The 57,671-nt window shown below is 44.5% G+C and carries 50 protein-coding genes, 1 tRNA gene and 1 riboswitch (1 of these 52 only partly in view); of the genes, 35 read left to right on the top strand and 16 right to left on the bottom strand.

The window, feature by feature from the left end:
• The 4 genes from rsxC to AB6E30_RS01920 all read right to left on the bottom strand — a co-directional run.
• Window positions 1–1,792 (bottom strand): electron transport complex subunit RsxC (gene rsxC, locus AB6E30_RS01905; protein ID WP_372102487.1); only part of this gene is annotated, 1,792 nt, incomplete at its 3' end.
• A 7-nt stretch (window positions 1,793–1,799) separates the two neighbouring features.
• A complete protein-coding gene (gene rsxB / locus AB6E30_RS01910) occupies window positions 1,800–2,393 on the bottom strand; it encodes an electron transport complex subunit RsxB (RefSeq protein WP_102398539.1) in 594 nt (197 codons plus the stop codon).
• Window positions 2,394–2,395: 2 nt separating this feature from the next.
• Window positions 2,396–2,974: an electron transport complex subunit RsxA gene (gene rsxA, locus AB6E30_RS01915; RefSeq protein ID WP_004734039.1), complete on the bottom strand. Its 579-nt coding sequence runs from the start codon at window positions 2,972–2,974 to the stop codon at window positions 2,396–2,398.
• 487 nt (window positions 2,975–3,461) lie between these two features.
• A tRNA-Asn gene (locus AB6E30_RS01920) sits at window positions 3,462–3,537 on the bottom strand.
• Between the two features lie 508 nt (window positions 3,538–4,045).
• Between AB6E30_RS01920 and uvrB the strand changes: the two genes are divergently transcribed.
• From uvrB to luxU, 3 genes are all read left to right on the top strand, one after another.
• Window positions 4,046–6,076 carry an excinuclease ABC subunit UvrB gene (gene uvrB, locus AB6E30_RS01925; RefSeq protein WP_017066592.1) on the top strand — a complete coding sequence of 677 codons (2,031 nt, stop codon included), beginning with the start codon at window positions 4,046–4,048 and terminating at the stop codon, window positions 6,074–6,076.
• Window positions 6,077–6,378: 302 nt separating this feature from the next.
• The gene (gene luxO, locus AB6E30_RS01930) at window positions 6,379–7,767 is read left to right on the top strand and encodes a quorum-sensing sigma-54 dependent transcriptional regulator LuxO (protein ID WP_004734031.1); all 1,389 of its coding nucleotides are present in this window, start codon (window positions 6,379–6,381) and stop codon (window positions 7,765–7,767) included.
• Between the two features lie 24 nt (window positions 7,768–7,791).
• Window positions 7,792–8,136, top strand: coding sequence for a quorum-sensing phosphorelay protein LuxU (gene luxU / locus AB6E30_RS01935; RefSeq protein WP_017062179.1), 345 nt, complete (start codon window positions 7,792–7,794; stop codon window positions 8,134–8,136).
• Between the two features lie 74 nt (window positions 8,137–8,210).
• Here the strand turns inward: luxU and AB6E30_RS01940 are convergent, their stop codons facing one another.
• A complete protein-coding gene (locus AB6E30_RS01940) occupies window positions 8,211–9,098 on the bottom strand; it encodes a YvcK family protein (RefSeq protein WP_017062178.1) in 888 nt (295 codons plus the stop codon).
• Window positions 9,099–9,293: 195 nt separating this feature from the next.
• Window positions 9,294–9,446, top strand: a riboswitch (molybdenum cofactor riboswitch).
• Here AB6E30_RS01940 and moaA point away from each other — a divergent pair.
• The 11 genes from moaA to AB6E30_RS01995 all read left to right on the top strand — a co-directional run bounded on the left by moaA (window position 9,435) and on the right by AB6E30_RS01995 (window position 19,561).
• Window positions 9,435–10,424, top strand: coding sequence for a GTP 3',8-cyclase MoaA (gene moaA / locus AB6E30_RS01945; RefSeq protein ID WP_009848642.1), 990 nt, complete (start codon window positions 9,435–9,437; stop codon window positions 10,422–10,424). It overlaps the preceding riboswitch by 12 nt.
• A gap of 86 nt (window positions 10,425–10,510) precedes the next feature.
• A complete protein-coding gene (gene moaB / locus AB6E30_RS01950; protein ID WP_004734027.1) occupies window positions 10,511–11,023 on the top strand; it encodes a molybdenum cofactor biosynthesis protein B in 513 nt (170 codons plus the stop codon).
• A 12-nt stretch (window positions 11,024–11,035) separates the two neighbouring features.
• Window positions 11,036–11,515, top strand: a complete 480-nt coding sequence (gene moaC, locus AB6E30_RS01955) for a cyclic pyranopterin monophosphate synthase MoaC (protein WP_004734026.1) — start codon at window positions 11,036–11,038, stop codon at window positions 11,513–11,515.
• Entirely contained in the window at window positions 11,512–11,757 is a 246-nt protein-coding gene (gene moaD / locus AB6E30_RS01960) for a molybdopterin synthase sulfur carrier subunit (RefSeq protein ID WP_017063465.1), read from the top strand. Before moaC ends, moaD begins: the two co-directional genes overlap by 4 nt.
• Window positions 11,758–11,759: 2 nt before the next feature.
• Entirely contained in the window at window positions 11,760–12,215 is a 456-nt protein-coding gene (gene moaE / locus AB6E30_RS01965) for a molybdopterin synthase catalytic subunit MoaE (RefSeq protein ID WP_102332513.1), read from the top strand.
• A gap of 632 nt (window positions 12,216–12,847) precedes the next feature.
• Window positions 12,848–14,479, top strand: a complete 1,632-nt coding sequence (locus AB6E30_RS01970) for an ABC transporter substrate-binding protein (RefSeq protein WP_372102489.1) — start codon at window positions 12,848–12,850, stop codon at window positions 14,477–14,479.
• Window positions 14,480–14,593: 114 nt separating this feature from the next.
• Complete coding sequence (gene oppB, locus AB6E30_RS01975) at window positions 14,594–15,514, top strand: oligopeptide ABC transporter permease OppB (protein WP_017062174.1); 921 nt, start codon at window positions 14,594–14,596, stop codon at window positions 15,512–15,514.
• Between the two features lie 15 nt (window positions 15,515–15,529).
• A complete protein-coding gene (gene oppC / locus AB6E30_RS01980; RefSeq protein ID WP_012603543.1) occupies window positions 15,530–16,432 on the top strand; it encodes an oligopeptide ABC transporter permease OppC in 903 nt (300 codons plus the stop codon).
• 42 nt (window positions 16,433–16,474) lie between these two features.
• Window positions 16,475–17,446 (top strand): ABC transporter ATP-binding protein, encoded by a 972-nt coding sequence (locus AB6E30_RS01985; RefSeq protein ID WP_012603544.1) that lies wholly within the window; start codon window positions 16,475–16,477, stop codon window positions 17,444–17,446.
• The gene (oppF, locus tag AB6E30_RS01990) at window positions 17,443–18,429 is read left to right on the top strand and encodes a murein tripeptide/oligopeptide ABC transporter ATP binding protein OppF (protein WP_372102491.1); all 987 of its coding nucleotides are present in this window, start codon (window positions 17,443–17,445) and stop codon (window positions 18,427–18,429) included. The genes AB6E30_RS01985 and oppF overlap by 4 nt, the downstream gene beginning before the upstream one ends.
• 193 nt (window positions 18,430–18,622) lie before the next feature.
• On the top strand, window positions 18,623–19,561 hold the full coding sequence (locus tag AB6E30_RS01995) for a glutathione S-transferase family protein (protein ID WP_372102493.1): 939 nt from the start codon (window positions 18,623–18,625) through the stop codon (window positions 19,559–19,561).
• 82 nt (window positions 19,562–19,643) lie between these two features.
• On the opposite strand, the gene pta is transcribed toward AB6E30_RS01995, so the two are convergent.
• Both pta and AB6E30_RS02005 read right to left on the bottom strand, forming a co-directional pair.
• A complete protein-coding gene (gene pta, locus AB6E30_RS02000; RefSeq protein ID WP_017069189.1) occupies window positions 19,644–21,809 on the bottom strand; it encodes a phosphate acetyltransferase in 2,166 nt (721 codons plus the stop codon).
• Window positions 21,810–21,956: 147 nt separating this feature from the next.
• Complete coding sequence (locus AB6E30_RS02005; RefSeq protein WP_017062169.1) at window positions 21,957–23,153, bottom strand: acetate kinase; 1,197 nt, start codon at window positions 23,151–23,153, stop codon at window positions 21,957–21,959.
• A 341-nt stretch (window positions 23,154–23,494) separates the two neighbouring features.
• On the opposite strand from AB6E30_RS02005, the gene yfbV reads away from it, so the two are divergent.
• The 3 genes from yfbV to AB6E30_RS02020 all read left to right on the top strand — a co-directional run bounded on the left by yfbV (window position 23,495) and on the right by AB6E30_RS02020 (window position 26,933).
• The gene (gene yfbV, locus AB6E30_RS02010) at window positions 23,495–23,947 is read left to right on the top strand and encodes a terminus macrodomain insulation protein YfbV (protein ID WP_017062168.1); all 453 of its coding nucleotides are present in this window, start codon (window positions 23,495–23,497) and stop codon (window positions 23,945–23,947) included.
• 302 nt (window positions 23,948–24,249) lie between these two features.
• Window positions 24,250–25,215, top strand: coding sequence for an ABC transporter substrate-binding protein (locus AB6E30_RS02015; RefSeq protein WP_017062167.1), 966 nt, complete (start codon window positions 24,250–24,252; stop codon window positions 25,213–25,215).
• A gap of 251 nt (window positions 25,216–25,466) precedes the next feature.
• Window positions 25,467–26,933 carry a GGDEF domain-containing protein gene (locus AB6E30_RS02020; protein ID WP_372102495.1) on the top strand — a complete coding sequence of 489 codons (1,467 nt, stop codon included), beginning with the start codon at window positions 25,467–25,469 and terminating at the stop codon, window positions 26,931–26,933.
• Window positions 26,934–27,059: 126 nt separating this feature from the next.
• On the opposite strand, the gene dusC is transcribed toward AB6E30_RS02020, so the two are convergent.
• Window positions 27,060–28,016, bottom strand: a complete 957-nt coding sequence (gene dusC / locus AB6E30_RS02025) for a tRNA dihydrouridine(16) synthase DusC (protein WP_017069187.1) — start codon at window positions 28,014–28,016, stop codon at window positions 27,060–27,062.
• A gap of 175 nt (window positions 28,017–28,191) precedes the next feature.
• Between dusC and AB6E30_RS02030 the strand changes: the two genes are divergently transcribed.
• A complete protein-coding gene (locus AB6E30_RS02030) occupies window positions 28,192–28,812 on the top strand; it encodes a YecA family protein (RefSeq protein ID WP_372102497.1) in 621 nt (206 codons plus the stop codon).
• A gap of 121 nt (window positions 28,813–28,933) precedes the next feature.
• Here AB6E30_RS02030 and dsbB read toward each other — a convergent pair whose 3' ends face one another.
• Together dsbB and nhaB are read right to left on the bottom strand one after the other, a co-directional pair.
• A complete protein-coding gene (gene dsbB, locus AB6E30_RS02035; protein ID WP_029235613.1) occupies window positions 28,934–29,449 on the bottom strand; it encodes a disulfide bond formation protein DsbB in 516 nt (171 codons plus the stop codon).
• A gap of 147 nt (window positions 29,450–29,596) precedes the next feature.
• Complete coding sequence (gene nhaB / locus AB6E30_RS02040; RefSeq protein ID WP_372102499.1) at window positions 29,597–31,189, bottom strand: Na(+)/H(+) antiporter NhaB; 1,593 nt, start codon at window positions 31,187–31,189, stop codon at window positions 29,597–29,599.
• A gap of 640 nt (window positions 31,190–31,829) precedes the next feature.
• Between nhaB and fadR the strand changes: the two genes are divergently transcribed.
• A complete protein-coding gene (gene fadR, locus AB6E30_RS02045; protein ID WP_017062161.1) occupies window positions 31,830–32,669 on the top strand; it encodes a fatty acid metabolism transcriptional regulator FadR in 840 nt (279 codons plus the stop codon).
• Window positions 32,670–32,863: 194 nt separating this feature from the next.
• On the opposite strand, the gene AB6E30_RS02050 is transcribed toward fadR, so the two are convergent.
• Together AB6E30_RS02050 and metG are read right to left on the bottom strand one after the other, a co-directional pair.
• A complete protein-coding gene (locus AB6E30_RS02050; RefSeq protein ID WP_010437231.1) occupies window positions 32,864–33,343 on the bottom strand; it encodes a DUF1456 family protein in 480 nt (159 codons plus the stop codon).
• A gap of 221 nt (window positions 33,344–33,564) precedes the next feature.
• On the bottom strand, window positions 33,565–35,625 hold the full coding sequence (metG, locus tag AB6E30_RS02055) for a methionine--tRNA ligase (RefSeq protein ID WP_017062160.1): 2,061 nt from the start codon (window positions 35,623–35,625) through the stop codon (window positions 33,565–33,567).
• Between the two features lie 157 nt (window positions 35,626–35,782).
• Between metG and apbC the strand changes: the two genes are divergently transcribed.
• The 3 genes from apbC to AB6E30_RS02070 all read left to right on the top strand — a co-directional run bounded on the left by apbC (window position 35,783) and on the right by AB6E30_RS02070 (window position 40,022).
• Window positions 35,783–36,859, top strand: a complete 1,077-nt coding sequence (apbC, locus tag AB6E30_RS02060) for an iron-sulfur cluster carrier protein ApbC (protein ID WP_017063474.1) — start codon at window positions 35,783–35,785, stop codon at window positions 36,857–36,859.
• A 276-nt stretch (window positions 36,860–37,135) separates the two neighbouring features.
• Window positions 37,136–37,777, top strand: a complete 642-nt coding sequence (gene udk / locus AB6E30_RS02065) for a uridine kinase (RefSeq protein ID WP_004734002.1) — start codon at window positions 37,136–37,138, stop codon at window positions 37,775–37,777.
• 106 nt (window positions 37,778–37,883) lie between these two features.
• Window positions 37,884–40,022 carry an AsmA family protein gene (locus AB6E30_RS02070; protein ID WP_102427874.1) on the top strand — a complete coding sequence of 713 codons (2,139 nt, stop codon included), beginning with the start codon at window positions 37,884–37,886 and terminating at the stop codon, window positions 40,020–40,022.
• Between the two features lie 223 nt (window positions 40,023–40,245).
• On the opposite strand, the gene cobO is transcribed toward AB6E30_RS02070, so the two are convergent.
• Window positions 40,246–40,851, bottom strand: a complete 606-nt coding sequence (gene cobO / locus AB6E30_RS02075) for a cob(I)yrinic acid a,c-diamide adenosyltransferase (RefSeq protein ID WP_372102501.1) — start codon at window positions 40,849–40,851, stop codon at window positions 40,246–40,248.
• Window positions 40,852–40,935: 84 nt separating this feature from the next.
• Between cobO and AB6E30_RS02080 the strand changes: the two genes are divergently transcribed.
• Window positions 40,936–41,385, top strand: coding sequence for a low molecular weight protein-tyrosine-phosphatase (locus AB6E30_RS02080; protein ID WP_017067202.1), 450 nt, complete (start codon window positions 40,936–40,938; stop codon window positions 41,383–41,385).
• Between the two features lie 114 nt (window positions 41,386–41,499).
• On the opposite strand, the gene AB6E30_RS02085 is transcribed toward AB6E30_RS02080, so the two are convergent.
• Together AB6E30_RS02085 and rne are read right to left on the bottom strand one after the other, a co-directional pair.
• Entirely contained in the window at window positions 41,500–43,047 is a 1,548-nt protein-coding gene (locus AB6E30_RS02085) for a SulP family inorganic anion transporter (protein ID WP_017062156.1), read from the bottom strand.
• A 258-nt stretch (window positions 43,048–43,305) separates the two neighbouring features.
• Window positions 43,306–46,440 carry a ribonuclease E gene (rne, locus tag AB6E30_RS02090; RefSeq protein WP_372102503.1) on the bottom strand — a complete coding sequence of 1,045 codons (3,135 nt, stop codon included), beginning with the start codon at window positions 46,438–46,440 and terminating at the stop codon, window positions 43,306–43,308.
• Between the two features lie 618 nt (window positions 46,441–47,058).
• Here rne and rluC point away from each other — a divergent pair.
• Entirely contained in the window at window positions 47,059–48,003 is a 945-nt protein-coding gene (rluC, locus tag AB6E30_RS02095; protein WP_017054981.1) for a 23S rRNA pseudouridine(955/2504/2580) synthase RluC, read from the top strand.
• A 279-nt stretch (window positions 48,004–48,282) separates the two neighbouring features.
• Here the strand turns inward: rluC and AB6E30_RS02100 are convergent, their stop codons facing one another.
• Entirely contained in the window at window positions 48,283–48,864 is a 582-nt protein-coding gene (locus AB6E30_RS02100; protein WP_017067204.1) for a nucleoside triphosphate pyrophosphatase, read from the bottom strand.
• 149 nt (window positions 48,865–49,013) lie between these two features.
• On the opposite strand from AB6E30_RS02100, the gene yceD reads away from it, so the two are divergent.
• From yceD to tmk, 11 genes are all read left to right on the top strand, one after another.
• The gene (gene yceD, locus AB6E30_RS02105) at window positions 49,014–49,541 is read left to right on the top strand and encodes a 23S rRNA accumulation protein YceD (protein ID WP_017062153.1); all 528 of its coding nucleotides are present in this window, start codon (window positions 49,014–49,016) and stop codon (window positions 49,539–49,541) included.
• A gap of 35 nt (window positions 49,542–49,576) precedes the next feature.
• Window positions 49,577–49,747 (top strand): 50S ribosomal protein L32, encoded by a 171-nt coding sequence (gene rpmF, locus AB6E30_RS02110; RefSeq protein WP_004737376.1) that lies wholly within the window; start codon window positions 49,577–49,579, stop codon window positions 49,745–49,747.
• Window positions 49,748–49,756: 9 nt separating this feature from the next.
• Window positions 49,757–50,782: a phosphate acyltransferase PlsX gene (plsX, locus tag AB6E30_RS02115; protein WP_017062152.1), complete on the top strand. Its 1,026-nt coding sequence runs from the start codon at window positions 49,757–49,759 to the stop codon at window positions 50,780–50,782.
• 5 nt (window positions 50,783–50,787) lie between these two features.
• Window positions 50,788–51,738: a beta-ketoacyl-ACP synthase III gene (locus AB6E30_RS02120; RefSeq protein WP_017054985.1), complete on the top strand. Its 951-nt coding sequence runs from the start codon at window positions 50,788–50,790 to the stop codon at window positions 51,736–51,738.
• Window positions 51,739–51,818: 80 nt separating this feature from the next.
• On the top strand, window positions 51,819–52,742 hold the full coding sequence (gene fabD / locus AB6E30_RS02125; protein ID WP_017063479.1) for an ACP S-malonyltransferase: 924 nt from the start codon (window positions 51,819–51,821) through the stop codon (window positions 52,740–52,742).
• Between the two features lie 25 nt (window positions 52,743–52,767).
• Window positions 52,768–53,502 carry a 3-oxoacyl-ACP reductase FabG gene (fabG, locus tag AB6E30_RS02130; RefSeq protein ID WP_029235138.1) on the top strand — a complete coding sequence of 245 codons (735 nt, stop codon included), beginning with the start codon at window positions 52,768–52,770 and terminating at the stop codon, window positions 53,500–53,502.
• 166 nt (window positions 53,503–53,668) lie between these two features.
• The gene (gene acpP, locus AB6E30_RS02135) at window positions 53,669–53,902 is read left to right on the top strand and encodes an acyl carrier protein (protein WP_004737381.1); all 234 of its coding nucleotides are present in this window, start codon (window positions 53,669–53,671) and stop codon (window positions 53,900–53,902) included.
• A 93-nt stretch (window positions 53,903–53,995) separates the two neighbouring features.
• Window positions 53,996–55,240 carry a beta-ketoacyl-ACP synthase II gene (gene fabF / locus AB6E30_RS02140; RefSeq protein WP_010437291.1) on the top strand — a complete coding sequence of 415 codons (1,245 nt, stop codon included), beginning with the start codon at window positions 53,996–53,998 and terminating at the stop codon, window positions 55,238–55,240.
• 104 nt (window positions 55,241–55,344) lie between these two features.
• The gene (gene pabC, locus AB6E30_RS02145) at window positions 55,345–56,223 is read left to right on the top strand and encodes an aminodeoxychorismate lyase (RefSeq protein ID WP_372102505.1); all 879 of its coding nucleotides are present in this window, start codon (window positions 55,345–55,347) and stop codon (window positions 56,221–56,223) included.
• A complete protein-coding gene (gene mltG, locus AB6E30_RS02150) occupies window positions 56,220–57,236 on the top strand; it encodes an endolytic transglycosylase MltG (protein ID WP_017062149.1) in 1,017 nt (338 codons plus the stop codon). The genes pabC and mltG overlap by 4 nt, the downstream gene beginning before the upstream one ends.
• A gap of 10 nt (window positions 57,237–57,246) precedes the next feature.
• Window positions 57,247–57,671, top strand: partial view of a dTMP kinase gene (tmk, locus tag AB6E30_RS02155; protein ID WP_017062148.1) — the 5' portion only. Its footprint extends 208 nt past the window's final position; only the first 425 of its 633 coding nucleotides appear in the window; the start codon lies at window positions 57,247–57,249; its stop codon lies beyond the right edge, outside the window.

Here is a 57,671-nt window from a genome sequence, read left to right on the forward strand (position 1 = left end):
TAGCGCGAGCAATCGCAGCAGCAACGGCGTCTTTCTTCGTATCGCCTGAGCTTTCTGCAGGAGTATCGGCTGCTGCTTGTTGTGCCTTGCGCTCTCTCGCTTGACGCTTGCGCTCTTCACGCAGTTTAGACATTTCAGAGTTGTCTGGTTCAGCGCCTTCCGCTTTTTGAGCTGCAGCTTGTTTCGCTTTTGCCTTCGCAATAGCGGCAGCAACCGCAGGTTTCACTGCTGGTTCTTCATTCGGAGCCTGATCCGCAGCGGCTTTTTGTGCTTTAACACGAGCAATCGCAGCAGCAATAGCATCATCACCGCCGGATGTTTTCATATCTTTACGGCGGTTATCTGCGGCTTTTTTAAAGCGGTTTTCACGTTCGGCTTTATCACGCTCCATACGAGCGTTCTTCTCTTCAAAACGAATCTTGGCGCGTTCTGCAGCAGCGGCTTCATCTTTTCGAGTTTTGATTTCAGCTTTTGCTTGGCGATAGTACTGAACAAGAGGGATTTCGCTTGGGCAGACAAATGCACATGCACCACATTCAATACAGTCTTTAATATTTAGCTCTTCACACTTATCCAACTCGTTGGCTTTGGCGTGCCATTGCAGTTGTTGAGGAAGTAGAGACGCAGGGCAAGCTTCAGCACATGCGCTGCAACGGATACATTCCATCTCGTAAGTGCTTGGTGAGATCTCACGACGCGTTGGCGCCAAAATACAGTTCGACGTTTTGGTGATTGGCACATTGGCATGCGGCAAGGTAAAGCCCATCATCGGGCCGCCCAAAATTAAACGCGGCAGTTTTTTATCTGCTTTGTAGCCAAACTCTTCAAGTAACTCATGTACTGGTGTGCCTAATAGCGCCCAAACGTTACGAGGTTGCTTAAAGGTTTTACCGGTTAATGTCACAACGCGGTTAACCACAGGTTCGCCGTCAATTACCGCTCGCTTAATCGAGTAAAGAGAGCCGACGTTCTGAACCAAAACACCAATGTCTGCAGGAATGCCGCCAGCTGGAACCTCTTTGTTGGTGAGGATCTTGATAAGTTGCTTCTCACCACCAGAAGGGTATTTGGTTGGGATAACGCGAATGACGATATCTTTGTCTTTCGCTGCAATCTCAAGTGCTTTTATCGCATCTGGTTTGTTGTCTTCAATGCCGATAACCGTCAGCTTTGGTTGAAGAATGTGTTCAACCACTTCGATGCCGTTTAATACTTCGTCGGCATGTTCTTGAAGCAACTTGTCATCAGAGGTGATGTAAGGTTCACATTCCGCAGCGTTGACGATCAAAATGTCGGTACGACCTAAGCCTGATTGAAGCTTCTTAGCCGTAGGGAAACCTGCGCCGCCCATGCCTGAAATACCAGCTTGGCGAATCACATCAAGCAGTTCGTCAGAAGTCTTTGTCGAAAAATCTTCAACTGGATTTTTTTCAATCCAAGTGTCTAGGCCATCAGGTTTAATAACCACGCATATTTCGCTCAAGCCTGAAGGGTGAGCGGTAGTTCGCGGTTCGATAGCGGTAATCACACCCGATGTTGGTGCGTGTACTGGCAAAGTAAAACCTGTGTCTAAGGCCGTAAGTTGCTGACCTTTTAACACAGTGTCGCCAGCAGCAACCAATAGGTTCCCCAGCTTACCGATGTGCTGTTTCACAGGAAGAACGATTTCTTCTGGAAGCCTTGCATGGACGATATCAGTAGTATTCGACTGTTTCTTGTTTTCAGCAGGGTGCACGCCACCAGGGAAGTTCCAAATAGAGCCCGTGCGAATTTGTTCAATTAAAGAGATCATACTAACCCTATGCTTTAGGCTCTGACGCAGTCGCATCAGTCGCTTGGTTAGTGATATCAGTAAAAGGGATGATGTTCATCTGCCATTTCCAATTTTCAGTCGTTGTTGCCACTGGAATCATTTCAATACAGTCAGTAGGGCACGGTGCGACACATAGATCACAACCTGTACATTCATCTTTAATTACTGTGTGCAGTGCCTTGGTGCCACCAACAATGGCGTCAACAGGGCAGGCTTGAATACACTTGGTACAGCCGATACACATATCTTCGTGAATGAAGGCAACGGTTTTTACTTTGTTATCTAAGTCATGAGCGGAGTCTTCAACTTCTACGCCCATTAAATCTGCTAGCTTCTCAATGGTTGCTTGGCCGCCCGGAGGACATTTGTTGATCTTGTCTCCGTTAGCGATCGCCTCTGCGTATGGGCGACAGCCAGGGTAGCCACACTGGCCACATTGAGTTTGCGGTAAGATGGTGTCGATTTGATCGACGATAGGATCGGCTTCAACTTTAAAGCGGATAGAAGCAAAGCCCAAAATAGCGCCAAAAACAGCGGCTAAAACGGCTAGCGCAATGATCGCAATTAAAATGGTACTCATGCTTATTTCACCAACCCAGTAAAGCCCATAAATGCCAAAGACATTAAGCCTGCTGTGATCATCGCAATCGATGCGCCTTTGAATGGCATTGGAACATCAGCAACCGCAATACGTTCACGCATTGCAGCAAATAGGATTAATACAAGAGAGAAACCCACCGCTGCGCCGAAACCATAGATGATCGACTGAATGAAGTTGTGGTTTTCATTGATGTTCAGAAGTGCCACACCTAATACCGCACAGTTGGTGGTGATAAGAGGCAGAAAGATACCCAGCAGGCGATAAAGAGTCGGGCTAGTTTTGTGAACGACCATTTCCGTAAATTGAACAACCACCGCGATAACCAAGATGAAACTCATGGTACGCAGGTATTCAATACCCAGAGGGGTAAGGATGTAGGTTTCTACTAGGTATGCAGAGACCGACGCTAACGTTAGAACGAAAGTCGTCGCGAGGCCCATGCCAATCGCAGTCTCCAGTTTCTTGGAGACTCCCATAAATGGACATAGTCCTAAAAACTTCACTAGCACAAAGTTATTGACCAGCACTGTGCCAACCAACAACAAAAGGTATTCGGTCATAATGGATTAATTCTTGAGATTCCGATCCCGATATTATCCTGCTTTGCTCACCTAATAACAACCAAGGATCACTAGGGATTTAGACACTTGGTGAAAAAAACATCAGGTAATCGATTGATTATTAAAGTTACCGTAAGTATAGACGGCCAATTTTTACTTCGTGAGACAAGTTTGTAGGAGTAGTTGAATTGGATCTTTCATAAGATCATTCTTGAATTGAACTCGATTTGCTTCCTACGAATAGGGTCATATTTGTGGCTTTTTGTGCTAAGAACTATCAAAAAGAGGAGTGAAAGAGGCGAGTAAAATACGAGCCCAAAGCACTAAAACGCAAAAAGCCGCATCGAGTGATGCGGCTTCTTTAAATTTGGCCCCCTTGTCGAGACTTGAACGCGGGCGGCTAGGTTTGTGACATTAACTTGGAACAAGTTAGTCGCAGCTATATACGAAAAAAGCCCAATCTTTCGATTGAGCTTTTTTCTGAATTTGGCTCCCCTTGCAAGACTTGAACTTGCGACATACGGATTAACAGTCCGCCGTTCTACCAACTGAACTAAAGGGGAATTGCTTGTTAGCGACGCGAATTCTAATAATTGTCCGGATTTCTGTCAATAAAAAATATCAGAAAAAAGTAAGATAAAAAACTTTACTTTCTTGAACGCCTTATAGGATTTAGCTTTGCTTTAGTTATCCACCAAAATTGTGGATAAGTGTGTGTGTGAAACTTTAACAACAATAATCGGGATAAATCGAAAAATGTAAAAACCTTATCTAACGTAATGTATTTAAAAGATTTATAGCAAAATGTCGCAATTGTATAACTTTTGTAGATTATAAAACGAACAGTAAAACAAGCGGTATTTTTAGGTTTTTTGGGGAAAAGTAGTGGATTAAAATTCGAGTAATTTAGCTGGGGAAACTTTGCAGGGCACGGATAATACCAAGTTCTAAAAATAAAAGCTATAACTGATCTCTGATCTTAAGATGCATTTCTCTAGATAATTGTTGCAACGACACTCCTCCTAGAGTGACAATGACCTGATTAAAAAAACAGTATGGAAATGGCGACCTATGAGTAAACTCTTTGACTTGGTATCGGACTACAGCCCGTCCGGTGATCAGCCGACAGCGATAACCAAATTACTAGACGGATTAGATTCTGGTTTGGCACATCAAACTCTACTAGGGGTAACGGGCTCAGGTAAAACCTTTACCCTTGCCAACGTCATTTCCCAATCTCAAAGACCTGCGATTCTGTTAGCGCCTAACAAGACATTGGCGGCTCAACTTTACGGTGAGATGAAATCTTTCTTTCCAAACAATGCCGTTGAGTATTTCGTTTCTTACTACGATTACTACCAACCTGAAGCCTACGTTCCAACCACGGACACGTTCATCGAGAAAGATGCGTCTGTGAACGCTCATATCGAACAAATGAGGCTTTCGGCAACCAAAGCCTTATTAGAACGAAAAGACGCCATCATTGTGGCTTCTGTGTCGGCTATCTACGGTCTGGGTGATCCTAAGTCTTATTTGAAGATGATGCTTCATTTGAGTCGTGGCGAGGTGATGGATCAGCGAGACATCCTGCGTCGATTGGCTGAGCTGCAATATTCAAGAAACGATGTCGCCTTTGAACGTGGTCAGTTCCGTGTTCGTGGTGAGGTGATTGATATCTTTCCGGCTGAATCTGACCAAGATGCGGTTCGAATTGAGATGTTCGATGACGAAGTGGACTGTATTAGTATTTTTGATCCTCTGACTGGTGCGGTGAAACAAAGAGACTTGCCGCGCTTTACGGTTTATCCAAAAACTCACTATGTAACGCCAAGAGAAAAAATCCTTGAGGCGATTGAGAACATCAAGGACGAACTGCGCGATCGTGCTCAATACTTAAAAGACAACAATAAGCTTTTGGAAGAGCAGCGTATCTCTCAAAGAACTCAGTTTGATATTGAGATGATGACTGAGCTTGGCTTCTGTTCCGGTATCGAAAACTATTCACGATACTTGAGCGGCCGTGCGGAAGGGGAAGCGCCGCCAACGTTATTTGACTACCTGCCTGATGATGGTTTGCTGATCATCGATGAGTCACACGTGACTGTGCCGCAAATTGGTGCGATGTATAAAGGTGACCGTTCTCGTAAAGAAACCTTGGTCGAGTTTGGTTTTAGACTGCCTTCTGCATTGGATAACCGCCCAATGAAGTTTGAAGAATTTGAGTCTATAGCCCCACAAACGATTTTTGTGTCGGCAACACCAGGTAATTACGAGATTGAAAAATCAGATGGCGAGATTGCTGATCAAGTGGTACGTCCTACTGGTCTGTTAGACCCAATCATCGAAGTAAGACCTGTCGCGACGCAGGTGGATGACTTGCTGTCTGAAATCAGAATCCGTTCAGTGAAAGAAGAGCGTGTTTTGGTTACCACGTTGACCAAGAGAATGGCAGAAGACTTAACCGAATACCTAAGTGAGCACGGCGTTAAAGTGCGTTACTTGCACTCGGATATCGATACCGTTGAGCGTGTAGAGATCATCCGAGACCTACGTTTGGGCAAGTTCGATGTGTTAGTGGGCATTAACTTACTTCGTGAAGGTTTGGATATGCCTGAAGTGTCGCTGGTGGCGATTCTTGATGCAGATAAAGAGGGCTTCTTGCGTTCTGAGCGTTCTCTGATTCAAACCATTGGTCGTGCTGCTCGTAACTTGGAAGGTCGAGCAATCCTTTATGGTGATTCGATTACTAAGTCGATGAGAAAAGCGATTGATGAAACCGATCGTCGTCGCGAGAAACAGCAAGCCTACAACGAAGAGCAAGGCATCACTCCGCAAGCGTTGAAACGCAATATCAAAGACATTATGGAACTGGGTGATCTAACCAAGTCGAAGCAGCAGCGCCAATCGAAACAAGTTCCACTATCTAAGGTGGCAGAGCCTTCTGAAAGTTATGCAGTACTTACGCCGCAACAGCTTGATAAAGAGATCAGCAAGCTAGAATCTGCGATGTATCAGCATGCTCAGAATCTGGAATTTGAATTGGCCGCACAGAAGCGTGATGAAATTGATCAGTTAAGAAAGCAGTTTATTACTAACAGCTAATCTCACTTTTCGCTCGAGAATTGATCCCCCTCAACACAAGAATTGAGAGTGTTTCAGACAAAAAAACAGCCAGTAGTAAATGTTCTACTGGCTTACGTTTGTGAACAATCGGTCCACTAACAACGTCAGTTGGCTAGGTGACCCGAAGGTCATTTATACCGTTGCATCGTTCGTGCCAGATAGATAAAACATTGATTGTTTGAAGCAAGTAAAAAAACACACTACAAATACTGTGGCTAATTTGCATAATGCAAAGCGGAATGCGACTATAATAAGAAATGCAAATTATAAATGGCTAGGATATGCAATCAAAAACGCTAGATAACAAATCGAAGTATTTGTTGATGGTAGAGGATACCGCTTCGGTAGCAGCTTTATATCGCTCGTATCTTACACCGCTCGAAATTGATATCAACATTGTCGGCACTGGCCGCGATGCAATCGAGAGTTTGAATCATCGAATCCCAGACCTTATTTTATTAGATCTACGTCTGCCTGATATGACGGGTATGGACGTACTATTTGCTGTAAAACAAAAATACCCTGAAGTTCCAGTTATCTTCATGACGGCTCACGGCTCTATCGATACCGCTGTAGAAGCGATGCGTCATGGCTCTCAAGATTTCCTTATCAAACCGTGTGAAGCCGACCGACTCCGTATTACGGTGAATAATGCGATCCGCAAAGCCACCAAACTTAAAAATAGCTCGGAACACCCGGGAAACCAGAACTACCAAGGTTTTATCGGCAGCAGCCAAACCATGCAGCAGGTTTACCGAACTATCGATTCTGCTGCATCGAGTAAGGCGAGCATTTTCATTACTGGTGAAAGTGGTACCGGTAAAGAGGTATGTGCAGAAGCCATTCATGCGGCGAGTAAGCGTGGCGATAAGCCGTTCATCGCGATTAACTGTGCCGCTATCCCTAAAGACCTGATTGAAAGTGAGCTGTTTGGCCACGTTAAAGGTGCCTTTACCGGTGCTGCGACCGATCGCCAAGGTGCTGCTGAGCTTGCTGATGGTGGAACACTGTTCCTTGATGAACTGTGCGAAATGGACTTAGAGCTGCAAACCAAGCTGCTGCGCTTTATCCAAACCGGTACTTTCCAAAAAGTCGGCTCTTCGAAGATGAAGAGTGTCGACGTTCGTTTTGTGTGTGCGACCAACCGTGACCCTTGGAAAGAAGTACAAGAAGGTCGCTTTAGAGAAGATTTATACTATCGTTTATACGTGATTCCATTGCACTTGCCGCCATTGCGTGAGCGTGGTGAAGATGTCATCGAGATCGCGTATTCTCTGCTAGGCTATATGTCGGTCGAGGAGGGGAAGGCGTTTGTACGTTTTGCTCAGGAAGTACTTGATCGCTTTAATCAATATGAGTGGCCGGGTAACGTTCGTCAGCTACAAAACGTGTTGCGGAACGTGGTGGTTTTGAATAACGGCAAAGAGATTACTCTCAACATGCTTCCACCACCGTTGAACCAACCGATTGAAAACAGTCTGCGATTGAAAGAGAAGCAGAATGAAGACATCACGGTAAAAGATATTTTCCCATTGTGGATCACTGAGAAAACGGCTATCGAGCAGGCCATTAAAGCGTGTGATGGCAACATCCCTCGTGCGGCAGGTTTCTTAGATGTCAGTCCATCGACGATATACCGTAAGTTGCAAACGTGGAATGCGAAGCAGTAATCAACAAACAATAAGAAAATAATAATGACGAAAGTATTAAATCAGCAAAAAGTTGATGAGCTTGCCGGCGAAATAGGCCAAGAGAATGTCCCGGTTTTACTGGAAATCTTTTTAGGTGAGTTGAAAGGCTACTACGAACACCTAGAGATAAATAAAGAGTCGGATACCTCTAAGTACTTGGCTGATATCAGTCATGCGCTTAAGAGCAGCGCAGCAAGCTTTGGTGCGGATTCTTTGTGTAGTTTTGCGATTAGCTTAGACGCAAAAGTGAAGCAAGCGTTGCCTGTAACCGAGATTGATTTTCAAGATATGCAAGACCTCCTGTTATCGACGTACACTGAATATCAGCAGTTGATGACGGACCTTTAAAACAGCGAGTTATTACTGAGATTAAAAAAGGAGCAGCATGCTCCTTTTTTGTTGTTTGTCGCTTGAACCTATGGCTACGCCAACTGGGCTTCAATGGCTTGTTGAAGCTTCACACGGTCGTGTCGCCAATCTCGGTTTGCCGATGCAAGATCTGTGGTCACACAATTCCATTGCACTTCTAGTTCCGGGTGAGGTTCATTGCCTAACACGATGTCTATTTTCCTTGCCTTACAGGTACGTTCACACCACTCCAATTGCTCTTGAAGCGTCATTTTCCCTGCGGGACCGTGCTCTGGTGAAAGGTTTTCAACGAAGATAACTTTTGCCTTGGTGTTCTCAGAGATTGCTTTGCCAATCTCTGGAAGGAGAAGAGGGGGCATCACACTGGTTAAAAAGCTTCCAGGGCCAAGGACAATGCAGTCTGCTTGCTCAACGGCAGCAACGGCTTCTTTGGTTGCTGGCACTTCTGGAGACAAGTCCATCATGCGCAGCTTTTCCGTCATGTCATCAACGTTGGTTTCGCCGGTAACCCAGCGGCCGTCCATTGATAGAGCCGTGAGGTCTGAAGGATGCTCAGTCATCGGCACGATATTGACATCGACCTTGAGCATATTTCGAATCAGGTTAATTGCTTCCAATGGGCGAACGGAAAGGTTGTCTAACGCCGTCAGCATTAGGTTACCCAAGTTATGACCGTCTAGCTCACCTTGACCACGAAAGCGGTATTCGAACATCATCGAACTGATTGAAGGCTCTGTGATTAATTGGTTGATACAGTTGCGTGTATCTCCCCATGCGATGCCACCTTGGCAATCTCTAATACGTCCGGTGGAACCGCCGTTATCTGTCGTTGCAACAATGCCAGTTGCGTTGTTACCAAAGTCTTTTAATGCAGCTAACATGCGACCTAAGCCATGGCCACCGCCGATTGCTACGACTTTCTTTGAAGAGTAAATATTCATTTATTGTTCTTGTTAGGTTATTACCAACTATAATTTAGGTTAAATGCTTCTCGCTATATACTCAACAAGAGTTATTTTGAGCGTTTGATACGTTTTTTTTTGCCGATGTGACCCGTTTTTTACCATCAGAGCTAGATTCACGTACAAATATTAAGTATTTTATTACTCAGCTACTGCGCGTGTGAATATAACGCTCAGTTGCCATAACTCCGAGCTCTCGCATGCTAAGTCGCACAGTGGTATTTGCTGTACCGATACGCATCAAGAGCCAGTGACATGTTGTCACAAGGGCTTAATTGGAAATGATTATGCCTCCCGTGTTTGGAAAGGTGTTCCGTGGCGCAACAATTCGAAGATAGATTCCATCGCAAGTTTTATTACTTGCGCTTGTCGGTTACAGACGTCTGTAACTTTAAATGTACTTACTGCTTACCAGATGGTTACAAACCGTCAGGGCAAAAAAACTCGTCTTTTTTAAGTGTTCCCGAGATCAAACGCGTTGTTAAAGCGTTTGCAGATTGTGGTACCTCAAAGATCCGCATTACAGGCGGAGAGCCGAGTCTGCGTAAAGACTTTCCTGAAATCATACATACCGTTGCTTCTACTCCAGGCATCGAAAAAGTAGCCACCACAACGAATGGCTACCGCATGGAGAAACAAGTAGGGCAATGGCGTGATGCTGGTTTAACCCATATAAACGTGAGCGTGGATAGTTTAGATTCGCGCATGTTCCATCAGATCACTGGTGAGAATAAGTTTACTGAGGTTATGCGAGGCATTGATAAAGCGTTTGAGGTTGGCTTTGAACAAGTCAAAGTCAACGTCGTATTAATGAAAGACCTCAATAGTCAGGAATTACCAGCCTTCCTTAATTGGATCAAAGACAAACCTATTCAATTACGTTTTATCGAGCTGATGAAAACCGGCGAGATGGACGAGTTGTTCGATAAACATCATGTGTCTGGCGTTGCGATTCGCAACCAGCTTATTGCTAATGGTTGGCTGTTAAAAGTCAAAGCCGTTAACGATGGCCCGGCGCAAGTGTTTGTCCACCCAGACTACAAGGGTGAAATCGGTTTGATCATGCCTTACGAGAAAGACTTTTGTGAGAGTTGTAACCGACTGCGCGTTTCTGCGACCGGTAAACTTCACTTATGTCTGTTTGGCGACCATGGTGTTGAACTGAGAGATCTGATTCAAGAAGATCAACAAGAGCAAGAACTCATTGATCGAATTCAGGCTCAGCTTCAAACCAAGTCCGTTAGCCACTTCTTACACGATGGCAACAGCGGCATGACTCCAAACTTGGCGTCAATCGGCGGTTAACCCGCTACACACTCTAAAGCATTTTATCGCTCAGCTTCTTCAGGCTGGGCGAATCAGTCTAATGAAAAATTTATATAGGTGAACAAATGGGTCACGCAGAAAGCAAATTCCAAGCAGCAAACATCGCAGTACTAACGGTTTCAGATACTCGTACAGAAGAAAACGACACTTCAGGCGGTTACCTAGCAGAGCATGCTAAAGAAGCGGGTCACAACGTGGTTGATAAGCAAATCGTTATTGATGACATGTACAAGATCCGTGCGATCGTATCTAAATGGATCGCTGATGAAAGCGTACAAGCTATCATGATCACGGGTGGTACTGGTTTCACTTCTCGTGACAGCACGCCTGAAGCGCTTAAGCCACTGTTCGACAAAGAAGTAGAAGGCTTTGGTGAGCTATTCCGTCAAGTATCTTACGAAGAGATCGGTACTTCGACAATTCAATCTCGTGCGATTGCGGGTTTTGCTAACCACACGGTTATCTTTGCGATGCCAGGTTCTACAGGCGCTTGCCGCACCGGTTGGACTAAGATCATCAAGCAACAGATGGATGCTAGCCACCGTCCTTGTAACTTCATGCCACACCTTTCTGTATAAGGCGGTTTGAGTATGAGCCAATTTACACACATTAACGCGTCTGGCGAAGCAAACATGGTCGATGTATCGGCTAAAGCGGAAACAGTACGTGAAGCGAGAGCGGAAGCCTTCGTTCAAATGTCGGCAGAAACGCTAGAGCTGATTGTCTCTGGTAGCCACCATAAAGGTGATGTTTTCGCAACGGCACGTATTGCGGGTATTCAAGCGGCGAAGAAGACGTGGGATCTGATTCCCCTGTGTCACCCTCTGCTATTAACTAAAGTAGAAGTGCAGCTTGAAGCTATCGAGTCTGAAAACAAGGTTCGCATCGAATCTGTTTGTAAGCTTGCGGGTAAGACGGGCGTAGAGATGGAAGCGCTAACGGCTGCTTCTGTGGCTGCGTTAACGATTTACGATATGTGTAAAGCTGTTCAGAAAGACATTGTTATCGAAAACGTGCGCCTGCTAGAGAAGACAGGTGGTAAATCTGGTCACTTTAAGGTGGAGTCATGATTACAGTACTTTTCTTTGCTCAAACTCGTGAACTTGTTGGTGTGGACAGCGTTGAAGTTGATGCACAATTTAAGACGATTGAAGCGATTCGTAGTCATCTTGTGACACAAGAAGGCAAATGGGATATCGCATTGGAAGAGGGGAAGCTTCTGGCTGCACTTAACCAATCAATCGTACCTCTGACAGCTGAAGTGAAAGACGGCGACGAAGTGGCTTTCTTCCCACCAGTGACTGGAGGCTAAGCATGGATCCAAGAGTATTAGTGACAGCTGAGGACTTCTCGGTAGGCGACGAATACGACTACTTGGCTCAAGGTACAGCTGCCGGAGCGATTGTGACGTTCGTTGGTAAAGTTCGCGACATGAACCTTGGCGACAATGTGATTGGTTTGTCTCTGGAGCACTATCCAGGTATGACAGAAAAATCACTGAGCGAGATCTGTGATCAAGCTGAGGCACGCTGGCCAATCCAAAAGATGCGAGTTATCCATCGTGTTGGTGACCTAGATATCGGTGACCAGATTGTTTACGTTGGTGTATCCAGTGCACACCGCGGTGCGGCCTTTGAAGCCTGTGAGTTTGTGATGGATTTCCTAAAAACCAAAGCGCCGTTTTGGAAGAAGGAACGCACCACTGAAGCAACTCGTTGGGTTGACTCTCGAGACTCAGACGCGAAAGCTGCAGAGCGTTGGGAAAAATAATCACCCAAGGTTACTCACCTTCAGAACGAATATTAAAAGCCGACTATTAAAGTCGGTTTTTTTGTTCGTGCTACAAAGCTATTTATAAATAAGTGGTGTATTAATAAATGGTTAATCATTCAAGTTGCATATAAATTCGGTACGTGATTTTGCCTGTCTTGGTGCATTTCTAAATCTGTTTTGGTGCAGTGCATTATGCTGTTTTGTATAAAGTGATAATCCTCACAAATAGTGGAGTCTATTTAGGGGATATGTGATGTGCAATTAGATTTCATGTGGCATTAATGTTAATTTGCTGACCGTGTTCTAGCATAAGATGCTAAAAAAAAGTATCAATACAGATACATCAACACTAAAGGCTGTTTTTTAATTAATCCCTATGTGTAACTCACTATTCATTAGGTTTTTATTAGAGATTTACACTGTTACCTTGAGTAATTCGGAGAATTATCCGATTTTTTGCGACTTGTTTGTGGCAAATTACTTCAATGGTTGATAGTGTGTGCCTCAATCTTTGTAAGGTTTTAGATTTTTATGCTTAAATTTTGAGCTAAATAAATCTAAATCACTGCCGTTCAGTGAACCAAGCAAAGAAGTCATGGATGCAATACATAAAACTTGGAGTTTATTAAATGTACAAGAATAAAATCACTCAGGCCCTTCTTCTAGGTGCTGGTTTGGCAGTGGCTGCCTCTTCTACTCTTTCTATCGCTGCTGAAGTTCCAGCAGGCACAGAACTGGCAAAAGTTCAGGAACTTGTTCGCGGTAACGGTACTGAAGTTGCAACTATCGACCCACACAAATCTCAAGGTGTACCAGAATCTCACGTAATTCGTGATCTTCTAGAAGGTCTAGTGAACCAAGACGGCGACGGCAACACTATCCCTGGTGTTGCGGAAAGCTGGGAAACGACAGACAACAAAACATTCACTTTCCACCTACGCAAAGACGCAAAATGGTCTAACGGCGATCCTGTAACAGCTCAAGATTTTGTATACAGCTGGCAACGTGCAGTTGATCCTGCAACGGCTTCTCCATACGCTTGGTACATGGAATACACCAAGATGGCGAATGCGAAAGATATCGTAGCGGGTAAGAAAGACAAGAGTGAACTAGGCGTTAAAGCAGTGGATGCAAACACTCTAGTTGTTGAATTAGAAACAGCGGTACCATACTTCGTAATGATGATGGGCCACACAACAATGAAGCCAGTACACCAGGCAACTGTTGAAAAATACGGTGACCAGTGGACTAAGCCAGAGCACTTTGTTGGCAACGGTGCATTCTCTGTTGATAAATGGGTTGTTAACGAGCGTCTAGTACTCAAGCGTAACGAACAGTACTGGGACAACGATAAAACAGTTCTTAACAAAGTAACGTTCCTACCAATCGAAAACCAAGTAGCGGAAATGAACCGTTTCCTATCTGGTGAAATCGACTTCACAAACGAACTGCCAACTGAGCACTTCAAGCGCCTTCAAAAAGAGCACGCTGAAGATGTATCTGTAGCGGGTAACCTATGTACTTACTACTACATCTTCAACACGAAGAAAGCACCGTTTGATGACGTTCGTGTTCGTCAAGCAATCTCTTACGCGATCGACCGTGATATCGTAACAGGTGCTATCCTAGCGCAAGGTCAAAAACCTGCGTATTTCCTAACGCCTGAAATCACAGCTGGCTTCGATCCTGAGCTACCTGCTTACGGCAAGATGTCTCAGAAAGAGCGTAACGCAGAAGCAGAGCGTCTTCTTGAAGAAGCGGGTTACGGTAAAGACAACCCACTTAAATTCAACCTGCTTTACAACACTTCAGAGAACCACAAGAAGATTGCTGTAGCGCTAGGTTCTATGTGGAAGAAAACACTGGGTCTTTCTGTAACACTTGAGAACCAAGAGTGGAAAACGTACCTATCTTCTAAAGATTCTGGTGACTTCGAAGTAGCACGTGCTGGTTGGTGTGGTGACTACAATGAAGCGTCTTCGTTCCTAACGCTAATGAAGAGTAACAACACTACCGGTGGTGTTCACTACGACAGCGCGGCTTACGACCAGATCATCGATAAAGCACTTAACTCAACTTCAGAAGAAGAGCGTAAAGCACTTTACCTAGAAGCTGAGGCGCTAATGGCAAACGACATGCCAATCGCTCCTATCTACCAATACGTTAAATCTCGTCTACTTAACCCGCATGTTGGTGGTTTCCCAATCAACAACGCGGAAGACAAGATCTTCTCGAAAGACCTATACATCAAAGCTCAATAATAAGCTTCGATTCTAAAAAGTTAATATAACTATAACGATACAGGCACTACATGCGCAGGGCGCGCATGTAGCGTCTTTCTAATTTTAATTGTCACAGACTGAAAGAGTGAGTTTATGCTTAAATTCATTATGAAACGGATATTTGAAGCGATTCCAACCATGTTGGTGTTGATCACTATATCTTTCTTTCTCATGCGTTTCGCACCGGGTAACCCGTTTTCAAGCGAACGTCCATTACCGCCAGAAGTTATGGCTAACATCGAAGCTAAATACGGCTTAGATAAACCAGTATTTGAACAATACACCACGTATTTGACAAATATCTTACAAGGTGACTTCGGCCCCTCGTTTAAGTACCAAGATTACACAGTAAATGAGCTGATCGCGGTTGCACTTCCAGTATCTGCGAAGGTAGGTTTCGTTGCCTTTATCTTCACACTATTGATGGGGGTCACTGTCGGGACGATTGCTGCCTTGAAGCACAACACCTGGGTCGACTACACCATAATGTCGACCGCCATGCTCGGGGTGGTAATGCCATCTTTCGTGTTGGCACCGGCGCTTATTTACCTTTTCTCCCTGCACTGGAACATATTCCCAGCAGGTGGTTGGCATGGCGGTACATTCATGTACATCGTGCTGCCTGTTATCGCGATGTCTCTTCTTTACGTAGCAACCTTTGCTCGTATTACTCGCGGTAGCATGATTGAAACGCTAAACAGTAACTTTATCCGAACTGCGCGTGCAAAAGGTCTAAGCTACCGTTATATCATTCTAAAACATGCACTTAAGCCAGCAATGCTACCTGTTGTTTCTTACATGGGACCTGCGTTCGTAGGTATCATCACAGGTTCAGTTGTTGTTGAAACCATCTTCGGCCTACCAGGTATCGGTAAGCTGTTTGTTAACGCCGCGTTTAACCGTGACTACTCGCTAGTAATGGGTGTAACCATCTTGATTGGTTTCCTATTCATCTTGTTCAACGCAATCGTTGATATTTTGCTAGCGCTTATTGACCCGAAAATTCGCTACTAACAGGGACGCATGGTTATGTTGAAGAAAAAAGAAAATTTAGAAGCGATCGAAAAGTTCTCTGAGAGCTTAGAGATTGAAGGTCGTAGTTTGTGGCAGGACGCGCGCATTCGTTTCATGCGAAACAAAGCTGCGATGGTGAGCCTGTGCATTCTTACGCTTATGGTACTGGCAGTTATCTTCTTACCAATGCTGGCTCAGTACACTTATGATGATACTGACTGGTACGCAATGCACGTTGGTCCGAATGCGGATCACTGGTTTGGTACCGATAGCTTAGGTCGTGATTTGTACGTTCGTACTCTTGTCGGTGGCCGCATCTCATTGATGGTTGGTGTGATGGGTGCCTTCGTAGCGGTACTGATTGGTACGCTTTACGGTGCAGCTTCAGGCTTCATCGGCGGTCGTACTGACCGAGTGATGATGCGTATCCTAGAGATCTTGTACGCAGTGCCATTCATGTTCCTAGTAATCGTACTGGTAACGTTCTTTGGTCGTAACATCGTCCTAATCTTCGTTGCTATTGGTGCGATTGCTTGGCTAGATATGGCGCGTATTGTACGTGGTCAAACGTTGAGCCTACGTAGTAAAGAGTTCATTGAAGCTGCACACGTATGTGGTGTAAGCAAATGGAAGATCATTACACGTCACATCGTACCGAACGTACTGGGTATCGTAGCGGTTTACTCTACGTTGCTTATTCCAAGCATGATCCTTACAGAATCATTCTTATCTTTCCTTGGTCTTGGTGTTCAAGAGCCTATGACAAGCTGGGGCGCATTGCTTCAAGAAGGTTCGCAAACAATGGAAGTTGCAATCTGGCAATTGACATTCCCTGCGGCATTCATGGTAGTTACGCTGTTCTGCTTTAACTACGTAGGTGATGGTCTGCGCGACGCGCTTGATCCAAAAGACAGATAACGAAATAGCAATTAAAAGCTATAAAAGATTAAGGAAGCAATAATGAGCTTATTAGATGTCAAAGATCTGCGCGTCGAATTTACCACGCAAGATGGTATCGTAACCGCAGTAAACGACTTGAACTTCTCACTTAACCAAGGCGAAACGCTGGGTATTGTTGGTGAGTCGGGTTCAGGTAAATCACAAACGGTATTTGCACTGATGGGGCTGCTGGCTAAAAACGGCATCATCTCAGGCAGTGCAAAGTTTGAAGGCAATGAAATCCTCAACCTGCCTGAAAAAGCGCTGAACAAGGTTCGTGCTGAACAGATCGCAATGATCTTCCAAGATCCAATGACGTCACTGAACCCTTACATGAAAGTAAGTGATCAGTTGATGGAAGTACTTATGCTGCACAAAGGCATGGGTAAAGCAGAGGCGTTTGAAGAATCAGTACGCATGCTTGAAGCGGTTAAAATCCCTGAAGCACGTAAGCGTATCACCATGTACCCACACGAATTTTCTGGCGGTATGCGTCAGCGTGTGATGATCGCAATGGCACTGCTGTGTCGTCCTAAATTACTTATCGCTGATGAACCAACAACGGCACTGGATGTAACCATTCAAGCGCAAATCATGGAATTGCTGAACGAACTTAAAGATGAGTTCAATACGGCAATCATCATGATCACCCATGACTTGGGTGTTGTTGCTGGCTCATGTGACAAAGTACTTGTGATGTACGCGGGTCGTACAATGGAGTACGGCACGGTTGATGAAATCTTCTACGAGCCAAGCCACCCATATGCGGAAGGCCTGCTTAAAGCGATTCCTCGTTTGGATACCGAAGGTGAAATTCTACCGACGATTCCAGGTAACCCACCTAACTTACTTCGTCTACCAACAGGTTGTCCTTACCAAGACCGTTGTCACCGTGTAATGGACCGTTGTAAGCAAGAAGCACCGATTTTGCAGCCATTTGCTAAAGACCGTCAGCGTGCTTGTTTTTCAGATTGGGAGACTTGGACAAAATGAGTAAAGAATTACTATTAGATATTAAAGACCTGAAAGTTCACTTTAGCATTGCAGCTAAGTCTGCTTGGCCTTGGGCAAAACCATCAAACCTTAAAGCGGTTGATGGTGTTGATGTTCACCTTTACGAAGGAGAGACTCTGGGTGTAGTAGGTGAGTCTGGTTGTGGTAAGTCGACTTTTGCCCGTGCGATTATCGGCTTGGTTGAAGCGACTGAAGGTCAAGTGATGTGGTTAGGTCAAGACCTAACTAAGATGCAGGAAGTGAAGCGTCGTGAGACTCGTAAAGAGATTCAGATGATCTTCCAAGACCCGCTAGCATCGCTTAACCCACGTATGTCAGTAGGCGATATTATTGCTGAGCCTCTAGAGACTTTCTTCCCTGAACTTTCTAAACAAGAAGTGAAGGACAGAGTTAAAGAGATGATGGCAAAGGTTGGTCTACTACCCAACGTAATCAACCGTTACCCTCATGAATTCTCTGGTGGTCAGTGTCAGCGTATTGGTATTGCACGTGCGCTTATCTTGAAGCCTAAGATGATCATCTGTGATGAGCCGGTTTCTGCTCTGGATGTCTCTATCCAAGCTCAAGTAGTAAACCTTCTTATGGAACTGCAGAAAGAGTTAGGTTTGTCTTTGGTATTCATCGCGCACGATTTGTCGGTTGTTAAACACATTTCTGACCGTGTATTGGTGATGTACTTAGGTAATGCTGTTGAACTAGGTGAATCAGATGCCTTGTTCTCAGATCCTAAGCACCCATATACCAAAGCATTGATGTCTGCAGTTCCAATTCCAGACCCTCGCTTAGAGCGCAGCAAAACGATTCAGATGTTGGAAGGTGATCTACCATCGCCAATCAACCCACCATCAGGTTGTGTGTTCCGTACTCGTTGCCCTGAAGCAACTGAGGCCTGCGCGCAAACCAAGCCAACCATTCAAGGCGATGACGTACACGCAGTATCTTGCTTGCACGTACAAGTCTAGAACCCGTTTGATACGGTTCAGCCTGTGACAGGCTTAAGCGCAACTTTTTATAGGTTGCGCTTTTTTTATGCTTACGTATTCGAGCACCTTCACCTTCATCAAATTATTTGAACAACTAAGCCAACTTCTTCTAGTTTTGAAAAAGTTGGCTTTTTTTATACTAGAGAAAAGTTTGGATGACAGAGGTTTGGATATGGGTAAGTTAGTTGAAGGTGTTTGGCATGACGTTTGGTATGACACCAAAGAAAGCGGTGGCAAGTTTGTTCGCGAAGATGCAGGCTTTCGTCACTGGATAGAGAACAAAGCCGGTGCACAATTTCAGCCAGAAAGCGGTCGTTATCACTTATACGTATCATTGGCTTGCCCTTGGGCGCACCGAACTTTAATCTTCCGTGAACTTAAAGAGCTAACCGATCATATTGACGTGACGGTCGTCTGCCCAGACATGATGAGTGAAGGGTGGCAAATGGGGCTACCTGAACCTCTATTCGGCCATACCCGCATGCACCAAATCTACACCCAAGGCAAACCGGACTATTCAGGTCGAGTCACGGTTCCTGTTTTATGGGATAAGAAAACCAACACCATTGTGAGTAACGAGTCGTCTGAAATCATTCGCATGTTTAACTCAGAGTTTAACGAGCTAACGGGTAACACCGATGATTACTACCCGTGGGAGTTGTCCAAGAAGATTGATGAGTGGAATGATTATATCTACCCAAACATCAACAACGGCGTATACCGAACCGGCTTTGCGACAACACAAGAAGCCTACGAAGAAGCGTATGACGCCTTGTTTGAAGCCTTAGACAAAGTAGATGCGCACCTTAGCGAACATCGCTATTTGGCGGGTAACGAGATTACAGAAGCGGATTGGCGCTTGTTTACCACTCTGGTTCGATTTGATGCGGTTTATGTAGGTCACTTCAAGTGTAACAAGCAACGAATTGCGGATTACAAACATATCCAAGGTTATCTAAAAGAGCTCTATCAAATAGAGGGTATTAAAGAGACTACGGATTTCTACCACATCAAGCGCCACTACTATTACAGCCACACTGGTATCAACCCGACTCAAGTGGTGCCTAAAGGGCCTGATCTGGATTTAGATTCGCCTCACGGACGTGGTTAGAATCATTAATTAATCCGCTTTTCTTCAGGCGTAAAAAAACCCTAGATAAACATCTAGGGTTTTTGCTTTCTGAAAAAGAAAATTAGTTAATTACTTTTTCTTCAGCTTGTGCAGCTTGGTCTGCTTGGATAGCCGTTAGAGCTACTGTGTAAACGATGTCGTCTACTAGAGCGCCACGAGACAAGTCATTTACTGGCTTGCGCATACCTTGAAGCATTGGACCGATAGATACTAGATCTGCTGAACGCTGTACAGCTTTGTAAGTCGTGTTACCCGTGTTTAAGTCTGGGAATACGAATACTGTCGCTTTACCTGCAACTGGAGAGTTAGGCGCTTTAGAAGCGGCTACGTTTTCCATGATTGCTGCATCGTACTGTAGAGGACCGTCGATCACTAGATCAGGACGCTTCTCTTGAGCAAGTTTCGTTGCTTCACGTACTTTATCTACGTCTGCACCCTTACCAGATTCACCAGTAGAGTAAGAGATCATAGCAACGCGTGGGTCGATACCGAATGCCGCAGCAGAATCTGCAGATTGGATAGCGATTTCAGCAAGCTGTTCAGCTGTTGGATCTGGGTTGATCGCACAGTCACCGTATACAAGAACTTGATCAGGCAGAAGCATGAAGAAGATCGAAGATACGATAGAAGCATCAGGAGCAGTCTTGATGATCTGGAACGGAGGAACGATAGTGTTCGCCGTTGTGTGAACAGCACCAGAAACTAGGCCGTCAACTTCGCCAGCTTCAAGCATCATAGTACCTAGGAATACTGAATCTTCTAGCTTCTCACGAGCAACAACTTCAGTCATACCTTTAGCGCCACGAAGTTCTACTAGACGAGCTACGTAGTTTTCGCGAACTGATGCAGAATCGATGATCTCAACGCCAGCGCCAAGCTCAACACCTTGCTGCGCTGCAACGCGACGGATTTCTTCAGGGTTACCTAGAAGTACACACGTTGCGATACCGCGCTCAGCACAGATAGCCGCAGCTTTAACTGTACGTGGCTCATCACCTTCAGGAAGAACGATGCGCTTAGCCGCTTTACGAGCAAATTCAGTTAGCTGGTAACGGAATGCTGGTGGGCTTAGACGACGGATGCCTTGAGTACCTTCAGATAGAGAATCAATCCAAGGGCCATCAATGTGGCTTGCAACGTGATCGTTAACGAACTCGATACGCTCTTTATCGTCTGCAGGAACTTCTAGGTTGAAGCTCTGTAGGTTTAGAGATGTCTGCCAAGTGTTACCTTGAGCCTTGAAGATCGGTAGACCTGAAGCGAATGCTGGTGCACAAAGGTTAGCAATGCTTTCTGGAATGTCGTAACCGCCAGTAAGCAGGATTGCGCCAATCTCAACACCGTTTTTCGCAGCAAGAGCCGCAGCAACGATAACGTCAGGACGGTCTGCAGAAGTTACTAGCAGTGAGCCTGGTTTGAAGTGCTCAATCATGTGCGGTAGAGAACGTGCACAGAAAGTGATGCTCTTAATACGACGAGTTGAGATTTCACCTTCGTTAACGATTTCAGCGTTAAGGTGCTTAGCCATATCAACCGCACGAGTTGCGATTAGATCGATGCTCCATGGCACGCAGCCAAGAACACGGATAGGGCTAGAGTTGAAGATTTGCATTACTTCAAGGTTCGCTTGCTGAGCGCTGTCTGCATCATCAAAGATTTCAGATAGGTCAGGGCGAGTACGGCCAGCTTCATCAACAGGAGCGTTAAGCTTGTTGATGATTACGCCTTTGATGTTTTTGTTCTTAGTACCGCCGAAGTTAGAACATGCTACTTCGATACGCTCTTTAAGCTGCGTAGGGTTGTCAGTACCAGGAGTCGCAACGAATACGATCTCCGCGCCAAGTGTTTTTGCGATTTCCGCGTTCACTTGGTTAGCAAATGGGTGCTTACGAGTAGGTACTAGACCTTCGATTAGCGTTACTTCTGCGTCTTTGTTGATCTTGTTGTATTGCTCAACAACTGACTCAAGAAGCTCGTCCATTTTTTCACTACCGATCAAAGCTTCAGCTTTAGTCATTGCGATTGGCTCACCAATCTTAATGTCGCTGTTTGCGCTGATGATAGTAGACGTTAGATCTGGTTGGTTACCACCGCTACGAGGCTGAGCGATTGGCTTGTAGAAAGAAACACTTACGCCTTTACGCTCCATAGCGCGAAGAACACCCATGCTAACACTAGTAAGACCAACACCAGCGCTTGTAGGGATAAGCATAATAGTACGGGACATTGACGAACACCTTTAACTATTGGAAATAAAAAAAGCTCAACTGCTATTCCCACCGATATTAAAATTGGGGTAGGAATAGAAGTTGAGCCCCATTTTCTTGATATGAAAAACTGACTAGCTTCGAGTGAAGCTAGTCAGGAAAATCAATTAAAGACCTGCTAGTTTCGCAGTGTCTTCAGCAATTACTAGCTCTTCGTTAGTAGAGATAACCATTGCAGGGATACGGCTGTTAGCTGTAGTGATAGTACCTTCGCCGCCGAAACGAGCTTTAAGGTTAGCTTCACCGTCAACTTCGATGCCGAAGATGCCTAGGCGGTTTAGAACCATTTCACGGATTGGGCCAGAGTTTTCGCCGATGCCGCCAGTGAAAGTGATTGCGTCTAGACGACCTTCTAGAGTCGCAGTGTAACCAGCTACGTACTTAGCTAGACGGTGACAGAACACGTCCATTGCACGAGTTGCTTCTTCTTTCTCACCGTAGTTGTCTTCAACGAAACGACAGTCAGAAGTCACTTCAGTTAGACCAGCAAGACCAGACTCTTTAGTTAGCATGTTGTTGATTTCTTCAACAGAGTAACCAAGTGCGTCGTGTAGGTGGAAGATGATTGCAGGGTCTAGGTCACCACAACGAGTACCCATTACAAGACCTTCAAGAGGAGTAAGACCCATAGAAGTGTCTACAGATTTACCGTTCTTGATTGCACATACAGAAGCGCCGTTACCTAGGTGACAGTTGATGATGTTAACTTCTTCAACTGGCTTGTTTAGTAGGCCTGCAACTTCACGAGTGATGAATAGGTGAGAAGTACCGTGCATGCCGTAACGACGGATGCCGTGCTCTTTGTACAGGTTGTACGGTAGAGCGTATAGGTAAGACTCAGAAGGCATTGTTTGGTGGAACGCAGTGTCAAAAACAGCAACGTTTTGTAGACCAGGGAAGTTCTGTTGAGCCGCTTCGATACCGATAAGGTGAGCAGGGTTGTGAAGAGGTGCGAAAGTCGCAGCGTCTTGAATACCCTTAAGAACTTCATCAGTGATAAGTGCAGAAGAAGTGAACTGCTCGCCACCGTGTACGATACGGTGACCGATAGCGCCAAGGTTAGCTTTAAGCTCAGGCTTAGAAGCAAGAATAGTTTCTACCATGAAAGATAGTGCTTCTACGTGAGCTGCGCCCGCGCCTAGTTGTGCTTCATGCTTGCCATCAAGTTTCCACTTCATACGAGCTTCTGGAAGACCTAGACACTCAGCAAGACCAGTTAGGTGCTCTGCACCTGTTTCTGCATCAACAACAGCGAATTTAAGAGAAGAACTACCACAGTTTAAAACTAAAACTAGCTTAGACATTAATGACTACCTGTTTATTTTTCTGATCGAAATCAGTTAAGGATGAAAATTAATCTCAAGAATAGTCGAAGCACATAGGCTTGCGTACTAACCTTGGTCAAAAAAACGTTAATTTCCGTATAAAGTGAAAGCGCTCTTTATCAAAAAGAGGCTTGTGCATTCCTTGCAGAAGTCTTCTCAAAGTTGCTTAAATTGTAAATAAGGGCAACAATGAGATTGAGGTCTGCAAATAATAGCGATATTGTGCAAATATAACAAAAAAATTTGAAAGAATATTATTTTTCGTCAAATTTTTGTGTTTTTAGTTGATGATTTCAACTTTTTTTTAATGGGAGACTCATATGAGCAATAGAGTTGGTTTAGCTAGTAGTTTAAAAGATGGCCAAAAGTACATGGATCTCTGGCCCGTCCGAAAAGAGTTAAACGCGATCTTCCCAGAACAACGCATTATTAAAGCGACCCGTTTTGGCGTGAAAGTGATGCCTGCGATTGCCGCTATCAGTGTTCTTACACAAATGGTCTTTAATAATTACCAAGCGATGCCACAGGCTGTGGTTATGGCTTTGTTTGCGATCAGCTTGCCGCTACAAGGTATGTGGTGGTTGGGCAATCGCTCAAATACACAACTTCCGCCGGCGCTAGTATCGTGGTACCGCGAACTGCATGAAAAGATCACTGAAACGGGTTTTGCGTTAGAGCCTATGAAGCCGCGCCCTCGCTATAAAGAATTGGCAATCATTTTAAATCGTGCCTTTCGTCAGTTAGATAAATCCTCAATGGAGCGTTGGTTCTAAAGAATCCCAGCTCTCCCTCTTGTCTGAGAACAACTATTCATCTTCTATAGCTTGTTCTCAGATTTGCTCCTCTTTTTGTTACCTCGCTTACTTTCCGTTTAGCTTACCTGTCCTTATTCACTTGGTTTCTTACCTTCCTCCGAAGTCAATATAACCTTTCTCACATAACTCGAGCCTTGTTGTATTTTTGTTAAATATCACTTCAAGTTATCAATGGTTACTGGTAATAATGTCAATAGTGATTTTGATGTTGTTCTCTTTGAGCGAGTAATGACGGGTAGAGCTTGATTCAGGGAGCGATAATGAGTTCTGTAAGAAAGGTATTGGCAGCGGTTTTAAGTTGCTTGATGTTGCTATGGACTGGCAATGCAATGGCAAACGTTGCCAAAGTGTCGGTTTCACAAGTTGTTGACCATCCAGATCTGAATGCGACACGTTTAGGGCTTCTTGAAGGATTGAGAGCCAATGGTTATGAACCCGGTAAGAACTTAGAATTCTCCTATGAAATGGCGAATGGTAACCCGGCTCAGGCAGCCAAGATTGCCAGAGAGCTCGTCAGTGAAAATCCACATGTACTTGTTGGTATCGCGACACCGACTTCACAAGCCTTAGTGTCGGCGACTCGCTCGATTCCTATCGTGTTTACCGCGGTTACGGATCCTATCGGCGCTAGGCTCGTTAAACAATTAGAAAAGCCGGGGCGTAATGTCACGGGGCTTTCTGACTTATCTCCGATCACTCAGCATGTGTCATTAATCAAAGAACTGCTCCCTGAAGCTAATTCAATCGGTGTAGTTTACAACCCAGCAGAAGCAAATGCCGTTGCGTTAGTTGGGTTATTGAGAAAGGCAACTCGAGATTTCGGTTATACACTTCACACCGAAAAAGCGCTGACTGTTGACGATGTCGAAGCAAAAGCAGAATCCATTGCTAAGAAGTCCGATGTTATCTATGCCTTGACCGATAATACGGTTGCAAGCGGCATGGAGGGTCTTATCAAAGCGGCTAACCATGCAGATACGCCAGTCGTCGCAGGCGCCACATCTTATGTCGGAAAGGGAGCGATTGCTGGTTTAGGTCTAGATTATTATGATGTTGGGGTTCAGACCGCGGATTATGTCGCAGCCATTCTGGAAGGACAGAAGCCCGGGAAGTTGAGTGTCAAAACTGCGCAGAGCTCTCAGCTGGTGGTCAACCTAGATGCTGCTCGTGAGCTTGGCGTGACAGTGCCTCAATCTGTGATTGAGCGTGCGGTCATTAGCCGGTGAATTGAGTTTGGTGTTAGGTGAGCTAATAGGCCATAAGTCATATTATTAACAGCATTGAAATGGGCTCAGATAACAAACTCACCTGCTCTATATGTTGGCGCTTCTCTATTTTATTCATTTGTAAGCGGTTATTTGACCGTTAGGTGTGTCGTTAATATCAATTTACATTATTTTACGTCGAGCGAATTGCCGATTAATGTAATAATATTAATGAGGAAAATGAAAATAGCTGAACGCTAAGAGCACATTATATGAAAGTAAATAGGCACTTTAGCCTAACCTTTGTTTTCGGGTTTCCCGCTGTGATCGCCGCGATGTTACTTGGCCTAATAGGAAAGAATCATTTTGATTTGGTGAAGAAAGACATTGGCAGTGAATTCCAGCGTATTGAAGAGGTGTTCAAACGAACCACAAAGGTGGTGACAGCCTTAGACTATAGCTTCTCCAACTACTACAAATCAGGAAGCCCTCTCTTTCTTGAGCACAACAAACAAGTTGTGGATGGTCTTTGCCAAATTTGGCCTATTGATGTATTGCTACTTGCCGACGGTAAAACCTCAGACATTCCCTCTGTCGATATCGACTATATGCTAATCGGTCAAGAGTCTCTTTGTTCTGAAAGCAGTGATAGTTATAAGAGCGCGTCAGAAAAAATAGCGTTAGCTCCTATTCTTTCATTTTTATCCCAGCTTGATGAATACCATGCCGGCGTGCACTTTATTGATACGAGCGGCTATGTGATCTCTTCACCTGAAGGTTTTGCCAAAGGGCTGAGCAAAGAGTTACTCTCGACCATAAAGAGTCGTCCTTATTGGCAGAAAACTGCCAACAACCCTGACCAACTCACCCTTTCAGGCCCTGGTTATCGTTTTGATTCCCTTGACCGTATAATCAGTATGACGATCCCTGTATTCCATAAAGGCGTTCACCAAGGGATGCTGTCGGTGGATATTAATGCTGACAAACTGCTCGCAAACTCGAATGAGCATCTTGCAGGTCGGATCGATATCATTGATACCACTTTAGCGACTCCGGTAGATTCTGCTGCTTTTTATCACGAGATCAAACTGGATGGTGTCTCGTCTCACCATGCGATGTATTACAAATTAGACATCGCGAAAGAGGTTGAGCACTTTTTCGTCTACGAGAAAGACAGCCTTATTGTTGCCATCATTGTGTATCTGTTCTCAGTAACCATCTTCTTCTACGTCAATTCCAATATTGAACGTGGTTACTTCAAAGATCTCGCAGCCAAAGACCCTATGACAGGGTTATTGAATCGTCGTGGCTTAGAAGCGTTCTGGCGCAGTGTAGAGCACGATCAACTGTTTGCATTAACCGTCTTCGATATTGATGATTTTAAGTCAATTAACGACACCTACGGCCACGATAAGGGGGATGATGTGATTCGTTATATGTCGCGTCAGATCAGCAACAGTATTCGAAGCAGTGACGTTGCAGCACGGTTTGGCGGTGAAGAGTTTGTCGTTTATATGAAAGGCGAAGATCGTGAAACTTTGATGAGAACATTAGAGCGAGTGAAGAATGCGATTTGTTCCACTTCAGCCGACATTATTCCAAATGGATTTACGGTGTCTGGCGGTGTCTGCATTGTTGAAACTGAGCAAAGTAAACTTAACTTCGATGAGATATTTAAGTACGCCGATGAAAAGCTGTACGTGGCCAAGACGACGGGTAAAGACCGTCTTGAATTCTAGCTACGTTATTGAATCAATGCTTTGTATGAAAATGAAATGAAAGAGGGAAGAGCAAACGTGTCTACCAAGCGAAGCTTATTTGTACCGGTAAACACGTTTGTAGCGTTGGTAACCCTAAACACAATCTTAAACAGGTTGGCGGCGTTCTTCTTGATAACGCTGAAGGCGTTCTACAATCGGTGGCGCCTTTTTGAAAGTACGAATTTCTTTAAATAGTTCGTTCGCTTCAGGGTAGCCTTTACTTAGATAAACAAACCACTGCTTCACTCTATTGGGGTAGTACATGCCTTTGTCCCCTTTAATTTGAAACTCTGAATAGCGTAGCAAAAGTTCAATGACTTTATCCCACGGCATTTTCTGGTGGTTGTGCTTAACGACGTTACCAAGGTTTGGAATGTTGAAAGCACCACGGCAGACCATCAATGAATCGACGCCTGTTGCTTCTATGCAATCTTGACCATCTTGATAGTTCCAGATTTCCCCATTAGCAATCAACGGCAGAGACGTTTTTTCTCTGATTTGATTGATGAAATCCCATTTGATTTCGCTGGCTTTATAGCCGCCAACTTTGGTTCTTGCATGCACGGTGAGTTCGTCAGCTTTGGCTTGCTCGATGGCATCGACGATTTCAAAGCACTCTTCAGGATGCTCCCAACCTAATCGAATCTTTGCGGACACAGGTATGTGTGCAGGTACTGCTTCTCGACAGGCGTTCACCACTTGATAAATGAGTTCTGGCTCTTTTAGCAGTGACGCACCACCATTACTTTTGTTGACCGCCTTTGCTGGGCAACCAAAATTAAGATCGATCCCTTTCGCGCCTAAGCTAGCAGCTTGAAAAGCATTCTCGGCCATCCAATTTGGGTGTTGCCCTAGAAGTTGGAGATGGATTGGCACACCAGCCATGGTCTGAGAGCCTTGATGTAGCTCAGGGCAAATTCGGTGGAATACATGCGGGGGAAGAAGTTGATCCACGACGCGCACAAACTCTGTCACACAGAGATCGTAATCATTGATCTCTGTGAGAATTTCACGCATTAGGTGGTCTAGAACGCCCTCCATAGGGCCAAGTATTACGCGCATGTTGCTTTACCAAAACTGAATGAACCGAAAAATTCGAGGCGTGATTGTACGGTGTGCTTACAGAATTGTCACTATGAGTGTGGTGCATGTCTTAATGATGGTTTCGTCTCTTAATAGCGACATCTTTGGGAGGATGGCGTTATAATATCGAAAATGCCCAATATCCAGAGCTTTCATGACATATCAATTATTAAGCCTACCAGAATCAATCACTGACATTACTCCGCAGTTTATGGAAGGTGCAATCCTTGCCTCTAACTTAGCGACCAAACCACTCGATCCAGAAGAGTGGCTGGTTATCGTTGCGCCTGAAGCGGGTAAAGAGCTGGTAACAACGGTGACAGAACAGATTAATCGCCAGCACAACCTGATTCAGCGTAATGAATACCTATTAACAGACGTACTGGCTGAAGGTGACTTTAACGAACAGTTCGCTGATTTTTCTGAAGGCTTCATGATGGTTTGGCCAACAGTGGAAGAGCAGTGGCAGAGCGTGACAGTCGCGGATGGTACTCTGCGCATGTTGCAAGCGCTCTTAACCACCTTGATGCTTGCGATTGATGAAGAGCAAACTCAACAACAAATGATCGCTGCAGGGCTTACTAACCCACCATCGCTTGCCGATTTAGTGGGTCAAGTCGATCTGATGATCTCAGAAGTGGCAATGGCAGCGGATGAAGCTATGTTGGGCAATAAGTCCCAGAGCGTGAACCCGTTTAAAGACATTGGTCGAAACGACTTTTGCCCTTGTGAAAGCGGCAAGAAGTTTAAACAATGCTGCGGTAAAAGCAGCTAATCACGGCTTGTTGAGCAACTTAGTTTGTGTGAATAACAGACTCTCTTAATATGTTCAAAAGCTTAAGTAATAAAAAAGTCGACCTCGTGGTCGACTTTTTTGTTGTCCAAGTGTCAACGGCTTACTGCAAGTCCTTTTTCGACTTCACAAATTGAGAAATAACCACAATACCGAAAGCAACCAAGTTACCTGCAAAGATAATTACTAGCCACTGAGGCATAGAAAGATCGAAGAACTGCCACACAACCTTGCTGCAATCGCCGTAAGCCTCAAACATCCACGGAGCCCATTGGTTTAAAGGCGCCCAGCTAGGGAAGGTTACGAATAAGTCGCAGGTTGCGAAAGGGGACGGATTGAACTGGTAATCGACGTGCTCTAAAGCAAGCATCAAACCTTTGTATGCGCCAAATCCCCAGCTAGCAAGGCCTAACCAGCGTGATATTGGGTTATTCGGGGCAATCGCACCAATCATGGCGGCAACACCGATAGCGAGCATAGCAACGCGCTCATAGATACACATCACGCAAGGACCAAGCATCATCACGTGTTGGAAGAAGAGAGCGCACGCTTCAAAAAAGACAATAAAAGCCAGCAGTAAAAGCCAAGATAAACGTCCCTTAGAGAAGTCTTTGATCATTGCTAAAAAGTTCACGAATTGAATCCTGTCTATAAAATAAAAAAGCCCTGATTACTCAGAGCTTTTTATCTTGGATAAGTTTCCTAATCAACTAATATTTTTGATTAGTTAGTTATAGTTATTGTGGTTTGCGACACAGTGTTTAGCTTAGTGACCACCAGAGATAACTGGAGCAACGACTTCACCAGTGCGTTGAATGATCCAACCTGCATCATAGAACCATGCTGTCATTGGCTCTACGAAGAACACAATGCCTGCTAGGCCAACCAGTGCCAATACGATGGTGTATGGCAACGCCATGATAACCATGCGACCGTAAGACAATCTAATTAACGGAGCAAGTGCTGATGTTAATAGGAATAGGAATGCAGCCTGGCCGTTTGGCGTTGCAACAGAAGGTAGGTTAGTACCAGTGTTGATAGCAACAGCAAGTAGGTCGAACTGATCACGAGTGATGATGCCTTCAACCAGTGCAGTTTTCACTTCGTTAATGTAAACCGTACCGACGAACACGTTATCTGAAACCATCGATAAAATACCGTTGGCAATATAGAAGAGTGCGAGCTGTGCGCCTTTATCTTCAACGTGAAGTACTGCATCGATGACTGGCTTAAATAGAGCTTGGTCGATGATCACAGCAACAACAGCGAAGAAAACGGCAAGAAGTGCAGTAAATGGCAGCGCTTCTTCAAAGGCTTTACCCATAGAGTGTTCTTCAATAACACCCGTAAATGCTGTAGCTAAGATGATCACAGACAGGCCAATCAAACCTACTTCAGCAACGTGAAGTGCAAGGCCGACGATAAGCCAAACTGCGATTGCACTTTGAACCCATAGTTTTGCTACGTCTTGCTTTGTGCGGTTTGCACGTTCTTTGTTGTCAAACTCAACTAAGATTTGGCGAACATTCATTGGTAGTTGAGCACCGTAACCAAACACTTTGAATTTCTCGACAAGTACACAAGTTAAAATACCGCAGAAGAAAACAGGTAGTGTTACTGGCAGCATACGGATGATAAATTCACCGAACTCCCAACCTGCTTGCTTAGCAATTACCAAGTTTTGTGGTTCTCCTACCATGGTCATTACACCACCCAGTGCTGTACCCACACCAGCGTGCATTAGCAGTGAACGTAGGAAAGCACGGTAGTTTTCTAGGTCATCACGAGTTAGCTCTGAGATCTCTTCATCATGAGTATGATCGTGCGAAGACGTTGTGCCCTTGCCTGATGCAACCTTGTGGTAGATAGAGTAGAAGCCGACCGCAACGCTAATAACTACGGCGATTACTGTTAGTGCATCTAGGAATGCTGATAAGAAAGCGGCAGCAACACAGAAGGCAACGGAGAGTAAAATTTTAGATTGGATGCCAAGCAAGATCTTCGTGAAAATGAACAAAAGCAGTTCTTTCATGAAGTAAATGCCAGCAACCATGAATACGAGCAAGAGTAATACAGGAAGGTTTGCTTGCAGCTCGTGATAAACCATTTCTGGTTTGGTCATGCCAATGGCGACTGCTTGAATAGCTAATAGACCACCCGGTTGAAGTGGGTAGCATTTGAGAGCCATAGCTAGAGTGAAAATAAACTCAACCACCAATAGCCAGCCCGCAACAAATGGGTCAACTAGGAAGAAAACAAACGGGTTGATGATTAAAAAGGAAATGATGGCAAGTTTATACCAATCAGGAGCTTTACCAAGGAAGTTCTTGATAAAAGCGTTTCCGAGAGACATCGGCATGTTAATACTCTTTTATGTTGATTATGAATAGACAAGCAATACAACATTTTGAGAATCGAGCTATAGAAATTGTTAAAAACTATGACTAACAGTGACTTAGAAAAACTACATTCCATGTAATGTTCTGTGGTCTTGCCAAGTCACTTCCTTAGAAACTCAAGCACTGCTTATTTTTGAGCGCAACTTTACTCTTAGATAACATTTAGTCAACAGGAAAAGCCCTGTAGCCCTAAAAATACCTCTTTTTTGTTGAGAAACGCGATCAAAGTAGCGCAAGCATACCACTTAAAATGTGATAAAAACCGACTAGAATCAATATTTCAGCGAAATGATTGAAAATTACAGAATAACGACGGCTTATATATGATTATTACAACTTAATATTGCAAATTAATAGCTTTAAAAATATGACCAATCCCATTGATTTTAAAGAAAAATTGTTGTGTTAACGGTTTGTTTAAATGGTGGTTTAGAGTCGCTTGCTTTACAAATCTGAGGTGCAAACGTGTGCTGAACTTTAGAGTTATAACTCTAACGGTGTTTAGGGGGAGTAAAATTTTTGAGGGTGTTTCCGCTAGGTGTGAACTAGTGGTATGATGAGTAAATTAGAACAGAATAATTAAATTGGATTGAAGTGTAGATGGTCATTAAGGCGAAGAGCCCGGCAGGATTTGCAGAGAAGTATATCATTGAAAGTATTTGGAATGGCCGTTTCCCTCCAGGTTCTATCTTGCCCGCAGAGCGTGAGCTTTCTGAGCTGATTGGTGTTACACGTACTACGCTTCGTGAAGTACTACAACGTCTTGCTCGTGATGGTTGGTTGACAATCCAACATGGCAAACCAACTAAAGTTAACCAGTTTATGGAAACCTCAGGTCTTCATATCCTTGATACGCTAATGACGTTGGACGTTGATAACGCAAGCAAAATGGTAGAAGACCTGCTTGCTGCTCGTACTAATATCAGCCCGATCTTTATGCGTTATGCATTCAAAGCAAACAAAGAAGCTTCAGAGCGTACTATCAGTAACGTGATTGAATCTTGTGAAGCGCTACTTGCGGCACCAACTTGGGATGAGTTCCTAGAATCGTCGCCATACGCTGACAAGATCAAACAAGCGGTAAAAGAAGATTCAGAAAAAGATGAAGCGAAACGTCAGACGATCTTAATCGCGAAGACTTTCAACTTCTATGATTACATGCTTTTCCAACGTTTGGCATTCCACTCAGGCAACCAGATTTACGGCCTGATCTTTAACGGTGTGCGTAAACTTTATGACCGTATCGGTAGCTACTACTTCTCTAACCCAGAAGCACGACGTTTAGCGATGGACTTTTATAAAGAGTTGTTCATTATCTGTGAAAGTGGCGAGCGCGAAACTTTGCCATTAGTGATTCGTAACTACGGTATCGCAAGTGCACAAGTTTGGAATGAAATGAAAACGACATTGCCGACGAACTTCACTGAAGACGACAGCTAAGGCATAGGTTTACTATTGTTGTTCCTGTTTAGTCAGTGACGTAAAGAAAACGAAAAAGCGGCGAGATAATTCAACTATCTCGCCGCTTTTTATTTATCTGTCGTTACTAGAAAATTATCAGTGGGTCAGTTACTTACCTATGACGAGTAATTTATCTATGTGTAGCAACTTAAAATTTATCTAGGAGTAGTAACTTAACCCGCAAACTCTTCTGAGTCTGGACGGTTGGTAAATTGCACACCGTTTAGAAAATCGCAAAGTAGTTGGTCTTCACACACTTTGTAGTTTTTGTTTTCTGGCTTGCGGAAGTAAGCGCCGATTTCGTACTTGCTCAAGCTAATGCCAACCACTTCTAGTACGTCCAAAACATCTTCTGCTTTCATGTTCAATGCGATACGAAGCTTCATGAAGATCATGTTGTTCGTCAGTGCAACTTCAGGTTTAGGTTGCTCGCCTTCTTTTTTGCCACGCTTAAGGTTGATGAAACCATTTAGGAATACCGCTAACTCTTTATCTTTCATCTTAGAGCATGACTTGTCGTTGTCATCTTTTAGCCAGTTAATCACTTGGTCATGAGCAACAGTCACATCAGCTTGTTCGATAGCTTTGATGATTTGTGCATTTTTAAGGTTTAGTGCGTGTTGAATACGACGCAAGATTTCGTTGTTAGTCACTGGGGATTCCTAAAAAGGGTTTTAGAGTAAAGAGGTGTTGGTTTAGCCTATTTTTGTCGACGAACCAATTTCTACTCTACATAGCATAGTTGACGGCGACTCTAACAGAGAACGCTAATTTTCGGTAGATATAAAAAATCCCCAATGCTGATTAACTCTTTCAAGTCAAAAATGCATTAGGGATTTAGTGATGGGTGCTTGTTATCTGACTGGAGTCAGAATTACATTACACGCATACCAGGTTGAGCACCTTCGTGTGGCTCAAGGATCCATAGGTCGCTGCCGCCAGGGCCCGCTGCTAGGATCATGCCTTCAGACATACCAAACTTCATCTTACGAGGTTTTAGGTTTGCTACCATTACAGTTAGCTTGCCTTCTAGCTCTTCAGGTTTGTATGCTGATTTGATACCAGAGAATACTTGGCGAGTCTCACCACCGATGTCTAGTTGGAACTTCAGTAGTTTGTTCGCTTTTGGTACTTCTTCACAAGAGATGATACGAGCGATACGCATGTCTACTGCTGCAAAGGCATCGAACTCAATCTCGTCTGCGATTGGCTCTTTGTCTAGCTCAGTTTGGCTTGCTTGCTCTTTTTCAGCTTCTGCTTTTTCTTTCGCTGCTGCTTCAGCGGCTGCATCTTCTTTAGAAGACTCAACCATTGCTTCCACTTTCTTAGGGTCAATGCGGTTGAATAGCGCTTTGAACTTAGTGATCTCGTGATCAGTTAGCGGAGTAGCAATCGCTTCCCACGTTAGCTCTTCGTTTAGGAAAGCTTCAGTGCGAGCTGCAAGCTCTGGCATCACTGGTTTCAGGTAAGCCATCAGTACGCGGAATAGGTTAATACCTACAGAAGAAACTTGTTGAAGCTCAGCTTCTTTGCCTTCTTCTTTTGCAAGAACCCAAGGTGCTTTTTCGTCGATGTACTGGTTAGCTTTATCCGCTAGTGCAGTGATTTCACGGATAGCACGGCTGAATTCACGAGTTTCGTATAGCTCACCGATACGCTCAGCAGCAGCAACGAATTCGTTGTATAGCTCAGGCTCTGCAAATTCAGCAGCTAGCTTGCCTTCAAAACGCTTAGTAATGAAGCCAGCGTTACGAGAAGCTAGGTTAACAATCTTGTTTACTACGTCAGCGTTTACACGTTGAGTGAAGTCTTCAAGGTTAAGATCTAAGTCATCGATGCGGCTGTTTAGTTTAGCAGCGTAGTAGTAACGTAGACACTCAGGGTCTAGGTGGTTTAGGTACGTGCTTGCTTTGATGAATGTGCCTTTCGACTTAGACATCTTCGCACCGTTCACTGTTACGTAGCCGTGTACGAATACGTTGTTTGGCTTACGGAAACCTGCGCCGTCTAGCATTGCTGGCCAGAATAGGCTGTGGAAGTAAACAATGTCTTTACCGATGAAGTGGTAAAGCTCAGTTGTGCTGTCTTTCTTCCAGTATTCATCGAAGTTTAGATCGTCACGTTTGTCACATAGGTTCTTGAAAGAAGCCATGTAGCCAACAGGTGCGTCTAGCCATACGTAGAAGAACTTGTCTTTTTCGCCTGGGATTTCAAAGCCGAAGTAAGGTGCATCACGTGAGATATCCCACTGTTGCAGACCAGACTCAAACCATTCCTGCATTTTGTTTGCAGTTTCATTCTGTAGAGAGCCAGAACGAGTCCACTCTTTAAGCATGCTTTCGAACTGAGGTAGGTCGAAGAAGAAGTGCTCAGAGTCTTTCATTACTGGAGTTGCGCCAGAAACCGCTGATTTAGGGTTAATTAGCTCAGTTGGGCTGTATGTCTCACCACAGTTATCACAGTTATCACCATACTGGTCTTCTGACTTACACTTAGGGCAAGTACCTTTTACGAAGCGGTCTGGTAGGAACATCTCTTTCTCAGGATCGAAAAGCTGAGAAATAGTGCGGCTAGAAATGAAGCCGTTCTTTTTAAGTTCTAAGTAGATGTGAGAAGCCAGTTCACGGTTCTCTTCGCTGTGTGTGCTGTGGTAGTTATCAAAGCTGATATCAAAGCCAGCGAAGTCTTTTTGGTGCTCTTCACTAACAGCAGCGATCATCTCTTCTGGCGTGATACCCATCTGTTGAGCTTTAAGCATAATTGGCGTGCCGTGAGCATCGTCAGCACAGATGAAGTTTACAGTGTTGCCACGTAGACGCTGGTATCGAACCCAGATATCAGCTTGGATATGCTCAAGCATATGGCCAAGGTGAATAGAGCCGTTAGCGTACGGAAGCGCACAAGTTACCAAAAGTTGTCTTGGATCAGTTGCCATACTTAATAATTCGCTTTTTTGATAGGTATAAATTTGAGAGGTAATACTACTTTATAACGTGTGATACGCCAAGGTATCAGACTAAGGATTCCCCTAGTTTTTTAGGGGTTCAGTCTTCATCTCGTGGGTGATAGCATAAATAAAAAAAGGAGTCCCAATGCGTAACTTTACTTCTAAGCAAGATTTCTGTTCATGGTTGAATGAGTTCGAGTCACCAATCCTCATCCCAGAGTGGGCGCTACACCAAAATATTGTATCGGTTGATCCGCGTGGATCATTTGTTATCACCTTACCTTTTGCCGCTAATCAGCTTGCGGTTGAATTGGAACAGTGGATTCACTCTCAGATTGAACAACAGCTTGTTAGCGCTTTTCAGTTTGAAGTGAAGGTGAAGCCGTCTGCGTTAGAAACCACGGTTGCGACACCATTGAAGGGGGTGAAGAACATCATCGCCGTGACATCTGCAAAGGGTGGGGTGGGTAAATCGACCACTTCAGTCAACCTTGCTTTGGCTTTATCTAAGTCTGGTTCAAAAGTGGGTTTGTTGGATGCGGATATCTATGGTCCTTCTGTACCTATGATGCTTGGCCAATTAGATGCGAAACCAGAAGTCCAGAATAACAAGTGGATGATGCCAATCGAAGCGCACGGTATTTTCACTCACTCTATCGGTTATCTTGTGTCGAAAGATGACGCTGCGATTTGGCGCGGTCCAATGGCGGCCAAGGCTTTAGGTCAGCTTGTTAACGAAACCGTATGGCCAGAGTTGGATTATCTAGTTATTGATATGCCACCGGGCACGGGCGATATTCAGCTGACGTTATCGCAACAGATCCCAGTGACCGGGGCTGTAGTGGTGACCACTCCTCAAGATTTGGCGCTAGCGGATGCACGTAAAGGCGTAGCGATGTTTGATAAGGTGAGTGTGCCAGTCGCAGGCTTAGTTGAAAACATGAGCTATCATATTTGTAGTCACTGTGGTGAGAAAGAGCATATCTTTGGTGTTGGTGGTGCCGAAGCTATGTCAGAAGAGTTTTACCTCGATATTTTGGCACAGATCCCTCTTCATATTGATGTGCGAGAAGATATCGATGCAGGTTGCCCGACGGTGATTCGTCGTCCAGATAGTGAACATACACGTCACTACTTAGAGCTTGCAGAGAATGTGGCTGCGAAGATGTTCTGGACCGGCAAGGCGAGACCAGAAGCGATTAACTTCTCTATGGTTGAATAACGAATCTATGGTTGAATAGCGCAAGTTAATCACAAAGTCGTTTAAATATAGTTTGGATTAGATAAACAGCGGTGGATTTAAGTCAATATCCATTGGGCTTGTGCAAATAGTTGTAGGCAAGTTATTTGAAAGCAAACGATTGCATTCATTAAATGCATTGATATCATCAATTTGACTGCAATTAGCTAAAATGGCGACTAGAATCTATGTGCTTTAGCCCCTATAATCAGGCGGTTTATCTCTTCCCACCACCAAACCATATCGGGTGCAAAATTAATGTCTGATAATAATCAATGTGTCATCGTAGGTATCGCTGGCGCTTCAGCTTCAGGAAAAAGTCTGATTGCTAGTACAATTTATAATGAATTGCGCGAAAAAGTAGGCGACCATCAAATTGGTGTTATCACGGAAGATTGCTATTACAGCGACCAAAGCCACTTGAGTATGGAAGAGCGTGTTAAAACTAACTACGATCACCCAAATGCACTAGATCATGATCTTTTATGTGAACATCTACAGCAGCTAATGAGTGGCAACGCCGTAGAAGTTCCTGAATACAGCTACACAGAGCACACACGTACTTCTGAAACGACTACACTTACTCCAAAGAAAGTGATCATTTTAGAGGGTATTCTGCTTCTAACAGACCCGCGTCTTCGTAAACTAATGCACGCAAGTGTGTTTATGGATACACCATTAGACATCTGTCTATTACGCCGTGTTAAGCGTGATGTAGAAGAGCGTGGTCGTACAATGGACACTGTACTTAAGCAATACCAAGAAACAGTACGTCCAATGTTCATGCAGTTTATCGAGCCTTCAAAACAACATGCAGACATCATCGTTCCTCGTGGTGGTAAAAACCGTATTGCGATTGATGTGCTAAAAGCGCACATTGCGAAGTTGTTGAAGTCTTAATCGAATAAAATTTTGCCTAAGTGACTCACTTAGCTTTATTTTTTACCGAATCAGTGGCACTTTTATAGTGCCACTTTCTTTTGGAATCTAAGCAAGGAATATGCGGATGAAGAAACTACTCATTTTCATAGCTGTACCAGTGTTTGTTGTCGTTGCAGCAATTCTGGCACTAGTGCTGTTAGTGAATCCCAACCAATTTAAGCCATTAATTGTCGAACAAGCCCAAAAACACACAGGCCTAGAGCTAGTGATCGAGGGTGATATCAGCTGGCAATTCTTCCCATCCATTGGCTTTGAACTTGGTCAAACTGAATTACGCAACCCTGAAGGTTTTACGCAACCTAACCTATTTAAGGTTGATACCGTTGGCGTTGACGTTTCGGTTACTCCGCTATTTAGCAACCAACTAGAGATCGGCAACATTACTCTAGATGGTGCAGAATTCTATTTAGAAACGCTTAAAGATGGTCGCAAGAACATTGATGCACTAACGCAAGCGTCAGCGCCTCAAGAATCTGAGCCTGCAGCAGGCACAAGTTCTGAATCAGCGCCTGCCCCTCAAGAGCAAACTACCACAGACGCATCGGGTTGGACGATCAACCTTGCAGGCGTAACTGTATCAAACGCATTGTTTGAAATGGACGACAAGCAAGCGGGTTCATTCACTAAGCTATACGATGTGTCTTTGAATCTTTCTGAGTTTGCCGTTGATACATGGACAACCGCGACATTTGCGGCTTCTGGTGAGAACAATCAACAGAAGTTCTCTGCACAAGGCAGTGCAGAATTCAAATTAGCTGAAGGCTTTGCAAGTTACGCACTTCGTAATATCGACTTAAACGCTAAGTTCAATGATCCAGCGACGTCGATTGAGTCAGCAAAAATTGGCTTGAATACGTTTGAGTTCGATAAGGTAAACCAACTGACTTACGCTGTAATCGGTAATGCAGCTGGCCTTGACCTTGATCTTAAAGGTGGCGGTGAACTTACTGTTGATAGCGCGATTTCAAAAGTAACGCTGAACAAGTTAACGTTAGACTCAACATTCAAAGGCGACACGCTTCCTCAGTCTCCAATGAAAGTCGACATGCTGTCTGACTTAAGCTTCGATCTTAACAAGAGCCACCTGAGCTTTGTGTTAGAGAAGCTACAAGCTAACGCTATTGCATTAGACGGTAAAGCAGACGTAATCCTATCTGAAATACCAAAGGTTCGTTTCTCTCTTCATAGCCCGAATATTGATTTAGATGAATTCTTAGGCTTAGGCAATACAACAGAAACAGCGAGCACAGCGCCTTCTGGTTCTGCTGGTGGTTCAACGTCAAGTTCTGGTAGTTCAGATCCAGCTAAAGAAGTGGAACCTGATCTGTCGGCTCTGAAAACGTTAGACGTGAAAGGTGACATCACGATTGATAAGTTCAAGGCGAACAACGCGAAGATGCAGAATGTTAAAACCGCATTTTCGGTTAACCGTGGTATCGCAGAGCTAACCTCATTCACCTCGAATCTTTACCAAGGTTCTATTTCTGCTACTGCAAAGTTAGACGCTCGTAAAACACCAGCGACTTACACGGCTAAGAAGAAAATCAAAGGCGTGAAAGTACAACCGTTACTGGTTGATGTTGCAGATAACGATATGCTGGAAGGTACCGGTAATATTGATGTCAACGTGAAAGGTAAGAGTCTAACTCCGACGGGTATCAAGAAAAACCTAGTCGGTACTATCGCGATTAACTTTGAAGATGGTGCAGTTAACGGCATCAACGTAGCTCAACTGATTCGAGAAAACTACGCTAAGATCAAGGGCGAGAAAGTTGAAAGCACAAATGAAGCTCAAAAAACGGACTTCAGTGCAATGAAAGCGACGCTGAAAGTGGATAAAGGTTGGGTTTCAACTAACGACTTATCAGCACAGTCGCCACTGTTACGTGTGACAGGTCAAGGTAAAGCAAACTTCATCAATGAAACGGTCGACTTCCTTGTGCGTACATCAATTGTGGGTTCACTTGAAGGTCAGGGCGGTAAGAGCATCGACGACCTGAAAGATGTGACTATCCCAATTAAGGTAACAGGTCAGTGGGCAGCCCCGAAATTTGCACTTGTTTTTGATGATGTATTGAAACAGAAAGCACAGAAAGAAATTGATCGTGGTTTAGAAAAGTTAGACGAAAAGTACGGTGACAAGATCAAAGATGAGAAAACAAGAGACGCAGTAAACGGTCTACTAAAAGGTTTGTTTAACTAGTCTTCATCTCATTTAAAAATGAACAAAGCGCCACTCCTGTTGTAGGAATGGCGCTTTTTATTTTTGGCTCGATAATACTCAAGAGAGATTCCCTATGACACTCGTCCCTCGCTCTAGGGAATGACGATAGGCCGTCGTCCTTTGTTCAAGAGCGTAACGGCCTAGTGGTCGTCATCCTCGAGAGGGAAGAATGACCGAGTCGGGGATCTCTGGTTGAAGGTGATTACCAGTCAACGCCTTGTAGCGCTTTAACACCAGATTCAAAAGCGTGTTTCACATTGCGAACTTCAGATACTGTATCTGCTATCTCAGTAAGAGTACGGTGCGCGCCACGACCTGTAATGATGACAGACTGCATCTTCGGGCGGTTATTCAACGCCTCAACCACTTCATCGAGTTCGATGTAACCGTAGCTAACCATGTAAGTCAGTTCATCAAACAGAATCACATCGATCGACTCATCAGCCAGCATGCGTTGGCACTCTTTCCATACACGCTGCGCAGCTTCAATATCTTGCGCTTTGTTCTGAGTTTCCCAAGTAAAGCCTGTGCCCATGACTTGGAACTCGATATCAAGCTTTTGCAGAACGTTTTTTTCGCCGTTATCCCAGGTACCTTTAACAAACTGAGCAACGGCGCATTTCTTACCATGACCAACTGCACGTGTAATCGTACCAAAACCGGATGTTGATTTACCTTTACCGTTACCCGTGATGACCAGCAATAGGCCTTTTACTTCTTGTGCTGCAGCGACACGTGCATCGACTTGTTCTTTTACTTTCTGTTGTCTTGCTTTGTGGCGTTGTTCTTTGTTGTCTTCAGTCGACATAACAAATCCTTTTAAGTTGTGATTGCGTCTATCATAGCCTAACTTAACGATAGCAAAAACCATCGGAAGAACAGGTGATTAGGGATGAAAAAGATACTCGTAGTTTGTATGGGGAATATTTGCCGCTCGCCAACAGGTGAAGCGGTGCTAAGGAAGAAAGCGCAACAGCTGGATATTGATGTTGTGGTCGACTCTGCGGGGACGATTGGTTTTCATCAAGGCAACCCGCCAGACTCGCGATCCAAATCTGCAGGAGAGAAGCGAGGCTACAGCTTTAAGGGGATTACTTCTCGTAAAGTGGTAGATAATGACTTCGAAGAATTTGACCTGATACTCGCGGCCGATAGGGCGAATTTAGACGACTTAATGAGCCAATGCCCAGTTCACCTCCAATACAAGCTCGCATTATTTTTGAGTTTTGGAGAGTCACAATATCAAGAGATCCCCGATCCGTATTATGGTGAGGGAAATGGTTTTGAATTGGTGTTGGATTTAATCGAAGAGTCTAGCGAAGCGATACTGCGTTCGATGTAGTGTAGGAACAATGTACGTCGTTTTGTTATCAGCGTAAGGGCTGACCGATAGGTATAAAAAAGGCCGACATTGAATGTCGGCCTCTCTAAATCTAAATTAAAGCTACAGCTAAGATTACTTAGACATTACTTTGTAGATTGGGTCTTCTGCAACGTTCGCTTCAACTAAGCTACCTGCTTTGTGCAGCATAGCAACACAGTCTTGGCTTAGGTGGCGAAGGTGAAGTGTTTTACCTAGCGCCGCGTAACGGTCAGCAATCGTGTCGATCGCTTCAATTGCAGAGTGGTCAGTCACGCGTGAGTTTGCGAAATCAACGATTACATCTTGTGGATCGTTGTATGCGTCAAACAACTCTAGGAAGTTAGCCGTTGAACCAAAGAAGATTGGGCCGTTAACTTTGTACTCTTTTGAGCCTTCAGCGTTTACTGATGTATCTGCGTAGATGTGTTTAGCATGTTGCCAAGCAAACATTAGCGCAGAAGCGACAACACCAACACCTACTGCCACAGCAAGATCAGTCAGTACTGTTACTACGGTAACAAGAACGATAACGAAGAAGTCTTGTTTAGGAACGCGACGCGCAAGCTTGAAGGTTGCCCATTCAAATGTGCCGATAACAACCATGAACATTACGCCCACAAGTGCTGCTAGAGGAATCATTTCAATCAGTGCAGAACCGAACAGGATGAACATCAGTAGTGCAACTGCGGCGACGATACCTGAAAGACGACCACGACCACCTGAGTTTACGTTGATCATCGATTGACCGATCATCGCACAACCACCCATCGCACCGAATACAGAACACGTTACGTTAGCCATACCTTGACCAACACATTCACGGTTAGATTGACCACGAGTGTTTGTCATTTCGTCTAGTACTGTCAGTGTCAGCAGAGATTCAATCAGGCCGATAGCCGCAAGGATAATTGCGTAAGGCAGGATGATCTGTAGTGTATCTAAAGAAAACGGAACAGCAGGAATTGAGAATGTTGGAAGAGAGCCCGCTAGCGTAGCAGCTTCGTCACCAGACATTGTACGTAGGAAGTCGACAACAGTGCGAGTTTCAAGGTCAAGACCCACAACCAAAGCCGTTACTGTAACAATAGCAACTAATGAAGATGGTACTGCTGTTGTTAGCTTAGGTAGGAAGTGGATGATAGCCATTGTAAGGGCTACTAGACCTAGCATTAGTGTCATTTGACCGCTTGGTAACCAAGTCAACGCACCTGTTACGTCTGGCGCTTTAAATTGACCAAGTTGAGCTAGGAAGATAACAATGGCCAAACCGTTCACGAAACCAATCATTACTGGGTGTGGAACGATACGGATAAATTTACCTAGTTTAAATACACCTGCTGCAATTTGCAGAAGGCCAGCCAGCATAACGGCTGCGAATAGGTATTGAACACCATGGGTTGCCACTAGGCTCACCATTACAACGGCCATTGCGCCGGTTGCGCCAGAAATCATACCTGGACGGCCGCCAAAGACAGAAGTGATTAAACCTACGATGAATGCTGCATAAAGACCAACCATTGGGTCAACGCCAGCAACAAAGGCGAATGCTACAGCTTCAGGTACCAGAGCCAGGGCTACTGTAAGACCTGAAAGCACGTCATTCTTTACAGAGTGCTTTGAAAATTGTGGGAATTCGAACATGTTTGCTCAGCTATGCTTAAGATGGATTTACCGACACGGGTGTATTGCGTAGCCAAACAGTGATGGAAAAGAGCGGCAATAGCGAAGTGTCGAAAAGATAAGTGCGCGAATGCTACCCAAAAATGTGATTAAGTTCAAGGTTGAACCTAACTTTGAGTAATATATCTGTTAATTTTTATTCGATTAGTAGATATGAAAAAGGCTGCTTTAATAAGCAGCCTTTGATTCTATTTACTCGCGATTACCTATCAGTAATCACTAGTAGTTTGGCTTAGTCATCGCCGCGCCAGCTTTGTTCGACGCTGCCTGACTGCCTGCACCTTTCGATACAAAACGTTCAGTGCGGAACGGAGCTGCAATCACTTCAATCTCTTTGATCTCTTGAGGACCAGGAGCTTTAGTCATTGGTGAACCGGCTTGCTTCTTAGCAACAGCTGCCTTTGGTGCCGCTTTAGGAGCTTCTGCTTTAACAACAGGTGCTTCTTCAACTTTTGCACTTTCAGCTTTAGGCGCTTCAGCTTCAACAACTGGTGTTGCTTCTGCTTGCACAGCTTCTGCTACAATAGGCGCTTCAACTTTCGTCGCTTCTGCAACCACTGGTGCTTCTTCAACGACTGCAGGAGCTTCAACTACAGCAGGAGTCTCAGCTACTTGAGCTTCAACAGCAGCATCTTCACGACGGATGATAACTTTACCCATTGCAAGCTCTGGACATGCGAAGCCGCCAGTCATTGCTACGTTGCTTTGTGGTGCCGTCTCTAGAGCAACATTCTGCTCTTGAACAGATGTTTGAGCTTCAGCTGCTACTTGAACTTCAGCCACTTCAGGCTTTGCCTGCTTGTGGTGAGGTTTTGGAATGAAGCGAGGCATCACTTTACCCATAGCCATCTCTGGAGAAGCTACACCACCTTTACGTAGGCGGAATGGGTTAGGGCGACGATCACGACCGCGACGACGACGTTGACCACTTGCACGTAGGTGACGTGGAGAACGACGGTTACGACGTTGTTTCGGCTCTTCCTGTTCAGTTTGCTCTGCATTCGCTTGAGTTGCTTCTACTTGTTCCGCAACTTTTTGCTCTTGAGCTACTGACTGTTCTTTTGAAACAGATAGTTCTTTAGCAGCAACCTGCTCTTTTGAAGCGTTATCTTCAGCTTGAGCTTGTTGGTCTTTAACACGAACTTGCTTGTTAAGTTTACGACGCTGACGACGCTCTTTAATCTTAGCTGCTTTCGCTTCAGGTTTAGCCTTAGGCGCTTCCGGTTTACCAGCTTGTGCTTCTGCTGCTAGCTGTAGACCTTCTTCTGCTAATTTAGATGGTGCTTGCTCTTCGCGTTGCTTCTGCTCATCACGTGGCTTGTTGCGACGGTCTTGCTTAGGCTTGCGAGGCTGACGAGTTTGCTGTGGAGCTGCTTCTTTTTGCTCTTCAGGCTTCTCATCACGAGCTGGCTTACGGCGGCGTTTGTTGTCACGGTTTTCGTTACGATTGTCACCACGTTCACCACGGTCGTTACGCTGTTCGCCACGCTCACCACGTTGGTTACGACGACGGTTATCGTTACGATCACGGCGTTGACGGTTGCCGTTGTTACGATTGTTTTTAGGTTTTTCTTCTTCTTTCTTCTCTTCTTCTTTTTTCTCTTCTTGAGTTGAAGAGCCAAATAAGAAGCTACCGATAGCTTTGAAGAAACGACCAATTAGGCCTGGTTCTTGAGTCGCTGCTGGTTCAGCTTTCTTCTCTTCTACAGCTTTAGGTGCTGGAGCAGGAGTTGGTGCTGATTGAGCAGGAGCTGCGAAGCCTTTCAGAGCAGGTTCTTCGATCTTCTTAGGACGAATAGTCTGTTCAGCAGGCTCTTTGCTTTCCGCTTCTTTTAGAGCTTCTAGCTTGTTAGGCAGCAAGTAAGATAGTAGATCGAACTCTTCACCTTCACGAACACGGATAACCTCAAAATGCGGCGTTTCCATGTCTGAGTTAGGAACAACAGTGATCTTAACTTCTTGGTTCTTCTCGATGTGGTTTACTGAGCGACGTTTTTCGTTCAGAAGGTAAGAAGCGATTGGAACAGGCACAACAGCAAGTACTTGTGCTGTGTTGTCTTTTAGAGCTTCTTCTTCAATCAAACGTAGAACAGAAAGTGCTAGAGATTCGTTATCACGAACAACACCAGTACCTGTACAACGAGGACAAATGTGGTGGCTTGCTTCTGCTAGTGATGGGCTCAAACGTTGACGAGACATCTCTAGAAGACCAAAGCGAGAAATACGACCAATCTGAACACGTGCGCGATCTAAACGAACGGCATCACGTAGACGGCTTTCTACTTCGCGTTGGTGGCGAACCGGGGTCATATCGATAAAGTCGATTACAACAAGACCACCTAGGTCACGTAGACGTAATTGACGTGCAATTTCATCGGCAGCTTCTAGGTTAGTGTTAAGTGCTGTTTCTTCAATATCGCCGCCCTTTGTTGCACGAGCAGAGTTGATATCGATAGAAGTCAGTGCTTCTGTTGGGTCGATTACGATAGAACCACCAGATGGAAGACGAACTTCACGTTGGAAAGCAGATTCGATCTGGCTTTCAATCTGGTAATGGCTGAATAGTGGCACTTCACCATCGTATTTCTTAACGCGATTCATGAAATCTGGGCGTATTAATTGAATGTGCGCTTGTGCACGTTCAAAAATAGTATTGCTGTCGATTAGAATCTCGCCAATATCACGACGTAGATAGTCACGAATTGCGCGAACAATAACGTTACTCTCTTGGTGAATTAGGAAAGGAGCTGCATTTGAATCAGAAGCTTGCTTGATAGCGCCCCAATGGTTCAATAGAACATTCAGGTCCCACTCTAGCTCTTCTGCGCTTTTGCCAACACCCGCTGTACGCACGATTAAGCCCATACCTTGAGGAAGCTCAAGAGTGCTTAATGCTGCTTTCAGTTGAGTGCGTTCATCACCTTCGATACGACGAGAAATACCGCCAGCACGAGGGTTATTAGGCATAAGAACTAAGTAACTACCAGCCAAAGAGATGAAAGTTGTCAGTGCAGCACCTTTGCTACCACGTTCTTCTTTCTCTACTTGTACGATTACTTCTTGGCCTTCTTTTAGCACTTCTTTAATGCTAGGACGGCCTTGGTATGTATAACCTTCAGGGAAGTATTCGCGGGCAATTTCTTTAAGAGGGAGGAAACCGTGACGTTCTGCGCCGTAATCAACGAATGCCGCTTCTAGGCTTGGTTCAATACGGGTAATACGTCCTTTGTAGATATTCGCTTTCTTTGACTCGTGACCTGGACTTTCGATATCTAGATCGAACAGTCGTTGGCCATCAACCAAAGCGACACGCAACTCTTCTTTTTGAGTTGCGTTAATTAACATTCTTTTCATTTAGAAGTTCTCATTGTCTTTTCTTATTTTCATCATTGTTCTTATCGCTTTATTTCGTTTCTCATGGTGCCAGATCCCATGGCTTTATCGGTGCAGCCTCCCGGCTGGAGAGGGATGCTCTGGGGCACGTCAGTCATCATAGGGAGTTAGCCTATGATCCGCGATGTGGCGGTGAATACTCAACATGAGTGTACGTGAGTAGAGCGATAAGGAACTCAGTTGACCGTGTCTTACGCCGATTGCAGCACTGTCTAATCTGAGTTATCTACTCATTTACTTGCTTATGAATGGTTAGCTGTTTAAATAATAGTCAAACCACTGATAGCAGCTGTGAACTATAGCAGCGGTCGGTAAACACAGCAATCTGCTTTGTCGGAATGCTGTAAAAAAAACAGTTTTTGTTTGGGTTTTGATAGCTCTAACTCACTGTCTATAAATAATTTATCAATTGATATTTTAATTTGCAGGAATCTTGATGCTTTTTTGTTCGAAGAATCAAAGAAATATAGAACTTCAATGACCATTTTGGGATAGATCGGTAAGGATTAGGGATAAATAAGTTCGGAATAGGGCTAAGAAAATATCAATTATCAAAAGTGACAGTGATACAATAGCGCAATGAGCGAAATTAGAACCCAAGTCCAATTCGTCGACATTGACGAAGATATGGCTGGTCAGCGTATTGATAACTTCTTACGCAACCAATTAAAAAACATCCCGAAAAGCATGATTTACCGAATCGTGCGTAAAGGCGAAGTCCGCGTAAATAAAAAACGCATTAAGGCTGAGTACAAACTAAAAGCTGGCGATTTAGTTCGTATCCCTCCGGTTACTATTGAAGAGAAAACAGAAGAGAACGTGCCGAGCACGAAACTCAACAAGGTTTCAGAATTAGAACAGTGCATCATTTATGAAGATGATCACATGCTAATTCTTAACAAACCGTCTGGCACTGCTGTTCATGGTGGTAGCGGATTAAAATTTGGCGCGATTGAAGCATTACGTGCTCTTCGCCCTGATGCTCGTTTTCTTGAATTAGTGCACCGTATCGATAGAGATACGTCTGGCATTTTGCTTGTTGCTAAGAAGCGCTCGGCGCTAAGACACCTTCAAGCACAGTTCCGTGAAAAAACGGTTCAAAAATACTACTTCGCTTTAGTTATGGGCGAATGGAAGAACAGCTGCAAAGTCGTCAACGCACCTTTGTTGAAAAATGAAGTGAACAGCATTGTTCGAGTTAACCCGAATGGTAAAGCTTCTGAAACCCGTTTTAAGGTTTTAGAAAAATTCCAAGAGGCGACGTTGATTCAAGCAAGCCCAATTACAGGCCGAACACACCAAATTCGTGTGCACGCTCAGTATACTGGTCACCCAATTGCTTGGGATGATCGCTACGGTGATCGTCGTTTTGACGCTTACACGGGTAAGGTTGGTCTTGATCGTCTGTTCCTACATGCAGCAAACATCAAGTTCACACACCCAGGTAGTGAAGAGAAGATGGATATCTCGGCGCCAATGGAAAGAAGGCTAGAGAAAGCCCTAACTGGTTTACGTAAGCTTTAAGAAGATACGAGATACGAGATACGAGATACGAAGGTATAGAGTGCCTCTAAATTTGTTCTTCAGTATCCATAAATGAGAAAGGTTGACGAATATCGTCAACCTTTTTTGTTTTCATCTGTTGTAGAAGATCCCCAAGTCGCTCGTTCCTCGCCCTTGAGGATGACGACTTTTTAAAATCACGCTCTATATCATTAGTTGGTTAGATAAAATTGCGTGTTCCGCCATTCCCTAGACTGACGAAGGAAGGAGTAGGGATCTCTAACAAAGAGAGCGTATCCGTTATAGTACACCCATTCCTTGCGCTTCTAACATATCGACTAGATCGATCAGCGGTAAGCCGATCAAAGTATTTGGGTCTTTCCCTTCCATCTGTTTAAACAACGCGATGCCTAACCCTTCACACATAAAGCTACCTGCGCAGTAATAAGGCTGCTCTTTCTCAACATAACTAATGATCTGTTGCTTAGTTAAATCGCGGAAATGCACTACAAAGGTGTCGAGACGCGTGTCAGCTTCATTGGTTTCGTTGTTCCAAACCGAAAGCCCAGTATAAAAAGTAATGCTCTTGCCGCTTTGACGAGATAATTGCTCGATCGCTTTTTCTCGAGTGTGAGGCTTACCAATGATCTCTCCATCAATTACGCAAACCTGATCAGAACCAATGACTAAGCTAGGTTGCTCCACAACACAAGACTTAGCTTTGGTCTCAGCAAGACGCATCACTAACTGTTGTGGTGTCTCTTCTGGAAGCGGCGTTTCATCGCAGTCTGGCTTGGCTGTAATGAAGCTTAACTGTAGTTTTTTGAGGATCTCTTGCCTAAATGGTGATGTAGAGGCTAAAACTAGTTGGTAATTTCTCATTTTAATTTACAATTCAAGGAAGCATTTATCTCAGGATAACGTAACTTGTCCTGCTATTCATAATGCTCTGAATAGGAAAGGCAGGAAAGTACATTTTTTTTGCCATTTCCTTTGACTAAACACGATTTGGAAGATAAGATTCGCGCCCTATGCAAAAGGAAAAAATACCGCGTACAGTTGATCCGGCAAGAACGGCTCAAAAACGACTCGATATGGATGGTATCATTCAGGTCAGTCTTTTGAAGCGTTTAACTGAAGCAACTGAAGGCGTAAAACGTGACGCGCAAGTCTCAATGTCATTTGGGCTTGATGAACAACGATTAGTCGTTATCTCTGGTAAAGCTAACGTCGAAGTCGATTTAGAGTGTCAACGTTGTAATGAGGTTTTCGCACATGAGTGCGATGTCCAATTTACTTATACTCCTGTTTACAGTGAGAAAAGTGAAGAGGAAGCACCGGAAGAGTACGATTTGGTAGATCTGAACGAGTACGGTGAGTTAGACCTGATTCAATTAGTTGAAGACGAGTTCATCCTTGGATTGCCACAAATAGCAATGCACGACGATGCGAAATGTAGCGTTAACTCAAATAACTTGGTGTTTGGTGAACTTCCTGAAGAAATTGAGGAAGACAAAAAGCCGAATCCATTTGATGTTTTAAAAAGCTTAAAGAAGTAATTGCTTCTTTAAGAATTTACATAGGAGTAGGGTCAATGGCCGTACAAAAGAGCAAGAAATCACGTTCAATGCGTGGCATGCGTCGTTCACACGATGCGCTAACTACAGCTGCACTTTCTGTAGACGCAACTTCAGGTGAAACTCACCTACGTCACAACGTGACTGCCGAAGGTTTCTACCGCGGCAAAAAGGTTATCAACAAGTAAGGTTGACCTTTGCAAAATCTAACCGTTGCGCTTGATGCAATGGGCGGGGACTTCGGTCCTCGTGTAACAGTGCCTGCCGCCGTGCAGGCACTGTCGTATTTCCCAGAGCTAAAAGTCATTCTAATAGGTGATCGAAACGCGATCACATCTCAATTATCTTCATTAGGTCGAATGCCTGATTCTCGTTTGAGTATCCAGCATTGTGATCGAGTCATTTCCAATTCTGAAAAACCTTCACTAGCCTTACGTAATAGTCAGGGTAGCTCTATGCGTGCCGCTATCGATCTGGTTGCCGAATCACAGGCTGATGCTTGTGTGAGTGGTGGTAACACTGGCGCACTGATGGCTTTATCCCGTTTCAGACTCAAGCTTCTTCCCGGTATTGATAGGCCTGCATTGGTTTCAGCTTTGCCTACTGCATCCGGAAATCGTACATGGATGCTTGATTTAGGGGCGAACGTTTCTAGTGACGCAGATTCACTGTTTCAGTTTGCTGTCATGGGCAGTGCATTAGCAGAACAACATTTAGGTCGCGCACCACGTGTCGCTATCTTGAATATCGGTGCAGAAGAAATTAAAGGCAATGACCTTGTAAAACGATGCGCTGAAATGTTGTCTAATACTCAGTCTGTGAACTTCATAGGCTATATTGAAGGTAATCAATTACTTCAAGATGCTGCTGATGTCGTCGTATGTGATGGTTTTGTGGGCAATGTCTGCTTAAAAACGTGCGAAGGTACGGCTCAGCTCTTTATTGATAAGCTAAAAACGCGCATGATGGCTTCAACAATAAAGGGTTGGATAGCCAGAATGCTGTTTTCTGAGCTATTTACTGAATTAAAAACCTTGAACCCCGACCAGTATAACGGCGCAAGTTTGTTAGGATTGCGCGGCATTGTCATTAAAAGTCATGGAAGTGCTGATGTGTCTGCAGTCGTCAACGCGATTGGTGAAGCAGTACACGAGGTCAAACGACAAGTCCCCAGCCGCATTAGCGATCGTTTGGAAGCGGTTTTACTCGAGAGGCATTATTAGTCTTCATGTATAGCAAAATTTTAGGTACTGGCAGCTACTTGCCATCTCAGGTGCGTACTAACGCAGACTTAGAGAAAATGGTAGAGACTAGCGATGAGTGGATCGTTGCTAGAACGGGTATTAAAGAGCGTCGTATTTCAGCGGAAAACGAAACCGTTGCTGATATGGCGTTTTACGCTGCTGAAAATGCCATTGAAATGGCAGGTATCGACAAAGAAGAGATTGATTTAATCATCGTTGCGACAACCAGCAGTAGCCACACATTCCCGTCTTCGGCATGTCAGGTACAAGGCAAGCTTGGTATCAAAGGCTGCCCTGCGTTTGATTTGGCTGCAGCGTGTTCTGGTTTTGTCTACGCACTGTCTGTTGCTGATCAACACATCAAGACTGGCATGTGTAAGAACGTTTTGGTAATTGGTGCGGATGCACTGTCAAAAACCTGTGATCCGACTGACCGCTCTACTATCATCCTATTTGGTGATGCAGCAGGCGCGGTGGTTGTAGGCGCAAGCGAAGAGCCAGGTATTTTGTCTACTCATATTTACTCTGACGGTAAATACGGTGAGCTTCTAAGCTTAGAAGTACCAGAGCGTGGCGGTGATGCAGACAAATGGCTGCACATGGCGGGCAACGAAGTATTTAAAGTGGCGGTAACTCAGCTTTCTAAGCTAGTTAAAGACACATTAGCGGCGAACAATATGGATAAGTCAGAGCTTGATTGGTTAGTTCCACACCAAGCGAATTACCGTATTATCTCTGCAACCGCTAAAAAGCTGACGATGTCGCTTGACCAAGTTGTGATTACTCTTGATAAGCATGGCAATACGTCGGCAGCTACCGTACCAACGGCCCTTGATGAGGCTGTTCGCGACGGGCGAATTAAACGTGGTCAAACGCTTCTACTTGAAGCATTTGGCGGCGGCTTCACTTGGGGTTCTGCGTTAGTTAAATTCTAACCCCAAGCGATAATCAACAAACAAGGCACATAACTTATGTGCCTTATTCAATTTTTTGCTTTGCTTAAAGGAAAATTACAATGAGCAAATTTGCTATCGTATTCCCAGGCCAAGGCTCTCAAGCTATCGGTATGCTTGCTGACCTAGGCGAACAGTATGATGTTGTTAAAAAGACATTTGCTGAAGCTTCAGAAGCACTTGGTTACGATCTATGGGCATTGGTTCAAGATGGTCCTGTAGAAAATCTAAATGAAACTTTTCGCACTCAACCGGCTCTATTAACAGCGTCTGTTGCAATTTGGCGTGTATGGCAAGAGCTTGGCCTAGAGCAACCTGTAAATCTAGCAGGTCACAGCCTAGGTGAATATTCTGCTCTTGTATGTGCCGGCGTTATCGACTTTAAAGAAGCGATCAAGCTGGTTGAACTACGTGGTCAACTGATGCAAGAAGCGGTTCCTGCAGGTGTTGGTGCAATGTACGCAATCATCGGTCTAGACGATGAAGCGATTGCTAAAGCGTGTGAAGAAGCTGCGCAAGACGAAGTTGTGTCTCCAGTTAACTTTAACTCTCCTGGCCAAGTTGTTATCGCGGGTAACAAAGCGGCAGTAGAGCGTGCTGGTGCACTTTGTAAAGAAGCGGGCGCTAAGCGTGCACTTCCGTTACCTGTTTCTGTGCCGTCTCACTGTGCACTGATGAAGCCAGCAGCAGATAAGCTAGCAGTGGCTCTAGAAGCTCTAGAGTTCAACACGCCAGCATTGCCTGTTATCAATAACGTTGATGTTATTGCTGAAACAGACCCTGCAAAAATTAAAGACGCACTTGTTCGTCAGCTATACAGCCCAGTTCGTTGGACTGAAGGTGTACAAGCGATGAATGAGCAAGGCGTTGAGAAGCTACTTGAATTAGGCCCTGGTAAAGTTCTTACTGGTCTAACAAAACGAATCGTAAAAACTATGACAGCTGCTGCAGTTAATGATACTGCATCACTAGAAGCTGCTAAGTAAATAACCACTTAATAGAGAAGTTATGATGAATTTAGAAGGCAAAGTTGCACTAGTTACAGGCGCAAGCCGTGGCATCGGTCGTGCAATCGCTGAACTTTTAGTTGAGCGTGGTGCTAAAGTTATCGGTACTGCGACATCTGAAGGCGGCGCAGCTGCAATCAGCGAGTACCTTGGTGAGAACGGTAAAGGTCTTGCTCTTAATGTAACGGATACTGACTCAATTGCTGCTACACTGAAAACCATCAACGATGAATTCGGTGCGATTGACATTCTAGTTAACAACGCAGGTATCACTCGTGATAACCTACTGATGCGTATGAAAGACGACGAATGGAATGACATCATCGATACTAACCTAACTCCTATCTTCCGCATGTCTAAAGCTGTATTGCGTGGCATGATGAAGAAGCGTCAAGGTCGTATAGTAAACGTTGGTTCTGTAGTAGGTACAATGGGTAACGCTGGTCAAGCTAACTACGCAGCTGCAAAAGCAGGCGTAATTGGTTTTACTAAATCAATGGCTCGTGAAGTTGCGTCTCGTGGCGTTACAGTGAACACTGTAGCTCCTGGTTTCATCGAAACTGACATGACTAAAGCGCTAAATGATGACCAACGTGCAGCAACTTTGGCGAATGTACCAGCAGGTCGACTAGGTGACCCTCGCGAAATCGCTGAAGCTGTGGTATTTTTGGCGTCACCTGCGGCAGCTTATATCACAGGTGAAACACTTCACGTCAATGGCGGTATGTACATGGTGTAAATTATGTGCAACATTTGTGCATGATTTAAGTCAAGATCATACGTAATTTCGGTTAAAATCGTGAAAATTGTGGTTTGACCAGAAAAGTTGACCTTGCAACTTTCAATAGATTGAATAAACTACGGAAAACATCGCATAAAGCGAACTCTGTAAAGGAAAAGAAAAAATGAGCAACCTCGAAGAACGCGTAAAGAAAATCATTGTTGAACAGCTAGGTGTAGACGAAGCTGAAGTTAAAAACGAAGCTTCTTTCGTTGATGACCTAGGTGCAGATTCTCTAGACACAGTAGAGCTAGTAATGGCTCTAGAAGAAGAATTTGACACTGAAATCCCAGATGAAGAAGCTGAGAAAATTACTACTGTTCAAGCAGCTATCGATTACGTAACTAGCGCTCAGTAATAATCTCTCCCAGGCGGTCACCTCGACCGCCTGTGTTTTATCTAACTCATCTATCCTCATCTTAAATCACCTCAATCCCCGGAGTGTAAAATCGTGTCCAAGCGTCGTGTAGTTGTCACTGGCATGGGTATGTTGTCACCGGTAGGCAACACTGTAGAATCTTCTTGGAAAGCCCTGCTAGCTGGTCAAAGTGGTATCGTTAATATCGATCATTTTGATGCAACCAATTTCTCAACTCGTTTTGCAGGTCTAGTTAAAGACTTTAACTGCGAAGAGTATATGACTAAAAAAGATGCTCGTAAGATGGACTTGTTCATCCAGTACGGCGTCGCAGCAGGTATTCAAGCTTTAGATGATTCAGCCCTAACTATTACTGAAGAAAACGCTCCACGTGTGGGTGTTGCTATCGGTTCTGGTATTGGTGGTCTTGGTTTGATCGAAGCCGGTCACCAAGCTCTAACTGAAAAAGGCCCTCGTAAGATCAGCCCGTTCTTCGTACCGTCGACGATCGTGAATATGATTGCTGGTCACATGTCTATCATGCGTGGCCTACGCGGTCCAAACATCGCGATTTCTACTGCATGTACGACTGGCCTACATAACATTGGTCACGCGGCTCGTATGATTGCATACGGCGATGCAGACGCAATGCTAGCGGGTGGTGCTGAAAAAGCATCAACTCCACTAGGTATGGGCGGTTTTGGTGCGGCTAAAGCACTTTCTACTCGTAACGATGAGCCTCAAAAAGCTTCTCGTCCATGGGACAAAGGCCGTGATGGCTTCGTTCTTGGCGACGGTGCAGGCATGATGGTTCTTGAAGAGTACGAACATGCGAAAGCTCGTGGCGCTAAGATTTACTGTGAGCTAGTTGGCTTCGGTATGTCGGGTGACGCTTACCACATGACATCTCCAAGTGAAGATGGCTCTGGTGGCGCACTAGCAATGGAAGCGGCTATGCGTGATGCTGGCATTACTGGTGAACAAATCGGTTATGTAAACGCACACGGTACTTCGACTCCTGCAGGTGACGTAGCGGAAGTTAAGGGCATCAAGCGTGCTCTTGGCGAAGCAGGCAGCAAGCAAGTATTGGTTTCTTCTACGAAATCAATGACAGGCCACCTTCTAGGTGCTGCTGGTTCTGCTGAAGCTATTATCACGGCAATGTCTCTGGTTGACCAAATTGTTCCACCAACAATCAACCTAGATGATCCTGAAGAAGGCTTAGATATTGACTTAGTACCTCACACTGCACGTGAAGTTAGCAACATGGAATATGCTGCATGTAACTCATTCGGTTTCGGTGGTACAAACGGCTGTTTGATCTTCAAAAAGATTTAATCATCTTATTAAAGACGTAAACACTCGTAGATAGTCACAATTAGACTTGTTTTTAAACGGCTTGATGCTTTAGCATTGAGCCGTTTCTTTTTATGGGGAAAAACATGTTTTGGGTTGATGGAGAAAGCCAGCAAACTATCGATATTTTGGATCGCTCGTTTCAGTACGGAGACGGCTGTTTTACGACAATGCTCGTGAGTGATGGTGAGATAAAACATCTTCACGATCATCAGCACCGTGTCGACGAGTGCCTTAAAGCACTACGCATTTCTGCTCTTGATTGGGATGTTGTTAGTCTTTGGCTCGATACTGCGCTTCAACACATCCAACATAACGCTCTTCATGGCACAAAGAGCCTTGATGGTTCAAAGAAGCTCCATAACGCCAACAAGCCTCATAATCAAAAAGCAGGGATCAAGCTGCACGTTAGTCGTGGAGCGGGTGGGCGTGGCTACAGTACCAAGAATATCGCCAAGCCGACAATCACCATCAGTACCTTTGATTACCCAATCCATTATTCAGCGTGGCAAGACTCCGGTGTTGAACTCGGTATCTGCCATCAAGCGCTAGGTTTGAGCCCACTACTGGCTGGCCATAAGCACAATAATCGCCTTGAGCAGATTTTGATGAAAGATGAAATGGATCAAGCTAATGAAGTGGATGGTGTGGTTCTTGATATATCGGGCAATGTGATTGAAACCACCATGGCCAATCTGTTCTGGCGCAAAGGTCAGTCGATATACACACCTCAACTCACTCAAAGTGGTGTCGCGGGGGTTATGCGTAAGCAAGTGTTAACCGCGCTGAATCAGGCTGAACTTTCCGTTACAATTAGTGACTACTGCTTATCTCAACTCATGCAAGCTGATGAGGTTTTCATGACAAACTCCATTTTAGGGGTTGCCCCAGTTACCCGTATTAGTGATACCCAATTTAACATTGGAACCGTTACTCGTAGCCTTCAAGGACAACTAAACTCGTGATCAAAAAGTTATTTATTTTTATTATCTTGTGCTTAATTGCAGCCGGTGCTGCTGGTTTTTATGTTTACAACCAAGCGCAAGATAACCTGAAACAAGTTATTCAATTAGAAAAACCACAAGTCGTGACTGTTGCTTCAGGTAGCAGCTTTAACCGCGTTCTAGCCCAGTTGATTAACGAGGGGCTGTTTGAGGCTTCTCCTTACGAGAAATTAATCCGTAAGTTACATCCTGAGCTTGTAGACGTAAAAGCGGGTACTTTCCTGCTTGAACCGGGTTTAACCTTAGAGCAAGCGCTACAGGTGCTTGTAGAAGGGAAAGAACACCAGTTTACTATTACCTTTGTTGAAGGCAGTCGTTTTGACGAATGGCTTGTTCAGCTAAAAGACAACGAATTCATTCAACAGACATTGGATGGCGTTTCTGAAAAAGAGATCGCTGAAAAGTTGGGTATTGAAAACGAAAAGCTAGAAGGTCTCTTCTTAGCAGAAACGTATCACTACACCTACGGCACCACTGATTTAGATTTGTTGAAGCGCGCGCATCGAGACTTAATGAGCGTGGTGAATGAAGAGTGGGAAAATCGAGCGGATAAGCTGCCTCTTAAATCGCCATACGAAGCGTTAATTCTTGCATCTATCATTGAGAAAGAGACCGCTGTTGCGTCAGAACGTGAGCGTGTTTCTTCTGTGTTTGTTAACCGTCTAAACAAGCGTATGCGTTTGCAAACTGACCCAACGGTTATCTATGGCATGGGTGACAGCTACGATGGCAACATCCGTAAGAAAGACTTACGCACGCCAACGCCTTACAACACCTATACAATGAGTGGTTTGCCACCGACACCTATCGCTATGGCAGGCAAAGCGTCTATCAACGCGGCGTTGAATCCAGAGAAGAGCAACTACTTGTATTTCGTTGCGAGTGGAACAGGTGGTCACGTATTTTCAAAGAGTTTGACTGAGCATAACCGTGCAGTGCGAGCTTACTTAAAGCAATTAAGAAAAAACAGATAAAGAAATAATTATGAATCAGTCGAAATTTATCGTGGTTGAAGGCCTTGAAGGCGCTGGCAAAAGCACAGCAATCAATGCCATCGTTGAGACATTAAAAGCATCGGGTGTTGAAGATATTGTTAATACTCGCGAGCCGGGTGGTACTGTCTTAGCTGAAAAGATGCGTTCATTGGTTAAAGAAGAGCACGAAGGCGAGAAGCTTCAAGACATGACTGAATTGCTGTTGATGTATGCAGCACGTGTTCAATTAGTCGAGAACGTCATCAAGCCGGCGCTCGCCAATGGTCAATGGGTATTGGGTGATCGTCATGATATGTCTTCACAGGCATACCAAGGTGGTGGTCGCCAGATCGCGCGCACGACTATGGAATCACTGAAAGCAACCACGCTAGGCGGCTTTAAACCCGATCTAACGCTATATTTGGACCTAGACCC

The sequence above is a fragment of the Vibrio sp. 10N.247.311.12 genome (genome assembly GCF_041467515.1).
GTDB classification, from domain to species: Bacteria; Pseudomonadota; Gammaproteobacteria; order Enterobacterales; family Vibrionaceae; genus Vibrio; species Vibrio crassostreae_C.

Coding starts and splice junctions, on each gene's coding strand:
- rsxB (WP_102398539.1), bottom strand. CDS start 2,393: ATGAGTACCATTTTAATTGCGATCATTGCGCTAGCCGTTTTAGCCGCT.
- rsxA (WP_004734039.1), bottom strand. CDS start 2,974: ATGACCGAATACCTTTTGTTGTTGGTTGGCACAGTGCTGGTCAATAAC.
- uvrB (WP_017066592.1), top strand. CDS start 4,046: ATGAGTAAACTCTTTGACTTGGTATCGGACTACAGCCCGTCCGGTGAT.
- luxO (WP_004734031.1), top strand. CDS start 6,379: ATGCAATCAAAAACGCTAGATAACAAATCGAAGTATTTGTTGATGGTA.
- luxU (WP_017062179.1), top strand. CDS start 7,792: ATGACGAAAGTATTAAATCAGCAAAAAGTTGATGAGCTTGCCGGCGAA.
- AB6E30_RS01940 (WP_017062178.1), bottom strand. CDS start 9,098: ATGAATATTTACTCTTCAAAGAAAGTCGTAGCAATCGGCGGTGGCCAT.
- moaB (WP_004734027.1), top strand. CDS start 10,511: ATGGGTCACGCAGAAAGCAAATTCCAAGCAGCAAACATCGCAGTACTA.
- moaC (WP_004734026.1), top strand. CDS start 11,036: ATGAGCCAATTTACACACATTAACGCGTCTGGCGAAGCAAACATGGTC.
- moaD (WP_017063465.1), top strand. CDS start 11,512: ATGATTACAGTACTTTTCTTTGCTCAAACTCGTGAACTTGTTGGTGTG.
- moaE (WP_102332513.1), top strand. CDS start 11,760: ATGGATCCAAGAGTATTAGTGACAGCTGAGGACTTCTCGGTAGGCGAC.
- AB6E30_RS01970 (WP_372102489.1), top strand. CDS start 12,848: ATGTACAAGAATAAAATCACTCAGGCCCTTCTTCTAGGTGCTGGTTTG.
- oppB (WP_017062174.1), top strand. CDS start 14,594: ATGCTTAAATTCATTATGAAACGGATATTTGAAGCGATTCCAACCATG.
- oppC (WP_012603543.1), top strand. CDS start 15,530: ATGTTGAAGAAAAAAGAAAATTTAGAAGCGATCGAAAAGTTCTCTGAG.
- AB6E30_RS01985 (WP_012603544.1), top strand. CDS start 16,475: ATGAGCTTATTAGATGTCAAAGATCTGCGCGTCGAATTTACCACGCAA.
- oppF (WP_372102491.1), top strand. CDS start 17,443: ATGAGTAAAGAATTACTATTAGATATTAAAGACCTGAAAGTTCACTTT.
- AB6E30_RS01995 (WP_372102493.1), top strand. CDS start 18,623: ATGGGTAAGTTAGTTGAAGGTGTTTGGCATGACGTTTGGTATGACACC.
- pta (WP_017069189.1), bottom strand. CDS start 21,809: ATGTCCCGTACTATTATGCTTATCCCTACAAGCGCTGGTGTTGGTCTT.
- AB6E30_RS02005 (WP_017062169.1), bottom strand. CDS start 23,153: ATGTCTAAGCTAGTTTTAGTTTTAAACTGTGGTAGTTCTTCTCTTAAA.
- yfbV (WP_017062168.1), top strand. CDS start 23,495: ATGAGCAATAGAGTTGGTTTAGCTAGTAGTTTAAAAGATGGCCAAAAG.
- AB6E30_RS02015 (WP_017062167.1), top strand. CDS start 24,250: ATGAGTTCTGTAAGAAAGGTATTGGCAGCGGTTTTAAGTTGCTTGATG.
- AB6E30_RS02020 (WP_372102495.1), top strand. CDS start 25,467: ATGAAAGTAAATAGGCACTTTAGCCTAACCTTTGTTTTCGGGTTTCCC.
- dusC (WP_017069187.1), bottom strand. CDS start 28,016: ATGCGCGTAATACTTGGCCCTATGGAGGGCGTTCTAGACCACCTAATG.
- AB6E30_RS02030 (WP_372102497.1), top strand. CDS start 28,192: ATGACATATCAATTATTAAGCCTACCAGAATCAATCACTGACATTACT.
- dsbB (WP_029235613.1), bottom strand. CDS start 29,449: ATGATCAAAGACTTCTCTAAGGGACGTTTATCTTGGCTTTTACTGCTG.
- nhaB (WP_372102499.1), bottom strand. CDS start 31,189: ATGCCGATGTCTCTCGGAAACGCTTTTATCAAGAACTTCCTTGGTAAA.
- fadR (WP_017062161.1), top strand. CDS start 31,830: ATGGTCATTAAGGCGAAGAGCCCGGCAGGATTTGCAGAGAAGTATATC.
- metG (WP_017062160.1), bottom strand. CDS start 35,625: ATGGCAACTGATCCAAGACAACTTTTGGTAACTTGTGCGCTTCCGTAC.
- apbC (WP_017063474.1), top strand. CDS start 35,783: ATGCGTAACTTTACTTCTAAGCAAGATTTCTGTTCATGGTTGAATGAG.
- udk (WP_004734002.1), top strand. CDS start 37,136: ATGTCTGATAATAATCAATGTGTCATCGTAGGTATCGCTGGCGCTTCA.
- AB6E30_RS02070 (WP_102427874.1), top strand. CDS start 37,884: ATGAAGAAACTACTCATTTTCATAGCTGTACCAGTGTTTGTTGTCGTT.
- cobO (WP_372102501.1), bottom strand. CDS start 40,851: ATGTCGACTGAAGACAACAAAGAACAACGCCACAAAGCAAGACAACAG.
- AB6E30_RS02080 (WP_017067202.1), top strand. CDS start 40,936: ATGAAAAAGATACTCGTAGTTTGTATGGGGAATATTTGCCGCTCGCCA.
- AB6E30_RS02085 (WP_017062156.1), bottom strand. CDS start 43,047: ATGTTCGAATTCCCACAATTTTCAAAGCACTCTGTAAAGAATGACGTG.
- rne (WP_372102503.1), bottom strand. CDS start 46,440: ATGAAAAGAATGTTAATTAACGCAACTCAAAAAGAAGAGTTGCGTGTC.
- rluC (WP_017054981.1), top strand. CDS start 47,059: ATGAGCGAAATTAGAACCCAAGTCCAATTCGTCGACATTGACGAAGAT.
- AB6E30_RS02100 (WP_017067204.1), bottom strand. CDS start 48,864: ATGAGAAATTACCAACTAGTTTTAGCCTCTACATCACCATTTAGGCAA.
- yceD (WP_017062153.1), top strand. CDS start 49,014: ATGCAAAAGGAAAAAATACCGCGTACAGTTGATCCGGCAAGAACGGCT.
- rpmF (WP_004737376.1), top strand. CDS start 49,577: ATGGCCGTACAAAAGAGCAAGAAATCACGTTCAATGCGTGGCATGCGT.
- AB6E30_RS02120 (WP_017054985.1), top strand. CDS start 50,788: ATGTATAGCAAAATTTTAGGTACTGGCAGCTACTTGCCATCTCAGGTG.
- fabD (WP_017063479.1), top strand. CDS start 51,819: ATGAGCAAATTTGCTATCGTATTCCCAGGCCAAGGCTCTCAAGCTATC.
- fabG (WP_029235138.1), top strand. CDS start 52,768: ATGAATTTAGAAGGCAAAGTTGCACTAGTTACAGGCGCAAGCCGTGGC.
- acpP (WP_004737381.1), top strand. CDS start 53,669: ATGAGCAACCTCGAAGAACGCGTAAAGAAAATCATTGTTGAACAGCTA.
- pabC (WP_372102505.1), top strand. CDS start 55,345: ATGTTTTGGGTTGATGGAGAAAGCCAGCAAACTATCGATATTTTGGAT.